Source organism: Malaciobacter halophilus (genome assembly GCF_002837275.1).
GTDB lineage: Bacteria > Campylobacterota > Campylobacteria > Campylobacterales > Arcobacteraceae > Malaciobacter > Malaciobacter halophilus.
The window spans coordinates 1-57,671 of the sequence record NZ_NXIF01000034.1 but is presented as its reverse complement, the minus strand read 5'-3'; the positions used below and the strand labels follow the sequence as shown (position 1 = coordinate 57,671).

Sequence of the window (57,671 nt, the reverse complement as noted above, 5' to 3'; positions counted from 1 at the left end):
ACAAATCTTCAATAATTACCATAAATCCAGATGAAGTTCATGCTTGTGCTATTGGAAATAACAATGAGTATAAACATCGTTCTTTATATTTAAAGCCTGAAACTATTAATGAAATACTTAAATATAACTTTTCAAAAAAGCAACTTTGTTTTCGTGATTTTTCTTTCAATAATGAATACATCTATAATAGATTGTCTTTTTTAATCAATCATGACAATATTCCTTATTTTAATACTCTTACTTGGGAATGTGAACTAATTGATATTGTAAATTCAATATTGCAAATTAATACAAAAGCAACTAATTTAATTGAACTACCATCTAATTATCTACTAATACAAAAAGTAAAAGAGTATTTACATGATAACTTTTATATGCAAATATCTTTAGATGATATATCAAAAGAGTTTGGTATTTCTAAATATCATTTTATTAGACTCTTTAAAAAACACACATTTATATCAGTTCATGCTTATTTAATGATAATAAGAGTTGAAAAAGCAAAACAATTTTTACAAAAAGGCTTAAGTTTAATTGATACTGCTTATATGTGTGGATTTAATGACCAAAGTCATTTAAATAAAAGATTTAAAGCAATTACTGGTTTAACACCTGGTGAGTATAAAAGATTTTTTAATTAGCAATCTCATACAATACAAAAGATTTCTATTTTGATACTCTTTTAGTATGAAAAAAGAAATAAAAAATGGATTTATGGCAAATCTGCCAATTAGTATAAGTGTTTTTGCATATGGTGCTGTACTTGGAATTATTTGTACTTCAAAAGGCATTAGTTTTTTACAGCTAGCTTTAATGAATATCTTCATTTTTGCAGGTTCAGCACAATTTTTGATTGTTGATATGTTAAGCAATCCAGTAAACATCTCTGTAATTGTTTGGAGTGCTTTACTTATTAATCTTAGATACTTTTTAATAGGAGCATCATTAAATAACCTATTCAAAAGTAGTAGTTTAAAAAGAAAAGCTTTAATTATGCACTTTGTTACAGATGAATCTTGGGCTGTTACTATGAATAGAAAAGAAAAAGATATTAATGTCTTTTTTCTACTAGGAGGAGGATTGTGTATCTTTATAGTATGGTTTCTTGGAACATTATGTGGATATTATTTTGCAGAATTTATCTCAAATCCAAAAGTGTATGGTTTAGATTTTGCTTTTTTAGCACTATTTATTGCAATAGTAACAAGTATGTATAAAAGCAAAAATGATTTTATTATCTATTTATCTACTGCAATAATCGCTACTATTTTAGAAAAAATTATTCCAAATATGTCTTATATAATAGTTTCTGCTTTATTAGGTTCTTTTTTATATGTGTATTTAAATAAAAGAAAAAGCCATGAATAGTTTTGATATTTTAATTATAATAACTTTTGTTGCAATAGGCACTTATATTTTAAGAATATCTGGTTTACTATTATGTAATAAATTAAAAAGATTTAAAAATTTAGATATTTTTTTAGAATCAATTCCAGCAACATTATTAATTGCTTTAATTATCCCTTCTATTATAAAGATGGGAATAATAGGAATTTGTGCTGCAGTTATTTCCATTTTTACTATGTATAAAACAAAAAGTGTTTTATTATCTATGAGTATAGGAGTATTTATTGTTGCTATATATAGAAATGGACTTCTTTTTTAAAGAAGCCCAAAATATTTAAAATTGAATCAATCCATCAACAGGAGAACTTGCAGTTGCATATGGTTTTTTAGGAATTCTTCCTGCTTCATAACTCATTCTTCCTGCAATAACTGCATGTTTCATTGCCTCTGCCATTTTTAAAGGGTCTTTTGCTTGTGCAATTGCTGTATTTGTTAATACAGCTTCTGCTCCTAATTCCATAGCAATTGCAGCATCACTTGCACAACCTACTCCTGCATCAACAATAACAGGAACATTAACTGCATCTTTGATAAATGCAATATTATATCTATTTTGAATACCAAGTCCAGAACCAATAGGAGCAGCAAGAGGCATAATTGCATCTGCACCTGCATCTTCTAATCTTTTTGCAATTATTGGATCGTCATTTGTATAAGCCATTACAGTAAAACCATCTTTTTTAAGAGTTTCACAAGCTTTTATCGTATCAATTACATCTGGATATAGAGTTTTATCAGCATCACCTATAACTTCAAGTTTAATTAAATCAATTCCTGTAGCTTCTCTCATAAGTCTAAATGTAGTAATTGCTTCTTGAGCAGTAAAACATCCAGCTGAATTAGGAAGAAGTTTTACATTTGTATCTTTAAAATAATCTAATAAATTCTCTTCATTTGGATTTGTAATATTTACTCTTCTAATAGCAACAGTAATAAGCTCACTTCCACTTGCTAATGTTGCATCTTTTGTCGTTTGAAAACTATCATATTTTCCAGAACCAACAATTAATCTACTATTAAACTCATACTTTCCTATTTTTAAAACATCACTCATTTTTATTTTTTCCTCCAAAAATACATATATTTATTTTTAACAATTCTGAGATAGAAAACTCTTGTACTCTTTACTTAAGCTATCAATTTTAAAGCTTATAATTTCGGGCACATCATAGCTATGTAATTCTTTAATCTTCCTTTCGATTTTTTCGAAATTTTCTTTTTTAGTTTTTATACTTATTAAGAACTCTTCATCTTCACAAAAATCATCTTTCCACACATAAAAAGAGTCTATTTTAGATACTTGAATACAAGCAGCAAGCTTTTTTTCTAATAAGATTTTTGAAATCTTTTTTGCCTCTTTTATACTATTTGTTGTTGTTTGTACTAATATAGGTTTCATAAGTTTTTTATTCCTTCTATTAAATCTTCTGGGTTTAAAGCATAATTATTGCTTTTAAAATTTTTTGCTGCTAATGTATGAGCTAGTGATGCATTTATTGCACTTTGTAAGAAACTATATCCTTGTGCAAGTAAAGCAACTATTAATCCACTTAGCACATCTCCACTTCCACCTTTACTTAAAGCTGATGTTCCCAAGCAATTTACATATACTTTATTGTTTTGTGAGATTATAACATTTGCCCCTTTTAAAAGTAGAGTTACTTTTGGGTATTTTTTACAAAACAGTTTTACATATTTAAATCTATTACTTTGTAAAGTATCAATATCAATATCTGCAAGTTTTGTTAATTTTAATAAAGAACAAAACTCTTTTGGATGAGGAGTTAAAACAATCTCTTGGTTTAAATAGTCTAACAATAACTTTTCATAAAATAAATCTGCATCGATAACTTTTGCTACATTTGTATTTAAAATCTTCTTTAATTCATTTTTATCATATAATCCTAATCCCATTCCTAAAGCAATAGCTGTTACATTAGATGGTAGATTATGACTTTGCATAATATAATATGGTAACTGTAACTCTTCATGAACAATAGCTGTCACAAGTCCTGCTCCAAAACTAAAAGCAGCACTACTTGCAATAACTCCAGCTCCTTTTTTACACCCAATAACTACACAAGCATGTCCATAATTTCCTTTATGTGTATTTATATTATCTCTAAAAGGAAGCTTTAAATCCTTTTGTTCAAGTAAATACATATCTGTTTGATTTTCATAACAACTACTTGAAAGACCTAAATTTGCCTTTTTTATAATACCTGTGAACTCTTTTGCACCATCTGTTAATAAAGAAGTTTTTAAAGCACCCATAGTAACTGTTACATCAGCTTTAAAAGCACTATTTTTAATTTCTCCATTATTATCAACTCCACTTGGAATATCACAAGCAATTTTATAAGCTTCAATACTATTTATTTTTTCAAGAATATCTATTGCTTCTTTTTTTAAAGGTTTATTCAAACCACTTCCAAAAAGAGAATCTACTACACAATCAATATCAAAAACTTTTCTTAAACTATTAGTAGTATTTACTCCTAATAGCTTTAATCTTTCAAGTTGAAGTTTAGCCATTTTTGATTTTACTTCAAAAGGAGTATAAACTATAATATTTAAATACTCATCTTGTAATAATCTTGCTAAAGCCAAACCATCTGCACCATTATTCCCAACTCCACAAACTATTAAAATAGTAGAGTTATATGATTTAATTTTATTATTAACTTCACACTTTAAAGCTAAAGCTGCATGCTCCATTAACAAGTCTTCACTCAAAGAAAATTTGTCATAACATTTCTTATCTAAAGAACTAACTTCATCAAAAATTTTTTGCATAACTACTCTTTTTTATAAATTGATTTATTATATAAAAATAAAACAAAAAGACTTATAAGTAAGAAAAATATTAGATTTTGTAACTTTATTACTTAAAATATTTATATTTTATTTATTTTTGTTATTTATTAATTACATATAAGTTATATTTTACTATTCTATATATTACCAAAGTAAAAAGGATAACATATGAATATGATAATAGACTTTTTAAATAACATATTTTGGGGATACATTTTAATTTACGGATTATTAGCCGTTGGTGTATTCTTTACTATTAAACTTAAGTTTATTCAATTTGTACATTTTAAAGAGATGTTTAAATCAGTATTTGACAAAGATGAAACTGACGAATCAGGTATTTCACCATTTCAAGCTCTTACAATTTCATTGGCTTCAAGAGTTGGAACAGGGAACCTTGCTGGTGTAGCAGTTGCACTTTTTTTAGGTGGTGCAGGAGCAATTTTTTGGATGTGGATTGTTGCACTTGTTGGTATGGCAACAGCATATGCAGAAAGTACATTAGCTCAACTTTATAAAATTAAAGATGAAAATGACCAATACAGAGGTGGTCCTGCTTTTTATATTGCAAAAGGACTAAAATCTCCACTACTTGCAGCAATTTTCTCAATTAGTTTAATTTTAGCATTTGGTTTAGTATTTAATGCAGTTCAAGCAAATTCAATTGCAGGTGCAGTAAATGCAGCGTTTGGAATTGATAAACTTTATGTAGGACTTACAATTGCAGCAGTTGCAGCATTAGTAATCTTTGGAGGAATAAAAGGTATTGCTAAAGTAGCAGAAGTTGTTGTTCCATTTATGGCCATTATTTATTTATTACTAGCAGTTTTTACAATGATAATTAATTATGAAGCTGTTCCAGGTATTTTAGCATTAATTGTAAAAAGTGCTTTTGGATTAGAAGAAGCAGTAGGTGGTGTAACAGGTGGTATTTTAGCAGCTTTATTAAATGGTGTTAAAAGAGGACTATTTTCAAATGAAGCTGGTATGGGTTCTGCCCCAAATATTGCAGCAGTAGCAACACCAACTCCTCACCATCCATCTTCTCAAGGTTTTGTACAAGCATTAGGTGTTTTTATTGATACAATTTTAATTTGTACAGCAACTGCAGTAATGATTCTTTTAGCAGGTGTGCTAGACCCAGAATCAGGAGTAAAAGGTATTGAATTAACTCAATTAGCACTTTCAACACATATTGGTGATGCTGGTATTTATTTTATTGCAATTGCAATTTTATTCTTTGCATTTACTTCTATTATTGGTAATTATTCATATGCAGAAAATGCCTTAACATATTTAGGTGCTGGAAATAAACTAGGAGTTACAATTTTAAGAATTGCAACAATTGGTATGGTAATTTGGGGATCTCATGAAAAAGTACAAACAGTATTTAATGCAGCTGATGCTTCTATGGGACTTATGGCAACTATAAACTTAGTTGCAATTGTTTTACTTTCTGGAACTGTTGTTAAATTAACAAAAGATTATTTAGAACAAAGAGAGCAAGGTAAAGACCCTACTTTTGAAGCAAAATATTACCCAGAATTAAAAGATAAAATTGATACAACAATCTGGACAAAATAATAAGAGGTTAACTCCTCTTATTATTTAAACTTCCAGCCTTCATTTTCTAAAATCTCTTTAACTTTTGTTTTTACATCACCTTGAAGTTCTATCCACTCATCTTTTATACTTCCACCACAAGCAAGCTTTTTCTTTAGAAGTTTTAATATCTGTTTCTTTTCATTCTCTACTAGATAAAATCTACCTAGTAAAGTTACTGGTTTTCCTTTTCTTTTTTCAAAAGTAAATACTAACTGATGTTTATTTTTTGGTTCAATATTCTGTTTAGGCTTTTTTTTCTTATCCTCTTTTTTTGTATCAAAGTTATCCCCTTGCAAGTTAGCACCCATTTCAAATATCATTATTTTTCCTTTTAATCTTAAAAAAGATTTACATATTTTTAATTCTAGTTTGAATATCTATTTCATTGATTGAAACAAACTCTTCTCTTTCAAATTGTTCAATTGCAACTCTTCCAATCATTGCAGCATTATCTGAACAATATTTTAACTGACTTAAATAAAGTGTTGTATTATGTTTATTACAAAGTTGCTCTAACTCTTTTCTTAAATATATATTTGCACTTGCTCCACCAACTATTGCAAAATTTTTAGGAATTGTAGTTTTAAAATACTTTTTAATTTTTTGCATTATATGACTAACTGCTGCTTTTTGAAAAGAAGCACAAATATCGGCTTTATCTTTAGATGAGAGTTCTTTTATCTTTTCTATTTCCAATCTTACTGCATTTTTAAGTCCTGAATAGCTAAACTCAATTTTAGGACTTTGTCTTAAAGGAATAGGAAAATCAAATCTATTTTCATCTCCTTTTTGTGAAAGTTCTTGAACAATTGGTCCTCCAGGATACCCTAAGCTCATCATCTTTGCAACTTTGTCAAAACTCTCTCCAAAGCTATCATCCATTGTAGTTGCAATAATTTTCATATCATCATATGAATTAGCTTCAATTATTTGAGTATGACCTCCTGAAACTAGCAGTATTGTACAAGGAAGTATGGCTTCTTTTTCAATAAAAAGTGAGTAAATATGCCCTTTTAAATGATTTACTGCAATTAATGGAATATCTAAAGATGTTGCTAATGCTTTTGCCATTGTAACACCTTCCATTAATGTTACAGAAAGACCAGGTGAATTTGTCACAGCAACAGCTTTAAGCTTACTAAAATACTCTTTTGTCTCTTCTAATATTTTTGGTAAAGCTTCAATATGAAGTCTTGCTGCTAATTCAGGAACAACTCCACCATATGCACTATGTTGTAACTCTTGAGATATTTTCTTATGAAATATTAATTTTTTTGTTTTTATATCTGTAATAGCTATTGAGCTATCATCACAAGATGATTCAATACTTAAAATCAATGATTTTATCCTTTTTATAAAACTTAAGAGTCTTTAGACTCTTTGCACTCTTCTTCTCTTTTTATCCAATCTAAAGCACAATCAAGTCTTCCAAAACCAGATTGTGCATTTATATGACCTGCATCTTCCATTATTTTCATACCAATATTTAATTCTTGTTGCAATTGTACTGCCTCTTCTAAACTCATATAAGGGTCATTTGTAGATGCAGCCATGATAACTTCTTTAGCTTTTAAATCTTTTGGCGCATTATATGGGAAAAACTCTTTTATCTCTTCTACATCACAAGTTTTGCTAACAGGAGCAACTAACATTAACTTATCAAGTTGTATATCCAATTCATCACATATATGAAACCATAAAATATTTGCCAAAGAGTGACAAACAACAATTTCAGGTTTAAAGTGTTCAATCTCTTTTTTTAAACACTCTTTCCATTGATTAAAATTTGGATTATTTTTATTTGGAAAAGAAGGAAAAGATACAACATAATTCTGTTTTATTAAATCAATTGCCAAATAAGCTTGCCAATGGGGATATTCACTTCCATTTAATCCATGTAATATTAATACTCTTTTACTCAAGTTTATTCCTTACTTTATATCTCTAACACATCTAATATATTTCTTTTTATGCCTACTATCAAAATATGCTGTTCCACTTATAAAATGCATATAATCAGCATAATACCAAAGGGTTCTCCAATGGGCTTTATTTGCCCAATATCCGTCTGGAACATTATATTTAAAAGCTCTATTTATATAGTTTAATTCATTTTTTTTATCAACTATTAATTTATACTCTTCAATATTTGGTACTCTCCAGTTTGAAAAACCTGCATGCCTTAAGTTTTGACAATATATTGGTACTTGCTCATGAGTTTTTTTAACTTTTATAACACTAATATCATCTTGCCACATTAAATGATTTTTTTTGTCAACAACTACATTTAAACGATGGTTTCTTTCAAAACTACTTGCAAACAAAGAGCTTGCAATTAATAGGAAAACTAGTAGTTTCATTATTTAGCCTTTATACTAAACTTACCCTTTTCTAACTGTTTTGTTACACTTTCATCTAAAAGTTCAATATCAACTTTATACCCTGTTTTAAAAACAAGTCCTACAAGTTGCTTATGCTCAACTCTATTTTCATTTGAGTTATGCTTTTTCCACTTTTCAAACTTCTGTTCATAAGAGTCTAAAATCTCTTTTTCAAACTTACTTCTTGTATATATTAAGTATATTACCAAAATTATTAAAATAAGAAAAGGTATAAGTAAATCAAGACTCACAATAGTTTCTCACTTCTTTATCAATTTCATATATATCATCTATACTACTAATAATTGGTTTATTAAATCTATTTACAGCATCAAGAGTAATTTTAGATATGTCTAAAAATCCAATTTTACTATTTAAAAATTTCGAAACAGCAACTTCATTTGCCGCATTTATTACAACTCCTAAATCTGGATTATTTAAAACCTCATCTTTTATTTCCCAAATTGGATATCTACTTTGTTCTATTTTTTTAAACTCTAAAGATGCAACTTCAAGTAAATCAATTGGTTGTAATATAGATTCATGTACTTCACCTAATATTGCATATGCTATTGGAAGTTGCATTGAAGCATTTGCAATATGAGCGGTTGTACTTCCATCTGTAAAATTAATTAATGCATGAATAAGTGATTTTGTTTCAATAACAGCATCTAATTTTGTAGTATTAAATAGCCATTTTGCTTCAAGTAGTTCAAACATTTTATTAGTCATTGTAGCACTATCAATAGTAATTTTATTTCCCATTGACCAATTTGGATGATTTAATGCTTCTTTTATAGATACATTTTTCAAATCTTTTATTTCATAATCTCTAAAAGAACCTCCACTTGCAGTAATAAGCATTGAATCAACTTTTTTATCTTGAAGTAAATACCATAATCCAAAATGTTCACTATCTATTGCACTTAAATTTGTCTGGTCGATAAACTTTCCTGCTACAACTAATGACTCTTTATTTGCCAATGCAACTTTTTTACCACACTTTATTGCTTTTAATGTTGGTTTTAAACCTAAAAAACCAACTAATGCATTTACTACTGTTTTTGAAGAGCTATTCTCAATGGCTTCTAAGATTGCTTGTAAGCCAAAACCCACATTATTATGATTTACATCTTTTATATCTTCTTTTCTTGCTATTACAACTATTTTGGGATTAAACTCTTTTATTTGTTCATTTAAAAGTTTTATATTTCTACCTGCAACTAAAACTTCAACATCTAAGTTAAATTTTCTTGCAATATTTAAGGTATTTACCCCTATTGAGCCTGTACTTCCTAATACTATCAAACTATAACTCTTAATACTACTAACATAACTACTGATGCAAATAAATATCCATCAGTTCTATCTAATACTCCACCATGTCCAGGTAAAATATCTCCACTATCTTTTACTTTAGCCTCTCTTTTTAAATAGCTTTCAAATAAATCACCAAATACAGAAGCAATTGCAACTATAAAAGAGATTAAAAGTGCTTGAAAATATGAAAGTTCAGTTATTGCAAAAAGTGCACCTAAAACCGAACCAAAAAGAACTCCACCTACAACACCCTCAAGTGTTTTATTAGGACTAGTTTCACAAAATTTTGTTTTTCCAATACTTTTACCTACAAAATATGCACCTGTATCAGTAGTTGCAACTATAAATAAAATCCACCATAGAATTTGTATTCCAAACTCATTATATAAAGATAACAAGATTAAAAATGAAGCCAGAGGATAAAGTAAAGGTAAAAATGTTTTTTTATCAATATCTTTTGTATATGCTAAAACAGAAGCTAAAATAACTAAAGCTAAAAATATTAAATTTTCAGACTCTTTATAAAAATATGCAATTATCCATAATATTGATGAAACTTGATAAACAATGTAGCCTTTTACATTAAAAAGTCTCATGGCTTCATTTACACCAATTATCATAAAAGCACCTAAAAATAGCCATGTAATAAAAAATACATCCAAATAACTTACTAATATAAATACAAAAAACAAGACTAATGCTGTTTTTATCCTTGTTGAACTATCTTTTATTAAATTTGACATTAATTTTCCTACATTTAAAATAGTTGTGATTTTACCATCAAATCACTTTTAATTTGTTAATGTCAGCTTTTTTAAGTTAATTATGAGTAGAAAAACTAGGCAAAATGCCTAGTTTATAGTAGAAATTATAAAATTCCAGAAAGTGATCTTGTTAAACCTTCAACTAGTTTAGGTTTAGCTTCAGTAAACTCAAGATTTACTTTATTAGCAGTACTTACAACTCTAGTTCTGTAAATTTTCCATCTTGCATTTTTAGTATTAATTTTTTGATTAACATTTGCAGACATACCTTGTTTTGCATTGGCATTTGCATTTTGAACAATAGTCTCACCTTCTAAAGGTCTTTGTCTTATTTCAACATCAGTAATCATTGTAAAATAAGTGTCATCAACCATTGCATCAGCAACTGAAGCTACTAATCCACCAATAAGTCCACCAGCTGCATAAGATTTAGCACTATTTGCTCCACTTGCAGCTGCAATTCCAGCTCCTAGAACAACTCCACCAAATCCAGACTCTAATGCACTTCTTGCAGTTCTTGCATCACTTTTACCAACTTGAAGTAAGTTAGCTTGTACCATAAATTCTGCTTCTCTTGGATTTCTTGTGATTTTAAAGCCTCTTTTTTCAAAAGCTTTTTTCACTTCATTTTCAACATCAATATCTTTATCTGTTGTATTTCTAACTCTTACATAAACAATCTGTTTTTCAGGTGCAACTGGTTCAAGAAAAATAGAGTCACTCATCTTTGTTTGAACGTCTAAATTTCTTTTCTTAATTGCTGTATGTAAAGCTCCACAACCTGTAAATAATGATATAATAAAAATTGAACTTAATGTTAGTAATCCAATTTTAACATAACTTTTCAATGTTCCCTCCTTGAATTTGGTCATGAAATATTAGCAAAAATATCATAAATAATTACACTTAATATGCATAAAACTTACACTTTTTTTATAATTTAATAAACTTCCTATAAAAATATTATATTTAAAATAAAATTATTATATTTTTACCTCTACTGTTGTATAAGGATTGTATAAAACATTTGAGCCATGTTGTATTTTTACATTTCTTCTTTGTGTATAATCAACTAAATAATTTCCAGAAAAGTCAACTGAAAAACTTGCACACAGCTTTGCTGCTTTAATTATAAGTTCATCAGGTATTATTTTTTTACTATTTTGAACTATTACATGACAAGAAGTTCTATCTTTTAAATGAAACCAAAAATCACTTGCTTTTGAGTTTTTTAGTAAATATATATTTTCTCTTTCATTTCTTCCTAACATTATTTTATATCCATTAAAGAAAAATGATTCATAATTTTGTTGCTTAGTTGTTTTTATTTGATTTTTCTGCTTTTTAGGAAGTAAAAACTCTAACTCATCACTATTTTCACACTTTTGAATATTTAATAACATTTTTGTTAAAAATTCATACTTTTGAGTTAAACTATCTTTCTCTATTGAGATATTTAATGCTTTTTGTTTTAATCTTTTTGCTTTTTTAAACAACTCATTTGAGTACGAAGAAGCACTATACTTTGTATCAAGTTCAATTTGAACTTTATTTCCTTCATAATCATAAGCTTCTAATACTTTTTGATAAGGTTTTATATTATGTAAATTATTTAATATAATACTTGCTTTCTCATATAAACTATTTGACTCTTCTTGAAGATTCTGTTTTTTAGGAAGAGAAGTAATCAATAAATCAAGCTTTTTTAACTTTTTTTTAACTATTGAACTTTTCTGTTTTTTTATATTTTCTAAAACTTTTTGTTCTTTTTTTTCATATATTTCATAAAGATAGGCTTCTATATTTTCAACCTTGTGCTCTTTAAATACAAAATTTTGTTTTGGAATCTCTTCTAATTTATGTCCTGTTTTTACAATTCTACTAGATGAGAACTCATCAATATGTCTTAAGGCTTCTAAAACGACTCTATTTTCATCTAAAATAATTATATTAGTATGTTTACCTGTAAACTCTAATTGTAGTATTGTTGTTAGTTTTTTATAAGAAGAGGAAGAGTTAACTTTTATATTTATTACTTTATCTTCATTATAGATTTTAATTTCTTGAATTTTTGAGTTATTAAATCGTTTTTGTAATAACACATCAAAAGGTGCATTAAAATCTTTTTTTATATTTATTCTATTTTTTTTCTTAAAAATAGTACTCTGTCCCTTAGTCATGTCAAAATATAATATGTTATTATTATTAAATTCAATTATAATTATATTGTTATCAATTCTCTTAATAAGCTTTATATTTTGGGCATTCTTGTTTAAATATTCTACTACTTGTTTTAATAAAAAGTACTTCACAATTAATTCACTTTATGTTATAATAATATTGTTTTGGTTTTTTATATTAATAAAATATAATTGTACCCAAATTTAAATTAGGAGAAAAAACAATGACAAAATTCGTAAAAATAGCTCTTGCAGCAGCATTAGCTTTAGGTGTAACAGCTACAACTGCACAAGCTGATTCTAGAAAAGGACAAAAAATTTTCATTAAAAAATTAAAAAGCCCTTGTGGAATGAATGGAGATAAATTTGCTGCTAAACACTCTCAAGATGAGTGGAAAGAGATTAAAGATTCTGGAAATTTTGAAAATGAAATAATCAAAATATGTCCAAAAGTAAAAAAAGGTTCTATTAAAAAAAGCTGGCAAGGACATTTATTTGATTTTGCATATGAATATGCAAATGACTCTGGAAATGTTCCATCTTGTTAGAATAAAATATATAAATCCCATCCACTTAAAGGGTAACAGTTGAATACTGTTACCCTTTTTTTATTATTTTCATAAGTAAAACTAATATTTTATTAAGCACCTATTAAAAGCTAAAGTTATATAATATTGATAAGATAAATGAAACTTTTATTTATAAGTTTTAGTTATTATAACTATAAAAACACAAGGAGATAATAGCATGAAAAAGGCTATAATAGGTCTATCTACTGCTGTAGCATTAAGTAGTACACTATTTGCTGCAAACACTTCAAATGATGAAATGATGAAGCAAATTGAATTATTAAAAAAACAGATACAAATGCTAGAAACGAAACTTAATTCAAATGAAAGCAAAGTATCAAACTTAGAAAAAAGTTTTACTGACAAAAGATTTACAAAACTTGAAAAAACTGTAAATAGAAACTCAAAAAAGATTCAAGATGTTAAAGCACATGATGCTGGGGATAATATTAAGTGGGATATTGATTTTAGAACTCAATATGACAATGTTCAGTATAAATTAGGAAATGGTAAAAAAGTTTCAAATGAGGCGATTTTTTCAAATAGACTTTGGTTAGGAATGAAATTCCAAGCTGATGATAACTCGATTTTTTATGGAACACTATCATATAACAAACTTTTTGGGGATAATAGAGCAAGTACAAATGGCAATGCAACATTTGATTGGGTTACAAATGAAGCTGCTACAAATGATAATAGTCTAAAAGTAAAAGAGGCTTATTGGTTATATAAAAATGACTCATTTTTAGGAAATAGTGATGTTTCTTGGACTGCTAGTGTTGGAAGAAGACCTTCAACTGATGGCTTAGGAATAAACTTTAGAGCTGATCAAAGTAGAAAATCAGCACTTTCACACACTGTAAATGTTGAGTTTGATGGAGCTAGTGCGAGATTTAACCTTGATAAAATCACAGGTGTTAGTGGTATGTGGCTTAAGTTTTGTGCAGGAAGAGGTCTTACAAATGCAAAACTTAGATTTGATGATTATGACTACATGAAAGATAATGATACATCAGAAAATGTTGATATGGCTGGAGTTATTTTTGTTCCTTATGATGATGGGCAATACTCTATTCACATGAACTATGCAAAAGCTTGGAACTTAATAGGAATGGAAGGGAGTATTGACAATAAAAGAAATGCAAGTCCAACAACAACAGGTAAATTTGATAACTTTGGAGATATTCAATTAGCTACTATTATGTTTAAAGCATGGGGTATTGGAAGTGGAATTTCGGACTTTTTAGATGATACAACTGTATTTGCTTCATATGCTATGAGTAAGACAAGTCCAGATGGAGGTAATGAAATGCTTGGTTCTACAGATTCTGAAACTGGTCACTCATTTTGGATTGGAGCAAATATGCCTTGTCCAATAACTGATAATGCAAGAGTTGGAATTGAGTGGAATAAAGGTAGTAAATACTGGAGACCTATGACTTATGGTGAAGATACAATGGCTGGAAGTAAAATAGCAGCGCGAGGTACTGCATGGGAAGTTTATAGAAACCAAAAACTAACAGATGCTTTAAGTTTTTCTCTTAGATATACTCATATTAAATATGATTATGCAGGAAGTAATGGTTTCTTTGGAGACTTAGGTGAGCCAACAAATATTAGAGATAATAATGTTGAAGAAGCACAAAATATTACAGCAAATGTTAGATATAGATTCTAGTTTTGTAGATAGAGTCTTATTTTAAAGAGACTCTATCTAAATTTATAATTGTAGTTTCTGCTATATTCATCATTGCTATATTTACTCTTCTAAACTCTTCATCTTTTACTTCTAATAATAACTTATCATACATATTTGCATATGGAAAAAGTGTAAAATATATATACTCTTTTGAATTTTTCTCTTTGTCTAACTCTTTAAACCATACAGCTAAAAGAGCTAAGTAAAGCATTGCAGGATTAAAAGTACTATTTTTACTTAAATGTTTAGAAATCTGTTTATTAATAAAATTATATGCATTAAATACTGCTTTAATTCTATAATGATTTCTATTTTTTATATAATGTTCACTATCAAAAGTAACATTATTAATCTGTTTTAATATATCTTCACTAATTGAATTTACATATTTGTCTACTTTTTCATCTACATTAAAGATTTTCTCATTATTATCTTTATACGAAGTTATTAAATCTTTACAAAACAGTAGTAAGGCTTCGGTTTTTATTTTAGATAGGTTTAAAATCATTCCATATTCTATCTAAAATTAATTAATAAACTGATATTAAGATTAAATTTAAGTGCAAATGCGCTAAAATGTACAAAATTCTATAAAATTGCTACGGCAAAATTTATTAAGAAAAGGAAATTATTGGAACCAATTGGTGTATTAAGTGAAGGTAAAATATACGACCTTCAAACTGCGGAAGCTTTAAATATAACTGGAGAAGAGATTAGAAATGATAACTCTCCTGAATCTTTAGAGATACTTAGACACTCTTGTGCACACCTTATGGCACAAGCTATCAAAGAGTTATATCCAGAAGCTAAATTCTTTGTTGGTCCTGTTGTAAAAGAGGGATTTTATTATGATTTCAAGGTAGATTCAAAAATATCTGATGAGGATTTACCAAAAATTGAAAAGAAAATGAAAGAGCTTGCAAATGCAAAGCTACCAATACAAAGATATGAAACAACCAAAGCTGAGATTTTAGAAAAGTTTGCAAATGATGAACTTAAGCAAGCAGTACTGAAAAATATTACTGATGACACCTTAACTTTATATAAACAAGGGGACTTTGAAGATTTATGTAGAGGCCCTCATGTTCCTAATACTAGAATGATTAGAAGCTTCAAACTTACAAGAGTAGCTGGTGCTTATCTTGGTGGGGATGAAGAGAATGAAATGATTACTAGAATCTATGGAATTGCATTTTTTGATAAAAAAGAGTTAAATGACTATGTAAGAATGCTAGAAGAAGCTAAAAAAAGAGACCATAGAAAACTTGGAACAGAATTAGAACTATTTACATTTAATGAAGAAGTTGGAGCTGGACTTCCAATGTGGCTTCCAAATGGAGCAAGACTTAGAAGTAAACTAGAAAGAATTCTTTACAAAGCGCATAGAGTAAGAGGTTATGAACCAGTAAGAGGTCCAGAGATTTTAAAAGCTCAACAATGGGTTACATCTGGTCACTATGAAAACTACAAACAAAATATGTATTTAACTGAAATTGATGGGCAAGAGTATGGAATAAAACCTATGAACTGTGTTGGTCATATTCAGATTTTCAAAAATGATTTAGTTTCATATAAAGACTTACCTAAAAAACTTTTTGAGTATGGAGTTGTTCACAGACATGAAATGAGTGGAGCAATGCATGGGCTTTTTAGAGTTAGAGAATTTACTCAAGATGATGCGCATATCTTTTGTACACAAGCACAAGTAAAAGAAGTAATTATTGAAGTTTTAGAGTTTGTAGATAAACTACTTAGTTTATTTGACTTTAAATATGAAATGGAAGTATCAACAAAACCTAAAAAAGCAATAGGTGATGATGAATTTTGGGAAAAGACTACAAAAGGTATCATGGATGCTTTAGATGAGAACAATCTGCCTTATGGAATTGATGAAGGTGGTGGAGCATTTTATGGACCAAAAATCGATATTAAGATTTTAGATGCTATTGGAAGAAAATGGCAATGTGGTACTGTTCAAGTTGATATGAATTTACCTAGTAGATTTAATGTAGAGTATATCAACGACAAAGGTGAAAAAGAACAACCTGTAATGATTCATAGAGCAATTTTAGGTTCTTTTGAAAGATTTATTGGTATTCTAACAGAACACTGTGCTGGAGAGTTTCCTTTTGTTATCGCTCCAACAGAAGTTATCTTTGTTCCGATTGCAAATACTCATGTTGAGTATGCAAAATCTTTACAAAAAGAGCTATTATATAAAGAGATTGATTCTAAAATTTTTGATATGAACGAGAGTTTAAATAAAAGAATTAGAATGGCAGAGAAGCAAAGAGTACCAATGATAGTTGTTGTTGGTGATGAAGAAGTGGCAAATAACTCTATAGCATTAAGAGATAGACGAAAGAGAGAGCAATCTAACATGTCTAAAGAGGAGTTTATTTCAATGTTAGAAGAAATTAAAAAAGGATGTGAAATTTGAGTCGAAACAATAAAAAAGACGAAGTGTTAATGAACGAAGACATTACAGTAAGAGAGGTTAGATGTACATCTGATGATGGAACTAATTATGGTATTATTCCAACAAGAGATGCACAAGCAACGGCTGATGAATTAGGACTAGATTTAGTTTTAATTGCACCAAGTGCAAAACCACCAGTTGCAAAAATCATGGATTATGGTAAATTTAAATACCAACAAGAAAAGAAGAAAAAAGAAGCTAAGAAAAAACAAAAAGTTATTGTTGTTAAAGAAGTGAAATTCTCTGTAAAAATTGCAGATAATGACATTAATTATAAAGTTAAACATGCTATTGAATTTCTTGAAAAGGGATTCCATGTTAAATGTAGGGTTTTCTTAAAAGGTAGAGAAATGGCTCATCCTGAAGCGGGTGTTGAAGTTCTTGAAAGAATTTGGCCTATGCTTGAAGAGTATGGAACAAGAGATGCTAAACCTAAACAAGAAGGAAGATTTGTTAATATGATGGTTCTTCCTAAAAAAGAAGAGAAAAAATAACTCTTAAATATGTAGAAGACAACTCTCTTCTACATATTGCTAGACAATTAACCTAACTTTAAACTATATTTAAGTAAAATCACAAACTTTTTCAGTTATATGAAAATGCAAATTTATTGAAAGGATTCCACAATGCCAAAGATGAAATCTAATAGTGGAGCTTTAAAGAGATTTAAAGTAAAAAAGAATGGTTCTATTAAAAGAGGATCAGCTTTTAGAAGCCACATCTTAACAAAAAAGAGCCCTAAGAGAAAAAGAAATCTTAGAAGCGAGCAAACTGTTGCATCTGTTGATAATGCAAGAGTTAAAAAAATGTTAAACAAAGCGTAATTAAAAGATTACATAGTCCCTCCACATATGTGGACAAGTTCGATTTAATATAATCGACACCTATAAAAACGGTAAAGAAAGGAAAAATATGCCTAGAGTTAAAACTGGTATAGTTAGAAGAAGAAGACACAAAAAAGTATTAAAACAAGCCAAAGGTTTTTTTAGTGGTAGAAGAAAACACTTTAGAAAAGCCAAAGAGCAACTTGAGCATTCATTAGTATATGCTTATAGAGATAGAAGACAAAAGAAAAGAGATTTCAAAAAGCTTTGGATTATTAGAATCAATGCTGCTTGTAGACTAAATGATATTAACTATTCAAGATTCATGAATGGATTAAAATTAGCTAATATTGAATTAGATAGAAAAATCTTAGCTGATATGGCTATGAATGATGCTGAAGCTTTTGCATCATTAGTAGCAAAAGCAAAAGATGCTTTAGCAGCATAATTAAATTTGCACTAATAAAATAAAAAGGGTAAGAACAAAAGTTCTTGCCCTTTTTTTATGCCTTAACAAGAAGGAACATTTCCTGAATCACTTGCATAGTTATATAAAAAGTCATATACATGTTTTAAATATTTGTCTCTTAAAGGTTTAGCTTTTGGACAAATTTTAAGAATCTCATCATTTAATTGATTAGATTCAAATTTACTTTTCCACTCATCTTGAGTATGTTTTTTTGCTAAAACACCACCTGTAAAACCGCAAGGCTTTTTTAACTTTTTAATGATGATTTTTTGTCCTTTTAATGCATCAGCTTGAACAGTTACACTAAACATTGAACTTGCTAAAATACAAACAGCAGTTGCTTTTAATAATTTTTTTAACATTTTTTATCCTTTTAATAATATTTATTAACCTAATGGCTCATTTACTTCAATTTCACAACTAGTACCTTTACAATCTATATTTGCATCAAAATAGAAGATTTCTGAAACATCTATTTTTGCATCATACAGTTTTGTCCAAGCTTCTAGTGATCTTCCACCTGCTGTACAATTAAATACTATGCTTTTACCTTTTGGAAGCTTTTCTAACAGCTCTTTTGCATTTAATTTTCCAGCATTAATATTTATTGCTCCTGGTAAATGTCCTGACTTAAACTCCTCTTTTGAAGTAACATCTACAATTTGAATATTTGAAGGAACATTTTTTTGTAAAATCAATTTTTTAAACCATTCTCCATCAACTGTACCTTCATCAAGACCTAATTTAACACTATTTTTACTAAATTTTGGTTCATTGTCATCACTTTTTACTACTGTATTTGATGATGCCGATGCAGTTGTAGCTAAGCCAGCCTCTTTCCATTGAGGCAATCCTCCTGCAAAAACAGAAACATTTTTATACCCTTTTTTAAGTAAAGCATTAGCTACTTTATGTGATTTAGAACAATTAAATCCTCCACAAAAAACTACTATTTTTTCATCTTTGTTAGCTGGGAATCTTCCTATTAATGTATCAAGTTTTGTATCAGGTATTGCAATTGAACCAGGAATAGTCTCTTGTAAGACTTTTTTATATGGTCTTGCATCTACCATTAAAGCCGAATTTTTTCCTTGTACACTTTTCATTACAGCAAGAGATACTTCAGGATAAGATTTTTTTAACCATTCAGGTTCTCCTGCTTGATATAATTTTACATTTGTAAAACCTTTTTTCTTAAGCATAGATGCAACTTTTGGACTTTTACCACATTTCCAACCACCACAATAAACTATAATCTCTTTATTTTTTGCAGTATCTTTTAATTGTGGGAAATACTCTTCAAACTTTGTATCTGGAATATTGATACTTGAAGGAATAGTGCTTTTTTTATATTTTGCTTCTGGTCTTGCATCAACTAAAACTGCACTTGCACTTTTTTTTGTACCTTTTCCTATTGCTTTTTTTGTATATTCAAAATCAACTATTTCTAAATTATCTGCTTTAATAAGCTTTTGAACCTTTGAACTAGCCTTTGATAATAGTTCTGCTTGTCCTGCAAATGCATTTGCAACAAATAGACTTGAAACTAAAGCAATTGTTGCTAAAATTTTAGTAACTCTCATAACTTCTCCTTTTATTAATGAATTTCTCTTTGTTTATTAATTGAAAATAATGTATCAACTAATTTGTATATAAATATTACAACACCAACTGAACCAAGAACAATAAAAATCTCACCTAAATGTGGGCTAACATAATTAAAATTTGTTGCAACACCATAAAAATCATACTTCTCATATCCTACACCAAACCTATTTGTTAAAGGATTGGCATTCCCACCATATACAAATAAATATCTTCCTATATATCCTCCTATAATAACTGAGATTGAAGCTAATATTATATATGACTTATCTGGTTTAATAAGTAGTAAAAATGGCATTACTAATGCAAATAGAATATATCCTCCAAAGAATAAGTATCTAAACTCTCCAAATAAAATTATAAATGCCCAGTCTTTATCTATAACCAAATAACCAACAACTTCATAAATTGCTAATACAAATATAAAAAATAGTATGCTTTTTCTTATTAGTGACATTAGCTCTTTATAACCTTTTTTATTTCTATGAACAAAATATGATAAAACTCCCATTACCCCAAGTGCTGAAACAAATGCAGAGATAATAAAATACCACATTAAAGCAGGAAACTCTGTCCATAAATGCCTAGCTGTATTCATTGAAAATAGTTTTGCTTGAATGTAATACTCAACTAAATCTACACCAATACTTAACACTAAAATAGGAAAAGCCAATTTTTTAGCTAACTCTCTTTTTTTTGTAAGTATTAAATAGATTTCAAACATAACAAAAGGAATATACGTAAAATATAATGGAAGCATAAGCCACATACCTGCATTTGTATTTGGGTCTAAAAACATCCATTTCATATTTAACATATTTAAATCAGTAGCAATAGTAAAAAGTCCTGCAAGAACCATTGCAAGCCCTAAAACCATAAATGATGCAGCTAATTTTTCTACTATTTTAAAATTCAATAGTTCTGCTAATGCTACTAAAAAAATTATCCCACTTCCTGTATAAATCATGTACATATAATTAGAAATAAAAAGTGTCCATGGAACTTCTCTACTAACTTCACCTACATTACCAAAAATTGCAGCTCTCATAGCTTCTTTTAACTCTGGATTTGTTGGGTCAACACCCATAGAGTGTGCAGTTGCAACTTCTGTAAAATATCTTAATTCATAAATTTCATATATTCCATAAAATGCAAAGCATATTAAAATATATGAAAAAAACATTACTCTATTAAAAAAGAGTTCTTTAAAAGAGGCCTTATTAATCTCAAGCCCAGCAATTGCATACTTTTCCATAATTATTTCCTTACACCTTTAAACTCTAATAAATACTCATCCCAATTATAAATTTTTGTTTCATGAGAGATACTTTGTCTTGCATAACTTTCTGAATCTGGAACAATATAAAAAAGTTTTGGTCTAGTATTTAGCTTCTGTTTTAAAAAGAAAAATCTTTTTGTTTTTAAAAGTTTTACTAAATCACTATTCTCATCATCTAAATCACCAAACATTCTCACATTTGTAGGGCAAGTTGCTTGGCATGCAGTTGTTCCATACTCTTCAATTCTGTGATCACAAAAAGTACATTTATCTACAGCTACTTTTGTATCATCAACAAATCTTGCATCATAAGGACACGCTTCCATACAACCTTTACATAAAATACATTTTTCATAATCAACTTGTACAATTCCACCTTTAGCAATATAACTTGCATTTGTAGGACAAACACTTACACAAGGAGGATTTTCACAATGGTTACACTGAGAAGGATATAAATTTATATAAGACTTATCAAAAATTGTTCCTTCTACAATACCAACCCAAATTCTTTGTTTATCTGCACCTAACTGTACACCATTTTCTTCTTTGCAAGCAGTCTCACACGCTTTACAATTTATACAACTTTGATAATCAAGTGCCATTGCATAATTAGCCATAATTAAACCTTTCTAATAGAAACAATTGTTTCATGCATAATTGCACTACCAAATACTGGTTCTATATCATCTTCTATGATTTCATTATCACTTGCACCATTTCTATTTGCAAATGTCATTCCTGTTGATTGTGAACCAAAACCATGAACATAAAAAACTGTATCTTCAATTATTTTATCCGTAGGAAAAGCCTTTATTTGAATTTTTCCTGCACTACTTTGAACCTCAACAACATCTCCATGATTTATGCCATTTTTCTTTGCATCTTTTTTATTAATCCATATAAAATTTTCTGGCATTAACTCTAAAAGCATTACATTATTTGCTGTTGAGTTTTGAGTAAACTGAGAGTGTCTTCCACTAATAAATTTAAATTTACCTTTTGGTATTTTTTTAAAATCTTCTTGATGCCATACAGGCATAGGGTCAATTCCTTTTTTAGCAAGATTTTCTAAGTAACACTCTATTTTCTTAGTTGGTGTTGAGAAAAGTCTTTTTATTTCTGCTATATCTCTTGGATTAATACATGTATCAATATCATCCGAATCCTCTTTATTTTCAAGTTTTAATACTGTATAAAACTTCTCTTTTTCTTTGTAATATCTAAATTTATTATTATCTAACTTTTTAAAACTTTTTGACATTTTAGGATAAAACACACCTTTTGTTCTTAATGTATTCCATGCTTTTTCATCATACTTTTCTAAAACCATCTCTTTATTAATATGTTCTTGAGAGTGTTCAAAAGCATCTGCTAAATCATATCCATTATCTTTATATAACTCATCAATCTCTTCTTTTGATAAACCTTCAATTTCATATTGAAGATCTTCATCATATTTTTTACTTATTTCAAAAAGAGGTTTAGATAGTTTTTTACCAAGTCCATGTAAAATCTCTATTACTGGCTTTGTTTCATACATAGGTTCAATTACCTTTCTTCTAAGTGCAATAGAAGGCTCAACACCAGGAAAAGATTTAACAGGGTCTTCTCTTTCTAAATATGTACATTCTGGTAAAATCACATCTGCCATTATTGCAGTATCACTTGGCATTGTATCTATTACTACAACTAAATCCATCTTTTTAAACATCTGCTTTGTTTTTTCAACATGAGGTACAGATAAAACTGGATTTTGTTTATAAACAAACATTCCTCTTATTGGATATGGTGTTCTTTCTTCTAAAATCATATTTCTCCATGCAATCCATGAACCACTTCCTCCTATAATTTTAGCTTCATCTTTTTCAATTCTTGGCTTAGGATTTGAGTATAATGGTGCATTAACATAGTGGCTACCCAATGGTAGTTTTTTTCCAAATACAATACCACCTTTTACATCTATTCCTCCACCTAATGCTGTAAATATTGCTTGTGCTCGTCTTAATTGAAAATCATTTTTTGTCCATGTTGACCTTCTACCTTGATAATATATTGCTTGAGGAGCATTAGCCATAAACTCTTGTGCAACTTTTTCTATTTCATGTGCAGGTATCCCTGTTATATTTTCTGCCCATTTAGGAGTATATTCACTATTTAATATATGCTCTTTATATTTATCAAAATTTGAAAAATTGTTTTTTACATATTTTCTATTATATAATTCATTTTTAATTACATGATATGTTAATGCTAATACAAAAGCTAAATCTGTTCCTGATTTTATTGCTAAATAATCATCAGCATGCATAGCTGTATTTGTAAATCTTGGATCTACAACAACAAGCTTTGTTCCTCTTCCTCTTGTTCTTTTAAAAATATCCATAGTATCAGGAGTAAGAATTGCTTCTGCTCTATTAGCACCTGCCATAATTACATATTTTGCATTTTGTAAATCAGCTTGTCCATACTTACCAATTGTTAATGCATATCCAGATACAGCAGTTTGAAGACAAATAGAAGCGTGATTTACGAAGTTAGATGAACCAATTTTATTTGACATAAAAGTTTTAAATGTATGTTCTGCTAAACCTTCTCCAGCACAATACCCAAAACATGATCTATTATCTTTTTCTTCATCCAATATTTTTGTCATCTTTTCTGTAATATAAGTGTATGCCTCATCCCATGTTACTCTTTTATATTTCCCATCACCTCTTTTACCTACTCTAATTAAAGGATATTTTATTCTATCAGGGTCATATAAAGCTTGTATACCAGCATTTCCTCTAGCACAAAGCATATTTTGAGATTTTGGGAAATATGGATTTGGCTCAAGTTTTGTTACGATATTGTTTTCAACTCTTGCAAATGCAGCACATTTATTAACACATACTTCACACAAAGTTGGTACAAGTTTTACATCTTTATTATTAGAATTTTTTCTTGTACCAAAACTAATTTTATCTTTATTTGAAGTATCTTTACAGATTGCACTTGAACTTGCAATCACCGATAAAGCAACTGTCCCTTGGAGAAATTTTCTTCGTGAAATCTCAACTTCCATTTCTCACTCCTTCTTAAAATTATTTATTAATCTTATAACTTTAGCATAGGTTAATATAAATTATTCTTATTTATGAATGAATATTCACTAATTTTTTCAAAATTTCTCTTTTTTTGTTATTTTTATAAGTATTTTTAATAATATTTTTATTTTAAACATTATTTTTTCTTATGAAGTGACTTTATAGTTACATTATTGTTTTAGTTGATTTTAAATATTTATATATTTATTTATTTTTAAATAGTTTTTTTAGAAGTTTTGTTATTGATTGTAATACTACTATTATTACTAATACTATTGTAAATATAATCAAAGAGTATATAAAAGGATGAAAAGGTGATGAATGATTTAAAAGTGCTTTAAAATGTTCAACTGGATATTTAGTCCACTTATCAAGATGTATTACTAATGACGAGATTAAAAAAATTACTATATATAATAAAATTAAGTTTTTAAAGTATTTCATTTTACTATCCAAAATAAAGCAGAATATCTGCTTTATTTTTTATAAAAATTTGTATGAATATATTCAGCCATCTCTTTTGGACTGTAACTCATACCTTTTTTCTCGATAATCTCATGATTTCTTTCCATAATATCATGATTAGTACCAGATGATTGTGTTAAAGTTTTATTTTGTATATCTTGTAACTCTAACTCTAAGTCATGCACTAACATATTATTTAATGCTGGAGCATTTTTATTTGGGTTACCTTGTGCATTCGTGCCGTGACATTTAGAACACATTTGCATATAAATTTGAGATACTGTATATTTACTACCTTTTTTATAACTCTTTGCATCTTTATTAAATGTAAAGAATATATATTTAGCCATCTCTTTTGAATTGTAATCCATGCCTTTTTGAATTATCTTTTTCATATTATGTTGCATAATATCATGATTAGTACCAGATGATTGGTAAGAGGCCCCACCTTTTAAATCATATAAACTAATCTCCAACTCATTTAATCCAATATTATTTAAAGCAGGTGCTTCTTTTTTAATATTTCCTTCTGCTTTAATACCATGGCATTTTGAACACATTGATGCATATATCTCTTTTGAAGAGTAATTGCCCTTTGCATGTAGCCCTATTCCTAAAAAACTAACTATAAAAATTAGGTATAACACTCTTTTTGTTTGCATTTTATTCCTTTTATTAAATTAAGCTCTTCCTGATAACATACCATACATAGTCATTGGTTTTAATGCATATACTTTTAATAACCACCAAATATATCTTTCTTGTGTTGGGTCAAGAGGAAATGATGGAGTAGGTTTTCTTGTCCAATTAAACTCAGCAAGCATTACTTTTCCAATATCAGTAATTAAAGGACAAACTGTATAACCTTCATATTTAGAAGTTAAAGGTTTTCCTTCCATTAAAGAGATTAAATTATCAACTACAACCTTATATTGCTTTCTTACACTTCCTCCAGTTTTACCCATTGGAACTGCTGCAATATCACCTAAAGAGAAGATATTGTCATACTTAACATGTTGTAATGTCTGTTTATTTACAGGAATCCAACCTTTTGCTGAACCAACTTCTGAATCTCCTATCTCTTTTGGAGCAATCATAGGAGGAGTAATGTGTAATAAATCAAAAGGTACTTTTACATCTTCATGCTTTAATATCATGTCATACTCTTCTAAATCTTCGTCCCATGCACCTTTTTCAAGCCATTTTTTATCAAATGTAGCAATTTTATTATCTAAATCAACTTCAACTAAATTATGTTTATAGTTCCACTTCATTCCTCTTTGTTTAAACTGTTCAACAATTGCATCATGATACTCTGGAACACCAAACATTGTAGAACCATTTGGATAGAATGTTAACTCTGCATTATCTCTTGCTCCTGCTTCAACAAGCCTAGAGTTAGTTAAATACATAATTTTTTTAGGAGCCCCTCCACATTTAATAGCAGTATTTGGGTGAGTATAAACTCCTTGCATTTTCTTTTTGCCAGTCTTAGCAGCCTCAACAAACTTTTGCATTTGCTCCCATGTCTTAACTGCACTATCTACATTATAAATAGAACAAACACCTGAATCTGCAAAAGTATCAAGAATTTTTTTAGCACTTCCAACACTTTTTGCTTCACCAATCTCTTCTAAACCTCTAATTCTTCCAAAATCAAGTGATAGTCCTGCAGCAATAATTAAATAATCATATGTAATCTCTTCACCTGAACCAATTGTTAATTTATTATTATCAGGATTAAAATCTACTGCTTTATCTTTAATAAGTTTTACGCCATTAGGAATAAAATCTTTTGTATCATACATCACATCTTCTTTTGTATAAACACCAGATGCAACTAAAGTATTTCCTGGTTGATATGATACTGATTTTGGATTTGGTTCAATAATAGTAATATCTGGATTTGATAGTGAATTAGTTAGTTTAGCAGCAGTAGAAACTCCAGCAAGTCCTCCACCAACAATTACAATTTTTGCTTTAACATCACTAGCTTTTGCAGATACAGCTGCTTGTGCCTCATTTCCTCCCATAAGAAATGCAGCTGACCCAAGACCTGCAACTTTAAAAGCGTCCCTTCTTGAAAGTCCCTCTTTTTTAAGTTTAGAGTCTAATAAGTCTAGTGCTTCATTAAGCTCATCTTTTGCCATTTTGCTTCCTTTTATAATTTTATCTTATATAAGAAGCATAACTAAAACTAAATAATATAATCCTTAGTTATAACTTAATCATGTTATATTTAATATTCATCTAACTTATAATATTTAGTGCTTTTTGGTAATCTTTTGGATGGTTTAAGTTAATAAACTCATCTTCATTAGTAAATTCAACAATATTTGTCCTTACAGCCTCTAAGAGATGAGATATTTTGTGTATATCATTTTTAATCATATTATCAACTATATGTTTTATATTTGAAGAGAAGACACCACATAAATTATGTACTCTTTGAGTTTTTGCAACAGTAATATCATAACCTTTACTACAATTAATAATTTTTGAGATTGAGTCAATTTCTACTAAGGGAGTATCTACTGTAATAAGGAAAATTTTATCATTTTTATTAAGTTTACTTATAATACTATCTATACCAATTATAGGAGAATATATTAAAGACTCTTCTAAAAGTAAATTAGCTTCAAAATCAAATTTATCTGTTTTTGATGATAGATAAATCTCTTTAAAATATGGTTTTAATCTGTCATATTGATATTTTGCAAGGGAAGTTTTATTTGCGAATGGAAGAAGAGATTTATCTTCTTTCATTCTTGAGCTTTTTCCACCACATAAAATCACACAAGGTATATTAAATTGTGGTTTCATAATTATAAAGAGTTTGGATCAGTTATATATCCAGAGATTGCACTTGCTGCTGCAACTGCACTATTTGCAAGATAAATTTTAGAGCTTCTACTTCCCATTCTTCCTACAAAGTTTCTATTTGTAGTAGAGATACAAACCTCATCATCTCCTAAAATACCCATATATCCTCCTAAACATGCTCCACATGTAGGATTTGATACAACTGCTCCTGAATCAACTAATGTATCAATATAGCCTTTTTTTGTGGCTTCTCTTAAAATTTGTTGTGTACCAGGAGTTAAAATAAGTCTTACATGTCTTGCAACTTTTTTATCTTTTAATATTTTAGCTGCAACCTCAAAATCACTTAATCTTCCATTTGTACAAGAACCTATAAATACTTGGTCAACTCTTATTTCATCTATTACTGCTTGAGAAACTGAATGTCCATTTGATGGTAAAAATGGATAAGCAATTACTGGTTCAAGATTTTCAACATCTATTTCAATTACTTGACAATATGTTGCATCTTCATCACTATAATGTATTTTTGGTTCAGCTCTTAATGAACTTCTACTATCTAAGAACTCTTTTGTTATTTCATCATATGCAACAATACCATTTTTAGCTCCTGCTTCAATTGCCATATTACATAAAGAGAATCTATCATCCATTGTTAAGTGTGGGATTGTAGTTCCAGTAAACTCTAACGTTTTATAAAGTGCACCATCAACACCTAAAATTCTAATTACTTCTAAAATTAAATCTTTTCCTGTAACATACTCTTTTGGTTTACCATTAAATACTACTTTGATTGATTCTGGTACCTTAAACCAGTTACCACCTGTAATCATTCCAAAAGATATATCTGTGCTTCCCATACCTGTACTAAATGCCCCTAAAGCACCATGTGTACATGTATGAGAATCTGCACCAATAATAACATCACCTGGTAATACTAAACCCTTTTCTGGTAGCAATGCATGTTCAATTCCCATATCTTTTTCATCAAAAAAGTTTTTAAGATTATGCTTCATTGCAAAATCTCTTGAAATTTTAGCTTGATTTGCACTTGCTATATCTTTTGCTGGAATAAAGTGGTCTAGTACAATAGCAAAGCCATCTGGATTAGCAAGTTTCTCTTTTCCACTCTCCTCAAATGCTTTAATAGATATAGGTGTAGTAATATCATTACCAATTACCATATCTATATTACATCTAATGATTTCTCCCGCATGTACTTCTCTTCCTACATGCTCACTAAATATTTTTTCTGTTATTGTTTGTCCCATTTATTACCTACTTAATATATAATTTGTCGCAAGATTATATCTAAAAAAAAGTTAACCTTACAAAAGCTTAAGCTTTTTGCTCTTTTTTACCCCATATTTGTTTATATATAATAATTGCAACTGCTAAATTAATAATCATATCTGCTAGATTAAAAATTGCAAATTCAAAACCACAATGCCAATATATATAATCAACAACTGCTCCATAAGTGAATCTATCTAAAATATTTGATAAACCACCTGCTAATAAAAGTGTTATTGAAAAAGAATACTCTTTTAAAACCTCTTTATTAAAATAAAGATAGATAATTCCAATTAAAATAAGTGTTAATTGAATATATTTTAAGTACTCTTTTAAGAAAGAAAACATTGAAAAAGCAACACCATAATTATATGCAAGTTGAAAAGATAAACAACTTCCTTCTACTCCCCAGTTATGAAAAACAAAAGCGTATTTAACAGCTTGGTCTATAAAAAATATACCAAAAAATATAAAAACCATTAGTAGTGTTTTATTCATAATCTATCTTTAAAAAACTCCACTAATTTTTGCATATATTCATCTACTAATTTCTTATCTTTACCTTCAAGTAGAATTCTCAATTTTTTTTCAGTACCTGAATATCTTATTAAATCCCTCATTCCATTTGATTTAATCTCATCTTGTAACTGTTTTAAACCTTCAAGTTTTGAAAGAGGTTTTTTTTCACTTACAATAATATTTTTTAATACTTGAGGATACAAATCAAAAGGGTTTAATACTTCGCTTGCTTTTTTCTTACTTTTAACCATCATAGCTAATACTTGTAATGCACTTGCAAGACCATCTCCTGTTTTAGCAACATCTGAGAATATTATATGCCCACTTTGTTCTCCACCAAAATTTAAACAACAGTTTTTCATACCCTCTAAAACATACTTATCTCCAACATCACTTCTTTGAAGCTCAATATTATGTTTTGCTAAATAATCTTCTAAGGCTTGATTACTCATAACAGTAGCAACACAAGCATTTCCAGCAAGAAGATTTTCTTCACTTAAGTAAGTACATAAAGCACCAATTAGTTTATCTCCTGAAACTACATCTCCATTTTCATCAATTACTACTAATCTATCAGCATCCCCATCAAGTGCAATACCAATATCAGCTCTTGTTTCTAAAACAATTTTTCCCACATTTTTAGGATGAAGTGCTCCACAATCATCGTTTATATTATAACCATTAGGAGAATTATTAATTGTAATAACTTCTGCTCCTAGCTCTTCAAGAATTGTTGGACCAACTTTATAAGCTGCTCCATTTGCACAATCTAAAACAATTCTTATACCTTGTAAAGTTAAATCTTTTGGAAATGAGCTTTTTATAGAAACGATATATCTTCCAATTACATCATCAATTCTTTTTGAAGAACCTATTGATTTTCCTGTTTTTTGTTGTGAATTCAAATACTCTTTATTTGCAAAAATCTCTTCAATCTCTGCTTCACATTTTGAACTTAGTTTATTTCCATGATTATCAAAAAATTTAATTCCATTATCATCATAAGGATTATGTGAAGCACTTATCATAATCCCAGCATCACATCTCATACTCTCAGTTAAGTATGCTATGGCAGGTGTAGGCATAGGTCCAATTTGTATTACATCATATCCAACAGCAGTTAATCCAGATACAAGTGCATTTTCAATCATATATCCACTTCTTCTCGTATCTTTTCCCACTAAAATTTTATTTGTTGTAGAATGTTTTCTAAAAAATATTCCTGCAGCCATTGCAAGTTTAATTGTTGTAATTGCATCTAAAAACTCACCAGCTTTTCCTCTAACACCATCAGTTCCAAATAGTTTCATTAAATCTTCCTAAATTTAAACTTAATTTAAAGTTGTTTTAGGTAACATTCTACCCTTAAAATTTTTATAAAGAGGTTAAAATAAAATGGCAAATCACAAATCTGCTGAAAAAAGAGCTAGACAAACAAAGGTTAGAACTGAAAGAAACAGATTCTATAAAACAAGAATTAAAAACTTAACTAAAGATGTATTATCTGCTGTAGAAGCAAATGATAAAGAAAAAGCTGCTTCAGCAATTAAAGCTGCAAACAAATATATCCACCACTGCGTAAGTAAAGGTGTATTAAAAAAAGGAAATGCAGCAAGAAAAGTTAGTAGATTACAAACTAAAGTAAATGCTATATAATCCTAAGGTTATATACTTACTCTATTAAATAATACATACAAATATGACAAAAGAAAAACTACAGCCTTTTATAGATAGATATGAAGAGATTAACAAGCTGTTAATCTCACCAGATGTTACATCTGATATAAAAAAGATGACAGAACTATCTAAAGAGCAATCATCAATCGAGCCAATCGTTAAAAAAGCTAATGAATATATTCAAATAATTGAAGATATTGAAGAAAATAAAATGCTTTTAGAAGATGCCGAGTTAGGTGAACTTGCAAAAGAAGAGCTAAGAGAACTAGAAGCTAAAAAACCTGAGCTTGAAGAAGAGATTAAAGTCTTAATGATTCCAAAAGATCCAAATGATGATAAAAACATCTACTTGGAACTTAGAGCTGGAACAGGTGGAGATGAAGCTGCAATTTTTGTAGGTGACTTATTTAGAGCCTATTTAAGATATGCAGAAAATAATGGCTGGAAAGTTGAAGTTATGAACTCTAGTGAGAGTGAAGCTGGTGGTTATAAAGAACTAGTACTACTTGTAAAAGGTGACCATGCCTATAGTAAACTAAAGTTTGAAGGTGGTACACATAGAGTTCAAAGGGTACCAGCAACAGAGTCACAAGGAAGAGTACATACATCTGCAATTACAGTTGCAGTTATGCCAGAGGTTGATGATATTGAAATTGAAATCAACCCAAATGACTTAAAAATTGATGTTATGCGAGCAAGTGGTAATGGAGGTCAATCTGTAAATACAACAGATAGTGCAGTAAGAATTACTCACCTTCCAAGTGGACTTGTAGTAACAAATCAAGACCAAAAATCACAGCATAAAAATAAAGAAAGAGCAATGAAAGTTCTTAAAGCTAGACTTTATGACTTACAAATGCAAGAACAAATGGCTCAAGAAGGTGCAGATAGAAAAGCCCAAGTTGGTACTGGAGACAGAAGTGGAAGAATTAGAACATATAATTATCCACAAAATAGAGTTTCAGACCACAGAATTAACCTTACACTTTACAGACTTGAGTACATAATGAATGATGGATTATTTGATGAAATAATAGATCCATTAATCGCTGATTACCAAACAAAACTTATGGAGATGAGTGATATATAAATTATCACTCTTTTCATTTCTACACTAAAAACTTATTAAATTTTAGCTAAATTACAATTTAGTAACCAAAATGTAACCAACTAATTATACAATTTCTTCATCAAACATCAATGGAGAATAAAACATGACAATTAAGAAAACGACATTAGCAATTCTTGCAAGTGCAGCATTGACTGTAAGTTTAAGTGCTAGAGATCAAATAAAAATGGTTGGTTCATCAACTGTATATCCTTTTGCTTCAGCAGTTGCTGAAGAGTTAGGTGCAACTACTAAATATCCTACACCTGTTGTTGAATCTACTGGTTCAGGTGGTGGTATGAAACTATTTTGTGCTGGAAACGGTATGAATACTCCTGATATTACAAATGCTTCAAGAAGAATGAAAGCAAAAGAGTTCAAAATGTGTGAGAAAAATGGTGTAACAGATATTACTGAAGCAGTTATAGGATTTGATGGTATTGCATTTGCACAATCAAACTCAAATAAGCCATTTTCTGTTACAAAAAAACAATTAGCATTAGCAGTTGCAGCTGAAGTTCCAGGTAAAAATGGGAAACTTATAGATAACCCTTATAAAAAGTGGTCTGATATTGACTCTTCATTACCAAATAGAGAGATTATTATTTATGGTCCTCCAAAATCTTCAGGAACAAGAGATGCATTTGAAGATATGGTTTTAAAAGCTACATTTAAAAAAATGGATGAATATACTTCATTATACAAAAAAGACAAGAAAAAATATAAAGCATACAAAAAATATCACAAAGTTAGACAAGATGGTATTTATGTTCCTTCAGGTGAAAATGACAATTTAATTGTTCAAAAATTAAATAAAAACAAAGATGCTTTTGGTATTTTTGGTTACTCATTTTTAGTTGAGAATGAAGATAAATTAATAGGTGCAAAAATAAACGGTGTTATGCCAACTCCTGATGCAATTTCATCTGGTGAATATCCAATTTCAAGATCACTATTTTTCTACATTAAAAACTCTCATGAGAAAGATGTTCCAGCAATGAAAGATTATGTAAAAATGTTTATGGATGATATGATGATTGGTGAAGAAGGAATTTTAACAGAAATTGGGCTTATTCCATTACCAAAAGCAAAAAGAGCAGCTATTAAAGCAAGTGTAACAAAAAGAGAAAAAGTTACTTTAGACTCTTTAAAACACTAATTAAAAAAGAGGAATCTCTCCTTCCTCTTTTTACTAGCTATAAATATAGGTCTTTACATATTTTCGCGAACAAATTACTAAAAGATCTATATATATAACTACAAAGGTCTTCAAATGTCCACTGCAAAAAAAAATATAGATGACTTTCGTATAATTGTTGATAAACTAGATTATGCATTTCAACCAATTGTAAATACTAGAACAGGAAAACTTTTTGCAGTTGAAGCCTTAATTAGAGGCTATCAAAATATAGGATTTAAATCAATTCCTGATTTATTTGATAACTTTTTTGATAAAAAGATATTATACAAGATTGATTTGATTCTTAGAAAAAAGGCTATTGAAAAATTTAATCATATTAAAATAGAAGATTTGAAGCTATTTTATAACTTGGATAATAGATTACTTTATATGCCAGACTTTGAAAAAGGAAATACAAATAAAATCTTAAAACAGCTAAATATTAAAGAGAGTGCTATTTGTTTTGAAATTACAGAAAATGGTTCAATGCAAAATAAACTTATGGTTAATAAAATGTTAAATAATTATAAAAGTGAAGGTTTTAATATTGCAATTGATGATTTTGGTACTGGAATTTCAGGACTTGAACTTCTTTATTTAAGTGAGGCAGATTATATTAAACTAGATAGATTTTTTATAAGAGATATAAACAAAGATTCAAGAAAAAAACTCTTTTGCTCTTCTATTGTTGATATGGCTCATGTAATGGGAATAAAAGTTATAGCTGAGGGTATTGAAACTACAGCTGAGTACTATACTTGTAAAGATATTAATATTGATTATATTCAAGGTTTCTTAATCTCAAAACCTACACTTAATATATTACATATAAAGCATACATATGAAAATATCCCTAATCTATTTAAAAATGATAGAAGAAATAAAACAAATAATTTAATAGATAAAGATTATATTGAGTATATAGAGCCACTTAGTATAAACTCAAACTTACATGACCTTTTTTTATATTTTAAAGAATTTCCTAGTAATAATTTTGTTCCTATAATTGATGAGTATAAAACACTTTTAGGAGTTATTTATGAAGTTGATATAAAAAAACTTTCATACTCACAATATGGACTATCTCTTGCTCAAAATGTATCTTTTAAATCAAAACTTAGTAGTTATATTAAGCCTTCTTTATCAATTGAAGTAGCTTGGGGAATTGATAAAACATTAGAAATGTTTAATTTAAGAGGCAATGAATCAAAGGGGATTTTTGTAACTAAGAGTAATAAATATATTGGTTTTATTAATGTAAATAATCTCTTGTCTCTTTCATACAAAAGAAATCTAGAAATTGCACAGAATCAAAATCCTTTGACTAAACTACCTGGAAATAATCAAATAGACAAATTTATACAAAATAGTTTTAAAAGTGATGAAGTAACTCACATAGTATATTTTGATTTTAATGATTTTAAACCATTTAATGATTATTATGGTTTTAGACAAGGAGATAGAGCTATACTTATTTTTTCAGAACTTTTACAAAAATCTCTTCGAAAAAGTGCTTTTGTTGCTCATATTGGAGGAGATGATTTTTTCGTAGGATTTAGGGGTAAAAAGTTCGAAAAAGTTTACAAAAAAATCAATCAAGTTCAACAAGAGTTTAAACAAAGTGTAAGTAGCTTATATAATGAAGAGGATAAGAAAAAAGGTTTTATAAGTACAAAAGATAGATTTGGAATAAATAGAGAGTTTAAACTTTTAAGTGTTTGTTCAGCAATTATTGAGATTACAAAATACTCTAATCAATCAAATTTTGATAAAATCTTAGGAAAAATAAAAAAAGACTCTAAGCTAACAGATGCGCCACTTGGTAGTTCTATTCTAATGTAACCATTTTGTAACCTTTATTTTATAGAATTTTTAAAATTTTATAGATAAAGGTAAATGTATTGACACCCTTTGAGACAAGAAATAAATCCACACAGATAAAAGAGAAGATAATTAAGATATTTTTGATTACTGCTTCTATTATCTCAATTCTAACTACATTTGGAATTTTATTCTCTATTCTTTTTGAAGCAATAGAATTTTTCCAATTAAGAAGTTTTTGGTACTTTATTACTGGTACTGAATGGTCACCAGGAATTGCAAATAGTAAATTTGGCGCAGTTCCTATTTTTGCAGGTACATTTGTAATTACTATAATTGCAATGGCAGTAGCAATTCCTATTGGTTTAGGAAGTGCTGTATATATGAGTGAATATGCTTCAAGAAAAGTAAGAAATGCTCTTAAACCTTTACTTGAAATTCTAGCAGGAATTCCAACAGTTGTTTATGGTTTCTTTGCAGCAATTACAATTGCTCCTATGATTGTTAAAGCTGCTGCTGCAATTGGTCTTGAAGCATCATTTAATTCAGCACTTGCCTCTGGAGTAGTTATGGGAATTATGATTATTCCTGTAATTGCCTCTTTAAGTGATGATGTAATAAGAGCCGTTCCAGATTCACAAAGAAAAGCATCTTTAGGATTAGGACTAACACAAGGTGAAACTATTAAAAATATTGTTTTACCATCAGCTATGCCAGGTATTATCTCTGCTTCACTTCTTGGTTTATCTAAAGCATTAGGTGAAACAATGATTGTTGTTATGGCAGCAGGATTAAGACCAAACTTATCAATAAATCCTTTAGAAGATATGACTACTGTTACAGTTAGAATAGTTGATGCATTAGTAGGAGACCAAGCTTTTAACTCTCCTGCAACACTATCTGCATTTGCTCTTGGGCTTGTACTTTTTGTTGTAACATTGGCTTTAAATGTTATTTCATTAACGTTAATTAGAAAATTCAAAGAAAAATATAAAGTGAATACATTATGATTATTAGAAGAAACAAAAAGAAAAAAGAAGAAAATCCATTTTATGACCCTACTTTAAAAAGTAGACATAGAAGTTCTAAAAGATTCAAAAGGTTTACACTTGGGTCTTTAGTTTTTTCAATTGCATTTTTAGCATTTTTTTTAACAGATATTGTGACTAAAGGAACTCCTGCATTTAAGCAAGCTTATTTATTAGTTGATGTAACTTATAGTCAAGCAGCAATAAAAAATTATAGAAAATCAATTGATAGAAAATATAGAGGTGTAGTTTCAAGAGCATGGATAAGAGAAGTTCCAAATATGATTGAAGCAAATCCTAAACTTTTAGGAAAAACTATTCCTACTTGGGTATTAGCAGACGACCAAGTTGACCAATATCTAAAAGGACACTACTATAAACTTAAAAGAAAAGATAGAGCTTTAATTGATGATATGAAAGCTTATGGAAAAGCAGAATTAAAATTTAATGAAATCTTTTTTACAAATGGAGATTCAAAAACTCCTGAATATGCAGGTTTAAAATCAGCAATTATAGGTTCCGTATTAACTTTAATTATTACTATGCTTGTAGCTTTTCCAATTGGTGTTATGACTGCTATTTACCTAGAAGAGTTTGCAGATGATAATAAATTTACTCAAATTATAGAAGTAAATATAAATAATCTTGCTGCCATTCCTTCAATACTATTTGGTCTTTTAGGACTAGCAATTTTTATTAATCTTTTTGGTTTACCAAGAAGTTCACCTTTAGTTGGTGGTTTAACATTAGCACTTATGACACTACCAATTATCATTGTAAGTTCAAGGGCAGCTTTAAGAAGTGTTCCTGATTCGATTAGACAAGCAGGATATGGTTTAGGTCTTACTAAAATTCAAGTAACAAAAGATCATGTTTTACCATTAGCTTTTCCTGGAATTATGACAGGTTCAATTATTGGTCTTGCACAAGCCATGGGAGAAACAGCACCACTTATTATTGTAGGTATGATTGCATTTATTCCAGATGCACCATCAATGGTTACTCAAGCAGCAACAGTAATGCCTGCACAAATTTTTACATGGGCAGGTATGCCTGAAAGAATGTATATAGAAAAAACTGCTGCTGGTATTATTGTATTACTAAGTGTATTAATTTCATTAAATGCACTAGCAATTTATTTAAGAAAAAAATTCGAAGTTAAATGGTAGGAAATATTAAATGAGCAAAGAAATTAAAAATAATGAAGTAAAAGTAAATGTTAACTCTTTAAACCTTTGGTATGGAGATAACCACGCTTTACATAATATAGATGTAAACATATATAAAAATAAAATTACAGCTTTAATTGGACCATCAGGGTGTGGGAAATCTACTTTTTTAAGATGTTTAAATAGAATGAATGACTTAATATCAATTGTAAAAATTGATGGAGAAGTAATAATTGATAATAAAAATATTTATGATAAAGATGTAGATGAAGTAAGCGTTAGAAAAAGAATTGGTATGGTTTTTCAACAACCAAACCCTTTTCCAAAATCAATATATGACAATGTAGCTTATGCACCTTTAAAGCATGGTATTGTTGGAAAAGGTAAAGAGTGTGATGAGTTAGTTGAAACATCACTTAAAAAATCTGGACTTTGGGATGAAGTTAAAGATAAACTTAATGAACCAGGAACTTCTCTTTCAGGGGGACAACAACAAAGATTATGTATTGCAAGAACAATTGCTGTAAAGCCTGAAGTTATTTTAATGGATGAGCCAACCTCAGCACTTGACCCTATCTCAACAGAAAAAATTGAAGCTTTAATGCTAGAATTAAAACAAGATTATACAATTATTACTGTTACTCACAATATGCAACAAGCAGCAAGAGTTGCAGACTATACAGCATTTTTCCACTTAGGAAAATTAATAGAATATGATGAAACAGAAACAATATTTGTTAATCCAAATAATAAAAAAACAGAAGATTATATTACAGGAAGGTTTGGATAATGTTAAAAACATATGAAGAAAAGATTGAAACAATCAAAAATGAAATAAGGCAGATTGGAGAGATTGTATTAAAAGCTAATAAAACTTCATTAAAAGCTTTAAAAGATAATGAAATTGAGTTATTAAAAGATATTGATTTATCACTAAAAAGATTAGTTTCAAAATCTAATGAAATAGATAATATGATAGTTACTACTCTTGCTTTATACTCTCCTGAAGCAAAAGATTTAAGACAAATGGTTTCTTATTTAAAAATAACAAATGAGTTAGTAAGAGCAGGAACAAACTCAAAAACTTTTATTAAGACTTTTAGAAAATCATTTTCAGAAGAGTTAGATGAAGCAACAATATTAGAGTATGCAATACCATTACAAAAAGCTGCTGTAAGTGCTCTTGAGATTACACTAGGTATGCTAGATGAGTATGATGAAAAAGTTGTAGAAGAGAGCTTTAATAAAGTATTAGTAGAAGAGAGTAAAACTGATGACTTATATGCAATGGTTGAAAAAAATATTTTAAAATTAATAAGTAAAAACCAAGAGCTTTCAAAAGACTATTTTAATCTTTTAAGTAGTTTAAGAAGATTAGAAAAATGTGCAGATAGAGCTACAAGTATTGCAAATTTAATTGTATTTGCCCATGTAGGTGGAGAAATCGAACAATAAATATATGAGAAAAGCTATACAAAGAATTAAAAACTACTTTGAGAATAACTACGAATTTTTAGCAGCAGGTATTATTTTTATTATAATTCTTGCTGCAAATCTTGAGTTTCAAAAAATAATTGTTTTAATGTTAGAATTCATTGTAATAATGGAAGTTATGAAAATGATTTCTGATTTTATAAAAAAAGCAAAACTACGCCTAAGATTTGTTATTGATATTTTTATAATTTTTCTAATTAGAGATGTTATAATTTATACTTCACATGCAAAAAAAGACTACTTTACAATAATATTTTTATTATTTGTAATTTTAATTTTCTTTATATTTAGAATACTTGCTATAAAATATTCTCCAGGTAAAAAAGAGATTATATTAAAAGAAGAAAGTAATGAAAAATAGATTAATTTTAATTGTTGAAGATGAAGAAGATATTTTAGAACTTTTAGAATATACTTTACAAAAAGAGGGTTACGATACAATTGGATGTTTAAATGTAAACCCAGTAATTGATAAAATATTAGATGAAGAAGATATAGATTTAATTTTAATGGATAGAAATCTACCTGGGGTTGATGGAACTACTTTCATATCAGAAATTAGAGCAAAAGGTTACACAAATCCTGTAATTTATGTAACAGCTAAAGACAAAGATGAGGATATTTTAGAAGGATTTGATGCTTATGCAGATGATTATATTACAAAACCATTTAATTTAAAAGAGCTTAGTGCTAGAGTTAAAGCTGTTTTAAAAAGAACATCTAAAGATATAGAGATTTTAAAAGTAAAAGATATAGTATATAAAGCAACAAATAAAAAATTCTATATTAATGATAAAGCTATTGAATTAACTCACTTAGAGCATGATTTACTTTTAGAATTTATAAAAAACAAAGATATATTAATGACAAGAGAGCATCTTTTAAACACTGTTTGGGAAGACTCTTTTGATAAAAAACTAAAAACAGTAAATGTTGCAGTTAAAAGATTAAAAGCAAAAATTGACCCTAATGGAGAAAAAGAGTATATAAAATCTATTAGAGGTGAAGGATATATCTTTTGTTAAAAATTCATCAACTATTTTTAAGAACCTTTATTGGAATATTTTTTCTTATTTTTTTAAGTATAAGTTTTACTACTTATTTTTGGTCAAAAAACATCTATATGAACCAAATAGAAAAAAACCTTTCTCAAAATATTGATTCAATCTCATTGGTTTTACATAATATTAATGATATTGAAAAAGTAGTAAATGAGTTTAAAAAAAGAACAAATTTAAGAATTACAATAATAGATGAAAAAGGAAAGGTAATAGTAGAAAGTGATAAAGATAAAAGCTCTATGGAAAATCATCAAGACAGATTTGAAATAATTCATGCAAAATATGATGGAATTGGCAAAACAATTAGATTTTCAGACTCTTTAAATAAAGAGCTTTTATATGTAGCAAAAAAAATTAAATTAAAAGATAAAACTTATTATATAAGACTTGCAGATTATACAGATAAAATTCAAGAGAATTTTCTAAGATTATCTTTTCATATTATTGCAATAATAACTATATTTTTAATTTTAGCATTCTTTGCTACTTATTTTATTAGTATAAAAATAAAAAAAGAGACAGACTCAATTTTAAAATTTCTTATAGATTTAAGTGAAAAAAGACCTAATTATCAAATTAGTTCAAACTATACACAAGAGTTTAATAAAATAGCTAGATTTTTAAACAAAGTTGCAGCCAAATTAGCTAAAAAAGAGAAACAAAAAGCAAAACAAACAGCAAAATTAAAACTTGCAAATAGACAAAAAGATGAGATAATCTCTGCAATCTCCCATGAGTTTAAGAATCCAATTGCAATAATTTCTGGTTATAGCGAGACTTTATTATGTGATTCTGATTTACCTAATAGCATGAAAGAGAAATTTTTAAATAAGATTAAATCAAATGGCGATAAAATGTCTAATATTATAGATAAACTTAGACTATCATTGAAACTTGAAGAGGGTAAACAACAAGTAACAACACAAAACTGTTCAATTAAAAAACTTTGTGAAGCTGTAGTTTCTGATTTACAAGATAAATACAAAGAGCATGATATTACAATTGAAGGTGAAGATATAAATCTAAAAGTTGATGAAACACTTATGGAAATGGCAATAAGTAATTTAGTAGAAAATGCACTTAAATATTCAGAAGATGATGTAATCATCAAATTATCAAGCTCTTCTATAAGTATAATAGATAAAGGTATTGGAATAGAAGAAAATGATTTAAATAAAATTAACAAAAAATTTTATAGAGTCTCGAAAAATGGCTGGAATAACTCATTGGGACTTGGTTTATTTATAGTTCAAGCTATTTTATCTTTACATAATTTTAAACTTGAAGTAAGAAGTAAACTTCATTCTGGTTCGGAATTTATAATAAAATATTAAACATGACTTAATTTAAGTTGTTATTAAGCTTATTTAGAATACTATTTCACCTCATTAATCAAATCGGAGAAATAAATGAAATTTACTCAAATGGCAAAAGCTAATGAAATCGAGAGAGATTGGATAGTAGTAGATGCAACTGATAAAGTATTTGGTAGAATTATTACTGAAGTAGCTACTATTTTAAGAGGTAAACATAAACCATCTTACACTCCTCACGTAGATTGCGGAGATTACGTTGTAATTATTAACGCTTCAAAAGCTAAATTTTCTGGAACAAAACTAGAAACTAAAAACTATTATACTCACTCAGGATATTTTGGTAGTACAAAAACTCACAAAATGTCTGAAATGTTTGAAAAAAACCCTGAGAAGTTATATAAATTAGCTACAAGAGGTATGTTACCAAAAACAAAACTTGGTAAAGACATGTTAAAAAAATTAAAAGTATATGCAGGTTCTGAGCACCCTCATACTGCGCAAATTAAAGGATAAGACTAATGGCAAAAGTTTACGCAACAGGAAGAAGAAAATCAGCTGTAGCTAAAGTATGGCTAGAGAATGGTAATGGTCAACTTACAATCAATGGTCAATCTTTAGATGAGTGGTTAGGTGGTCTTGAATCAATTAAAAAAAGAGTTATGCAACCACTAGAAGTATCTAAACAAGAAACTTCTGTAAATATCGTAGTTAAAACGCTTGGAGGTGGATATTCTGCACAAGCTGATGCTGTAAGACACGGTATTTCAAGAGCTTTAGTTGCTTATGATGAGCAATTTAGAGCTATTTTAAAACCTTATGGTTTATTAACAAGAGATGCTAGAAGCGTTGAAAGAAAAAAATACGGAAGAAAAAAAGCAAGAAAATCTACACAATTCTCAAAAAGATAATCTGTTTTTATTCGAATATTTTACAAAGGAAGCAAAATATTTTGCTTCCTTTTTTTATGCACTAAAAATACTAATCAATAGGTATAAACAAATCAGTTGTCGTAGTACCAAATAATAAATCTCTATATGAATTATGATGAAGTTGAAAAGATGGTTTTAATGATATTTGATAATTCTTATCATGATAAAAAGTATCAAATACAATATTGAAGAAATTGTCAAATTCTCCTAAAGTACCCGTAAAAGAGAATTTAGCATATTTTCCACCTCTTATAGTTTTTATTGGTAAATTTGCAATATGTGAATGTTTATTTTTTTCAAATAGTATGCAAGCTTCGTATCTTAAGTTTGTTTTTTGAAGAGTAATTGATGGTTCGTTATAGCAAATTGATATATATTGTAGATTATTTTGGGATAATTCACAAAAATTATTCTCTACTTCCATCCAGGACGCTCTTTCTGAGTAGTGATAATCTCCACATACTCGTACAAAGAAAACCTTAAAATCATCAATATTTACAACTTTAAAAGATGGAGTGTCATATTTTTTATTAAATGTACGAAATCTATCTTTATACTCTTTAGGAGAACAGTTATAAATACTCTTAAAAGCTCTAGTAAGTGAAATATTATTATTAAAACCTGTTCTTATTGCTGAGTCTGTTACATTATTGTATTGATATTTTAACATCAACGCAGTTTTTTCTACTCTTAATCTTTTTATATATTGATGAACGCTTTCTCCAACATAATCTTTAAACAATCTTTGAAAATGAAAAGGTGAATAACCTGCCAAATGAGAAAGCTTTTCAATTGATAAATTATGATTTAAATTACATTCAATTTCATCTAATACTTTTTCTATGTGCAAATTATAATTAGATAAATTAAGTGATTTCATATTTTGCATCTCCTCTAAATTTTGAACTATAGCATTTTTTGTATATTAATAGACATAACATAGCATTTTTTGTATAGTATTCAATATTATTAAAATATATAATTACTTTATTAATTAATTAATATTTAAGCTTTAAGCTTAGATAAGCTATATATAAGGATTTACTACTTTTAATAATAGCGTCTTTTTATATAGTAATAGATAAAAAATAGTGTTTTATATGAAAAAAAATAGAATATTGTTAAAATATATTACTACTTAATTAATTAATTAATATTTAAGTTTAGAGAATAAGAGGAGGTAATTAATGGAATTCCTAGAATTATGTTTATTACTGTATGTATCGTATCTGGTGTATAAAAAACCAGAAAAAGAGAAGTTGGCTTTTAATTTATTAGCCTTTACCGCAATATTAGTCGCTTTTGTATTCTATGCAATTGATATTCAATATAATGTATTACCTGCATTTAATTTATAGGAGTTCTTTATGAGAAAAAATATAAATTTATATGTACTTATGTCTTTTGCAGTTTTAGGTGTTATGGCAGGGCCAGTAGCCGTTGCTAACATGATATTTGGTTACATCTTAGGAGATGCACCTTGTACAAGTTGTTGGGCACTTAGAATTAATATGATTGTTGTAGCAGCAGGAGCTTTATTTATAATAAGATATGGTCTAAGAATGAAATATTTAGCTCTTATTATAATGGTTTCTGCCTTTGGTATTTGGAATGCTTTTTGGCATTTAGGATGGTATGCTCAAATGGATATAGGACAAGGTCAAGCATTACCAATTTTTAATATTCATACACAAATTTGGGCTGGAATAGTTTTTTGGGCTGTTTTAATTGTACTTGGTTTAATTCTAGCTTTTGCTAATTTAAAAACAGACCAAGAAGTTTTAGTAAAATTAAACTATAGAAATTTAACAAAAGTAAATAAGTTTGCATTTGTTACATTTATGGTAGTAACAACTTCCAATGCAGTACAAGCCTTTATTGCAGCTGGACCACCACCTTTTACTGCACCTGATTCACCAGCTAGATTTACTTTTAATCCTAAGTATAATAGTTGGAGTAGTTTATTACCAAATGCATTTTCTGCTCCAACATGGAGAGGTCCATTTGGTGTAGATACTCCTGATTTACCAGCGCAAAAAGCTAATTACATGGAGTTTGACCATAATGTAAATAATTCACCTTTACATATAACAACTAAACTAAATTTAGTATCAGAAAAAAATATTAATCTTGATTTAAATTCACCTATTAGTGGTATTAGATTTAATAAAAAAACTAATCAATTTGCCATTGCAACTCAAGATTGGGGAATGTATCTTACAAATAAAGATTTAAACAATATTCATACACATTTAATTTTAGATAGTTTCTATTTCCCATTTATGACAAATTTTGCAGATATTGATATTATGGATAATGAAAATATAAAAATTATGGGAACAAATAAAACTTATGCAATTGTAAAATATGATCCTGTAAATGCTGATGAAGTAGAAGGATTTGCACACTTTAAAGAGGGTGCTGATAAATTTGTCGCTATTGAGAAAAACTCTTTTAGAACAGTAAGAGCAAATACAAACTATGTAAATAGCTTCGTAAGCTTAGGAGATTATAGTTATACAATTAGTGTTCCAAGTAACTTACAAAAGAATTTTGTTGTTATAAAACAATCAAATATTGATGGGGTTCTATCTGGAGAATATACACCAACTTTAGCTTCAAATATACAAACAAGAAATAATAAAGGATTAGGTGATTACTACATTACTGGACTTGCCAAAAAAGATGGTATGTTATATGCATTAAGTAAAAACTACAACACAATTTTACAGATTAATCCTAAAACTGAAGAAATTGTGAAAACATATTCATACCCAAGCAAAATAACAAATGCAAGAGCTATTGATTTTGTTGATGGAAATATCAATATAGTTAGTTACCAAGATGGCAAAAATAAACTTTATATACTTAAATAAAAAAATACTTCTTCTTAAATGAAGAAGTATTTAATTTCATGAAAAAGAAGGAAAATATTATGGGAGCTTCAAATATTAATAATGGTAGAAGAAGTTTTGTAAAAGGAACTACTGCATGTTTAGTTAGTGTACCACTATTTGGAATGTCATATACATCTACAAAATATGATAAGGTAGATTATAAACCCACTCAAACAAATGGCGCATCTGAATATCATTTTGTAACATGTCCTAGAAACTGTAGAGATGCATGTTCTTTAGTTGCAGAAGTACAAAATGGTGTAATGATAGATATTCAAGGAAATAAAGCGCATCCTGTTACAAAAGGTCATCCTTGTGTAAAAGGTAATACTTATAGAGAATATTTATATCAGCCAAATAGAATACTATACCCTATGAAAAGAGTAGGAAAAAGAAAAGAAGGTAAATGGGAGAGAATCTCATGGGACGAAGCTTTTAAACTTGCAGGAAAAAAATTAACTGAAATTAAAAATAAATATGGTGGAGAAGCTATTGGAGAAATGGTTTATTCTGGTAATGAAGGTCACATCTCAAAAACTATCGCTCCTGGTAATTTACTTGAAAAAATTGGTGCAACAAGATTAGTTAGAAATCCATGTGATTGGCCAAGATATCAAGGAACTCCAAGTGTTATTGGTACACCATATTCAAAAGATATGCTTGAAACAGTGGATTCAGATTTATATGTTACATGGGGTTCAAATGAAGCTTATACAGCTGTACACTGGGCTAGATTTGGTCAAGATGTAAGAAGAAAAAATGGAGGTAAATTAGTTACTATAAACTCTGTTAGAACGCCAATGGCAAATAATTCAGATATGTTTATACAACTAAAACCTTCAACAGACCCTTATTTTTGTTTAGGTGTATGTAAAGTTCTTATTGAAAGAAACTTATATGATAAAGAGTTTGTATCTAAATATGCGCTTGGTTTTGATGAATTAGTAAAAGAGACTAAAGAGTATTCATTAGAAGAGTTAGCAAAAGCATGTGAAATTACGCCAGAAGAGATTATTGAGTTTGCAAAAATATATGCAGCGGCTAAAAGACCTGCAATTGCCCATGGTGATGGTGGTCAAAGACACTTTAATGGAGCTAGACTTGTTAGAGCAGTTACATTTTTACCTGTTTTAGTAGGAGCATTAAACAAAAAAGGTGCTGGACTATTTTGGGCTTACACAAACTTAAATCCATGCTATGACTTTAGTAAAGTAATGCCTGATTTATCTCCAAAAGATGAAAATGGAGAAAAAATCAAAAGACAAACTGCAAATTATGTACAATTTGGTAGAGCCTTAAGACTCAATAACCCAACAAGTTTAGATACAGAATCTCAAGTTTATAAAGAAGTAACTCTTCCTACTCCTTTAAGAGCAGTTATACATTATAACACTAGTATGATTACTACTGCACCAAACTCTGATTTAATTAAAAAAAGATTAATGGAAGATGATGACTTTTATTTAATTGTATTAGACCCTTTCCATACGGATACTGTTGATTATGCAGATTTAGTTCTACCTGCAGGAACTTTTTTAGAATCTGAAGATGTTCAAAATGACCAAATTTCTGGTTATGTTTGTTATAACGCAGCAGCAGCAAAATTAGTTGGTGAGAGTAAAATTAATTTAGAAATTTTCAATGGAATTGCAAAAGCTATGGGATATACAGATGAATGTTTTAATATCAATGATCCAAAAGTAGTTATAAAAAAGATGCTAGATACTCCTTTTAGTAAGAAACAAGGAATAACTTACGAAAGATTAGTAAAAGAAGGACAAGTAAAACCTATAAGAACAGTAGAAACAATGAAAGAGCATTTTCCTTATTATCCATATTGTAAACCAACAGATCTTAAATTTAAAACACCTTCTGGAAAAGCAGAACTTTATTCTCAATATTTTAAAGATTCAGGATTTCATCCAGTTATTGACCTTGAAACAGATTGGGATTATTATGAAGCACAAAATGAATTTGGAAAAAGTTATCTAAAAAAATATCCATTATATTTTATGACTCCTGGAACACAACTACAAAATAATTCAAATTGGGGAACAAATAAATATATTCTACCAAGAGTATTATATGATGGTTACCCAGAACTATTTATGAATAAAGTAGATGCAAATTCAAGAAATATAAAAGAGGGTACTGTTGTATGTGCTAGAAACGAAAAAGGTAAAGCATTTTTTAGAGTTAGAATTTCAACTGAGATGAATCCTGGCATTACTTATGCATGGAATAATATTTGGTGCAAAGTTACAAAAACAGATACAGGAGCTAATATTTTATGTAGTGATGGTATTAGTGATTTAGGACAAGGTTCAACATATACTGCATCATTTATTGAAGTTGAAAAAGCATAAAGGAATATAAAATGAAAAAAGTAAGAAAAAGTTTTCTATTTGACCAAGATTTTTGTATAGGATGTAAAGCCTGTGAAGTTGCGTGTCAAACTTATCATAAGCAAGAACCAGAAATAAATTGGAGAAAAGTTGACGAATATGAAGTAGTTCAAAATGGAAACATTAAAAGTCTATTTTTAACACATTCATGTAACCACTGTGAAAATCCAATTTGTGCAGAAGTTTGTCCAGCAGAAGCATATACAGTAAGAGAAGATGGTATTGTAGAGTTAAATAGAGATAAGTGCATTGGTTGTGGTTACTGTGCTCAAAGTTGTGAATATAATGCTATTACTTTATTAGGTCAAGAAAATAAAGCTCAAAAATGTAATATGTGTGCTGAAAGACTTGATAGAGGTGAACTTCCTGCTTGTGTAACAGCATGTCCTATGGGTGTATTAAGCATCATTGAAACAGATTTAGCCAATAGAGCAGGAATGGAAAAAGAAGTTGTTGGATTTAAAGCAAATTCTTATGTACCATCAACACGATTTTATCCAAAATTTGTAACAGGTATGAAAAGAAAAGAATTTACACTAAAAATTTAACTTAATAGATTGGAGAAAGATTATGAAAACAGTAAAAGCGTATCATCCATTGATAATGACAACTCACAAGTTTATATTAATACAAACAATAACATTAATTATAACGGGGTTACCATTTTTTTCTAAAACATTTAGCTTTTTAGCTTACTATGTAGGTTATCCTGCAAGTGTAGTACTAAAAAACAATGAGCCTTTAATAACAGGACTAATGATTTTTAGAACACTACATTGGGTAAGTGGATTTTTATTAGCATTAACAGCATTTATATTTGCAGTAGTTATGCTAAGAAGATTAAAAGAGTTAAGTATATGGCCTGAAAAATGGGGTATAGAAGCAATAAAAGATGGAATTAAACAAATGAAACTACATTATGTTGAAAATAAACCAGCAAAATTTGGAAAATACAACATAGGTCAAAAAGCAGCAGCTTGGGCTATGTATTTTTTTGTTACTGCACTAATAGTTACAGGATTTATTCTAGTTTATAAAAATATCTATATAGATGCTTTATCATTAAGAACAGCTGAACTTATAACTACTCTTCACTCTTTTAGTTTCTTAATGCTAGGATTTATTTTAATGGTGCATGTTCTTTTTGCATTATTACCATCAAATTTACCTGCATTTAAAGCAATGTTCCAAACAGGAGAGATGAGTATTGAACATATTAAAAAACACCATATTTATTGGTATGAAAGACTAAAAAAACAGAATATAATAAAAGAAGAAAACAAAGAAGAAGAAAAATAAGGATTCGAAATGGAAAAGATAGTTAAAGATTGCGAAGATTTGTCAAAAGCCTATGATTTATTAAGAATACTTTTTTTCAATCAATGGACAAACGAAAATGTATCTTCCTTTAAAGAAAAATCTAATGACCTAAACATGGATTTAAAAAATAGCAACTTTATTCAATTGATTGAAGAGTTAAATAATAATATGGTAAATGAGGCAAGATGGGACTATAATAGATTATTTGTAGGACCTGAAAAACCTTTAGCTATGCCTTTTGAATCTTCTTATAGATTAAATGAAAATCTACTTATGGGAAAATTCACTTACCAAGTAAGAGATTATTATTCTCAAGTAGGAATTGAAGTTCAAAACTTAAATCACTTTCCCGACGATTTTATAGGATTTGAGTTTCAATATCTTTACTATTTATCATTATTGATAATTGAATCATATAAAATTGATAATATAGAAGAAGTAAATAAATTTCTTAAAATAAGAAAAGAGTTCTTTAATAACCATCCCAAAGCTTGGATTAATAATTTTAGCGAAGATATAATAATTAATTCAAAACAAACAATTTTAAAAGAATTCGGTATATTTATAAAAGAGATTATGAAAAAAGAAGAAAACTTTCTAAAAGCAGTGGCATAAATAGACAAAAAAATACAATCCCAACTAGTTTTTAAAAAAAGACTGTTTTTATTAAAAGTTTATAAGGAAGCAAAATATTTGCTTCCTTTTTTTATGCATTTTTTTAAAAAAAAACACTACAATACATTATGAAAAAAATAATTCTTTTAACTCTGTTTATTTTTAATTTTTTATTTGCAAGTACATTAAATCTATCAATTAGCTCAAGTCCTAGTAGATTAAATCCCATATTATCAAATGATAGTGCAAGTAGCCAAATCAGCCAATGGCTTTTTAATGGTTTATTAAAATATGATAAATATGGAAATATTGTACCTGATATTGCAAAAAACTTCTATTTTCAAACTGATACAAAACTAATAATAGAGTTAAAAAAAGGTGTACTTTGGCATGATGGAGTTGAAGTAACAGCAAAAGATGCTTTATTTACTTATGAAACTATTAAAAATCCAAAAGTTTATACTTCAATTGCTTCAAATTACAAAAAAGTAAAAGATGTAAAACTTATAGATAAATATACTCTACAAATAGAGTATAAAGAACCTTATTTTAAAGCTTTGGAAATTTGGTTAATTGGTCTTTTGCCATATCATATATTAAAAGATGAAAAAAATTTAATGACAAGCAAATTTAATAAGCAACCTATTGGAACAGGACCTTATAAATTAAAAGAGTTAAAAAACTCATCAGATATAGTTTTATATGCAAATAAAAACTATTTTGAAGGCAAACCCAAAATTGATAAAATTCATTATAAATTTTATCCTGATACCACTACTTCTTTTTTAATGTTAAAACAAAAAAAGCTAGATATTTCTTCTTTAACCCCTATACAAATTGATAGACAACTTACAAAAGATTTTTTTGATAATTATAAAATAATTGAAGAACCTGCATTTTCATATACATATATGGCATTTAACTTAAAAAATAAAAAGTTTCAAGATATAAAAGTTAGGCAAGCCCTATCTTTAGCCATAAATAGGCAAGAAATGGTAGATATTCTATTTTTTGGACATGGTAAAGTTTGTAATGGTCCTTTTTTGCCAGGAAGCTTTGCATATGATGAATCTGTAAAACCTATAAAACAAAATATAAAAAAAGCAAAAGCTTTATTAAAAGAGGCTGGTTATGACAAGAATAATCCATTAAAGTTTGAATTAATAACAAATACGGGAAATGATATAAGAATAAATGCAGCTCAAATTTTACAACATCAACTTAAAAAAGTAAATGTAAATGTGAAAATTAGAGTTGTAGAGTGGCAGGCTTTTTTAAATACAGTAGTACATCCAAGAAAATTTGAAAGCCTACTTCTTGCATGGTCACTTCCTCTAATGCCAGATGCTTATCCTATCTGGCATAGTGACTCGCAAAAAATAGGAAGATTTAATTTTGTTGGATATGAAAATAAATCAATAGATAAACTAATTGAAAAAGGTGCAAAAACGATAAATAAAAAGCAACTCTCGAAAATTTATAAAAAAATATTTAGAAAAATAACAAATGACTTACCCTACTTATTTTTATTTATTCCAAACTCAATAACTGTAGTAAATAAAGATATTAAAAATATTGAACCTACATTTTTAGGTATAATGCACAATCAAATTCATTGGGAAAAAATAAATAAGGAATAAAATTGAAAGAAAACAATATCATACTATTTGATTTAGATGGAACATTAATCGATTCTACAAATGCAATTATTAGCTGTTTTAGACATACATTTGAAGAACTATCATATGATTTTCAAGGTGAAGATGAACATATAAAAAAACTTATTGGTTATCCTTTAGATATTATGTATAAAGATTTAGGAGTAGAAGATGAAAGAGTATGGGATTTTGTAGATGCATATAAACAAAAATACAGAACTGTTTCACTTGAACAAACTACACTATTAGAAGAAGTAAAAGAGTGTTTAGAGTTTGCATCTAAATTTGCAAGATTATCAATTGTAACAACAAAAACAGCACTTTATACTACTCCTCTTTTAAAACATCTTGATATATTACACTATTTTGAACATATAATAGGAAGAGAAAATGTTGAAAATCCAAAACCTCACCCTGAGCCAATTCATAAAACACTTGATTTAATGAATTTAAATAAAACAAGTAATGTTTGGATGGTAGGAGATACAAAATTAGATTTAATCGCTGCAAATAGTGCTGGAGTAAATAGTGTAGGAGTTTTATGTGGATATGGAGAAGAAGATTCATTAAAAGAGCATACTCAACATATAGTACAAAACTCATATGAAGCAGTAAAATTAATTAAAAATATCTCAAAAATATAGTTATAAAAGCAACCTTATTATTTAAATAATTAATACTTTATTAAGTAAACTTTAATTATTATCTATAAAATTGATAGTATTATAAGGATAGATAATGGTTAAAAAATTTGCTACAATGGATGGGAATGAGGCTGCTGCATATGTTTCATATGCTTTTACAGAAGTAGCAGGAGTATATCCTATCACACCCTCTTCACAAATGGGAGACATAACAGAAAAATGGGCTACTCAAGGTAAAGAGAATCTTTTTGGTTCTACTGTAAAAGTAATAGAGATGCAAAGTGAGGCAGGTGCAGCAGGAACTTTCCATGGTTCTTTACAAGCAGGGGCACTTACAACTACTTATACAGCTTCTCAAGGACTTCTTTTAAAAATTCCAAATATGTATAAAGTTGCAGGTCAATTATTACCTGGTGTTATACATGTAAGTGCTAGGGCACTAGCAACTCATGCATTATCTATCTTTGGAGACCACCAAGATGTAATGAGTGCAAGAGCAACTGGTTTTGCAATGCTTGCAACTGGTTCTGTACAAGAGGTTATGGATTTAGGAGGAATAGCTCACCTTAGTGCTATTAAAGGGAAAGTTCCTTTTTTACACTTTTTTGATGGCTTTAGAACATCTCATGAGATTAATAAAGTTGAAGTAATGCCATATGAAGTATTTGATAAATTACTTGATTATGAAGCTGTACAAAAATTTAGAGACAATTCACTTAATCCTGAATCACCAATTACAAGAGGAACTGCACAAAACGATGATATATATTTTCAAGGGAGAGAAGCAGCAAATAGATACTATAATCAACTTCCTGATATTGTAAATGAATATATGAGTGAAATATCTAAAGTTACAGGAAGAGATTATGCACCTTTTACTTATTATGGTGATGAAAATGCAACAGATATTATTGTAGCTATGGGTTCTGTTACTGAAACAATTAAAGAAACAATTGATTATCTAAGAAAAGAAGAAAAAAGAAAAGTTGGTCTTTTAAGTGTACATTTATATCGTCCTTTTTCAGCAAAATACTTTATGAATGCTTTACCACTAAGTGTAGAAAGAATCTGTGTTATTGATAGAACAAAAGAACCAGGAAGTTTAGGGGAACCTTTATATTTAGATGTTAAAGCACTATTTTATGGACAAAAAAATCAACCAAAAATTATTGGAGGAAGATATGGTTTATCTTCTAAAGATGTTCCACCAAATCAAATCATAGCACTTTTTGATAACCTTGCAAGTAAAACTTCAAAAGATAATTTCACAGTTGGAATTATTGATGATGTAACTCATACTTCAATAGAAGTAAAAAACAATATTCCAATTGTTGAAGATGTAACTGAATGTTTATTTTATGGTTTAGGAGCAGATGGAACTGTAGGTGCAAATAAAAACTCTGTAAAAATTATTGGTGATAAAACAGATCTTTACGCACAAGCCTATTTTGCATATGACTCTAAAAAAAGTGGTGGATATACAAGGTCTCACTTAAGATTTAGTAAAAATCCTATTAGATCAACTTATCTTGTATCAAACCCAAGTTTTGTGGCCTGTTCTAAAGAGGTATATTTAGAACAATATGAAGTAATTGATAAGTTAAAACAAAATGGAACTTTTTTATTAAACTCAATCCATTCAAAAGATGAAATAGAGAATAAACTACCAAATAGAGTAAAAAAACTTCTTGCAGATAAAAATATAAACTTTTATATAATAAATGCAACAAGATTAGCTCATGATATTGGTTTAGGAAATAGAACAAACACTATTATGCAAGCAGCATTTTTTAAACTTGCAAATGTTATTCCATATGAAGAAGCGAAAGAGTATATGAAAGAGTATGCTAAAAAAGCATATGGAAATAAAGGTGAAGAGATAGTAAATATGAACTATCAAGCAATTGACCAAGGAGAACATGGTGTTGAAAAAGTTGATGTAAAAAAAGAGTGGTCAAATCTTGAAGGTGGTTCTTTAACAATTAATTCAAAATACAATGGAAGCGAGTATGTTGAACAATTTGCAAAAGTTGTAAATGCTGCAAAAGGTGATGAGATACCTGTATCTACTATTGTTGAACTAGGAATGGAGTGTGGAACTTTTGAAAATGGTTCAACTGAGTATGAAAAAAGAGGTATTGCAACTATGGTTCCTCAATGGAATAGTGACACATGTATTCAGTGTAACCAATGTGCTTTTGAATGCCCACATGCAGTAATTAGGCCTTTTTTAATGGATGAAGAAGAGTTTAAAAATGCTCCTCAAGGAGTAAAAGAACACGCACTTGATGCAAAAGGAAAAGAGTTTAAAGATAAAGATTTAAAATATAAAATTCAAGTTTCTATTTTAGACTGTACAGGTTGCAATATTTGTGTTGATATTTGTCCTACAAAAGAGAAATCATTGAAAATGGTGCCATACTCAATTGAAGAAGATAATCATGAACAAGAGAATGCTGATTATTTATTCAATGATGTTTCATATAAGGATTATTTAGTTGAACCTACAAATGTTAAAAACTCTCAATTTGCAAAACCATTATTTGAATATCACTCTGCTTGTCCAGGTTGTGGAGAAACACCATATATTACGCTAGCTACTCAACTATTTGGGGATAGAATGATGATTGCAAATGCAACTGGTTGCTCATCTATTTATTCAGGTTCTGCTCCATCTACACCATATACAAAAAATGAAAAAGGAGAAGGTCCAGCATGGGCAAACTCTTTATTTGAAGATAATGCAGAGTTTGGATATGGAATGTATGCTGCAATGGAAACAATTAGAAATAGAGTTGCAAAAATTATGATAAATAGTATGGATGAAGTAAACAATCCATTAAAAGTTTTATATAAAGAGTGGTTAGAAAATAGAAATAATGGAGCAAAAACCCAAGAAATAAGAGATAAATTAGTTCCTCAACTTGAAGCAAATCAAGATTTAAAAGGAGTGAAAGAGTTACTAAACTTAAAAAAATTCTTTGTAAAAAAATCTCAATGGATGATTGGAGGAGATGGTTGGGCTTATGATATTGGATACGGAGGAGTTGACCATGTTTTATCAACTGGAGAGAATGTAAATATTTTAGTTGTTGATACTGAAGTTTATTCAAACACAGGAGGACAATCTTCTAAAGCTGCACGTGCTGGTTCAATTGCAGATTTTACAAATGATGGAAAACCAAATGCAAAAAAAGATTTAGGTTATATTTCAATGACTTATGGAAATATTTATATAGCACAAATCAATTCAAGAGCAAATCAAAAACAAGCACTTCAAGCTATGAAAGAAGCTGAAGAGTATGATGGACCATCATTAATTATTGCTTATTCACCATGTATTGCACATGGGATCCAAGGAGGTTTAATGAAATCAGTTGAACAAGGACAACTCGCAACTGATAGTGGATATTGGCCTATTTATACATATGACCCAAGAAAGATAAAAAAAGGTGAAAATCCAATTAAAATTTTTGGAAAGAAACCAAACTGGGATAAATATGAAGAGTTTTTATTAAAAGAGACAAGATATAAATCTTTAAAAAAACTAAACCCAGAACAAGCAGATTTTCTACTTGAAAAAAATAAAAAAGATGCACAATATAGATATAGACAGCTACAAAGATGGGCTTCTATGGATTATAGTGATGAGATAGAAGAAGAAAAACTAGAAGAAGTGCAGGTTTAAAACCTCACTTCTTTAACTTAAAAATATGACTATATTTTAATACTAATTACCCATTTACTTTTATTTAGATAAAATTCAAAACAATAAATATTGAAAGGTTTAATATGCCATTACTAGATAGTTTTAGAGTTGACCACACAATTATGCCAGCACCTGCTGTTAGAGTTGCAAAAACTATGAAATCTCCATCTGGAGATATTATTACTGTATTTGATTTAAGATTTTGCGTGCCAAATGAAAAAATGTTGGGAGAAAAAGGAATTCATACCTTAGAACATCTTTTTGCAGGATTTATAAGAGAACACTTAAACTCAGAAAATGTAGAGATTATTGATGTATCTCCTATGGGTTGTAGAACTGGTTTTTATATGAGTTTACTTGGCTCTCCAACAGAAGAGGAAGTAGCAACTGCATGGAGAATGTCTATGGAAGATGTTTTAAAAGTTAAATCACAAAATGATATTCCAGAATTAAATAAATTTCAATGTGGTACATATAAAATGCACTCACTAGATGAAGCAAAACAGATTGCGCAAGATATCTTAGATAATAAAATTGGAGTAATGTCTAATAAAGAGTTATATTTACCAGAAGAAAAACTAAAAGAGTTAGAAATCTAGTGTATAAAACTATAAGTACCAATGATGGCTCAAATACCCTCTACTCTAGCCAATATAATCAGCACTATCATAATATAAATGATGGTGCTATTTTTGAAACCCTTACAAAACATGTAATACCTGCAATAACTTTTCATAAAAATAGACATGAACTAAATATTTTAGATATATGTTATGGTTTAGGTTATAACACTCTTGGAACTTTGTATTATTTAAAAACAAATAATTTAAAGATAAAAGTAAATATTTACTCACCTGAGCTTAACAAAAAGCTTGTTAAAAGTTTAAAAGATTTTGATTATCCAAAAGAGTTTAGTAATTTAAAACATATAATTAAATGTATTAGTGAAGATTTATATTACAAAGATGAACAAATAGAAATTAAAGTCTTTTTTAAAGATGCAAGAGTACTGTTAAAAGATTTAAATATAAAATTTGATGTAATATATCAAGATGCATTTTCAAGTGAAGTAAACAATGAACTTTGGACTAAAGAGTATTTTTCACTTCTTTATAATTTGTGCAATGATGATTCAATAATTACAACATACTCAGTTGCTACGCCTGTTAGATTATCCATGTATGAAGCTGGATTTTACATATATGAGTACATTCCTTATAAAAGAAAACAAACCTTAGCTTTTAAAAAACAACAAAATTTATTGGGTAAATATGTAGATATGGAATTGAAAAAAACTAGAAATCCAAGTGCTAAAGCACTATATGATAGATAGATAACTTAGTCAACTAAGTTATCTAAGATATATTTTTGTAAATCTTTTTTAGGTAATTCTAATTTATTCGATTGTTGAAATATTTTATCTATTTTTCGATTATACTCTTTATATGGAAAAAAAGGAAAATGAACTTGCCATCCTTTTTTAATCTGACTTAATGCTACTTGGTCAACTAACCATACTCTAAAGAAATTAAAAAAGATAAAAATAACAGCCGTTAAAAGCATTGCAACAATAATAGATACATGTGGGTCAAGATTTGCGAAAAGTCCATGTGTTATAGCTGTAAAAGGTACTGTAAATAGAATTACTAAAGCAATATAAACTAAATAAGCTCTTCCAACTTTCAATCGAAATCCTAATTTTACAGGGTCAACATGAAGTTTCTGTAAATATTGAGAATTAGCAATTAATAAATCTTTTAATAATATAGGTTGCTTAGATACTGTAAATACATAATCTATAATCTTTTGTTTTAAAGATGATAGCATTTAATTTCCTTATTTTAATATTGATTTATTTTATCTAAATTTAGTTAATAATATATTAATAGTTAAAGTTAAAGCTATTGTAAGAAATAAAAAGTTGAGAAAAAAAAAGAGCCCATAACTAAGATAACTGTAAAAAGTTAAAATAGATAAGGGCTTAAAAAGACTCAAGAGCTGGCAGAGGCCTACGTTTCCACAAGTGAAACCTGCAGTATTATCAGCGCAGAAG

The 57,671-nt window shown here is 28.5% G+C and carries 60 protein-coding genes (1 of these 60 running past the window's edge); 33 read left to right on the top strand and 27 right to left on the bottom strand.

The genetic code is table 11. From position 1 onward, the window contains the following. The 3 genes in view from CP960_RS09370 to CP960_RS09360 are tightly spaced (at most 46 nt apart) and all read left to right on the top strand, a layout consistent with a single transcriptional unit that may run on beyond the window. Positions 1 to 641, top strand: partial view of an AraC family transcriptional regulator gene (locus CP960_RS09370; RefSeq protein ID WP_101185157.1) — the 3' portion only. The gene continues 190 nt to the left of window position 1, outside the view; 641 of the gene's 831 nt are visible here — the last part of the coding sequence; the start codon falls outside the window, past its left edge; its stop codon occupies positions 639 to 641. A 46-nt stretch (positions 642 to 687) separates the two neighbouring features. Beyond that, a complete protein-coding gene (locus CP960_RS09365) occupies positions 688 to 1,368 on the top strand; it encodes an AzlC family ABC transporter permease (protein ID WP_101185156.1) in 681 nt (226 codons plus the stop codon). Beyond that, entirely contained in the window at positions 1,361 to 1,666 is a 306-nt protein-coding gene (locus CP960_RS09360; RefSeq protein WP_101185155.1) for an AzlD domain-containing protein, read from the top strand. The genes CP960_RS09365 and CP960_RS09360 overlap by 8 nt, the downstream gene beginning before the upstream one ends. Before the next feature lie 15 nt (positions 1,667 to 1,681). On the opposite strand, the gene CP960_RS09355 is transcribed toward CP960_RS09360, so the two are convergent. Genes CP960_RS09355 through CP960_RS09345 form a run of 3 tightly spaced genes read right to left on the bottom strand, consistent with a single transcriptional unit; the run spans position 1,682 to position 4,203 of the window. After that, entirely contained in the window at positions 1,682 to 2,461 is a 780-nt protein-coding gene (locus CP960_RS09355) for a thiazole synthase (RefSeq protein WP_101185154.1), read from the bottom strand. A gap of 36 nt (positions 2,462 to 2,497) precedes the next feature. Continuing rightward, complete coding sequence (cutA, locus tag CP960_RS09350; protein ID WP_101185153.1) at positions 2,498 to 2,806, bottom strand: divalent-cation tolerance protein CutA; 309 nt, start codon at positions 2,804 to 2,806, stop codon at positions 2,498 to 2,500. Continuing rightward, positions 2,803 to 4,203, bottom strand: a complete 1,401-nt coding sequence (locus tag CP960_RS09345) for an NAD(P)H-hydrate dehydratase (RefSeq protein ID WP_101185152.1) — start codon at positions 4,201 to 4,203, stop codon at positions 2,803 to 2,805. Before CP960_RS09345 ends, cutA begins: the two co-directional genes overlap by 4 nt. A 189-nt stretch (positions 4,204 to 4,392) precedes the next feature. On the opposite strand from CP960_RS09345, the gene CP960_RS09340 reads away from it, so the two are divergent. Continuing rightward, the gene (locus tag CP960_RS09340) at positions 4,393 to 5,808 is read left to right on the top strand and encodes an alanine/glycine:cation symporter family protein (RefSeq protein WP_101185151.1); all 1,416 of its coding nucleotides are present in this window, start codon (positions 4,393 to 4,395) and stop codon (positions 5,806 to 5,808) included. A 20-nt stretch (positions 5,809 to 5,828) separates the two neighbouring features. Here CP960_RS09340 and CP960_RS09335 read toward each other — a convergent pair whose 3' ends face one another. The 9 genes from CP960_RS09335 to CP960_RS09295 all read right to left on the bottom strand — a co-directional run bounded on the left by CP960_RS09335 (position 5,829) and on the right by CP960_RS09295 (position 12,606). Next, a complete protein-coding gene (locus CP960_RS09335; RefSeq protein WP_101185150.1) occupies positions 5,829 to 6,149 on the bottom strand; it encodes an SUI1 family translation initiation factor in 321 nt (106 codons plus the stop codon). A gap of 28 nt (positions 6,150 to 6,177) precedes the next feature. After that, a complete protein-coding gene (gene tsaD / locus CP960_RS09330) occupies positions 6,178 to 7,167 on the bottom strand; it encodes a tRNA (adenosine(37)-N6)-threonylcarbamoyltransferase complex transferase subunit TsaD (protein ID WP_101185149.1) in 990 nt (329 codons plus the stop codon). 23 nt (positions 7,168 to 7,190) lie between these two features. Continuing rightward, complete coding sequence (locus tag CP960_RS09325; protein WP_101185148.1) at positions 7,191 to 7,751, bottom strand: RBBP9/YdeN family alpha/beta hydrolase; 561 nt, start codon at positions 7,749 to 7,751, stop codon at positions 7,191 to 7,193. Between the two features lie 9 nt (positions 7,752 to 7,760). Next, positions 7,761 to 8,189, bottom strand: coding sequence for an Lcl C-terminal domain-containing protein (locus CP960_RS09320; protein WP_101185147.1), 429 nt, complete (start codon positions 8,187 to 8,189; stop codon positions 7,761 to 7,763). Beyond that, positions 8,189 to 8,461 (bottom strand): hypothetical protein, encoded by a 273-nt coding sequence (locus CP960_RS09315; protein ID WP_101185146.1) that lies wholly within the window; start codon positions 8,459 to 8,461, stop codon positions 8,189 to 8,191. Before CP960_RS09315 ends, CP960_RS09320 begins: the two co-directional genes overlap by 1 nt. Continuing rightward, positions 8,451 to 9,518 (bottom strand): 1-deoxy-D-xylulose-5-phosphate reductoisomerase, encoded by a 1,068-nt coding sequence (gene dxr / locus CP960_RS09310; protein WP_101185145.1) that lies wholly within the window; start codon positions 9,516 to 9,518, stop codon positions 8,451 to 8,453. The genes CP960_RS09315 and dxr overlap by 11 nt, the downstream gene beginning before the upstream one ends. Then, complete coding sequence (locus CP960_RS09305) at positions 9,515 to 10,273, bottom strand: phosphatidate cytidylyltransferase (RefSeq protein WP_101185144.1); 759 nt, start codon at positions 10,271 to 10,273, stop codon at positions 9,515 to 9,517. Before CP960_RS09305 ends, dxr begins: the two co-directional genes overlap by 4 nt. Before the next feature lie 125 nt (positions 10,274 to 10,398). Further along, entirely contained in the window at positions 10,399 to 11,142 is a 744-nt protein-coding gene (locus CP960_RS09300) for a complement resistance protein TraT (protein WP_101185143.1), read from the bottom strand. Between the two features lie 135 nt (positions 11,143 to 11,277). Further along, positions 11,278 to 12,606, bottom strand: coding sequence for an NFACT RNA binding domain-containing protein (locus CP960_RS09295; protein WP_101185142.1), 1,329 nt, complete (start codon positions 12,604 to 12,606; stop codon positions 11,278 to 11,280). A gap of 92 nt (positions 12,607 to 12,698) precedes the next feature. Here CP960_RS09295 and CP960_RS09290 point away from each other — a divergent pair, with 92 nt between their 5' ends. Next, positions 12,699 to 13,022, top strand: a complete 324-nt coding sequence (locus CP960_RS09290) for a cytochrome C (protein WP_101185141.1) — start codon at positions 12,699 to 12,701, stop codon at positions 13,020 to 13,022. Between the two features lie 199 nt (positions 13,023 to 13,221). After that, positions 13,222 to 14,721, top strand: a complete 1,500-nt coding sequence (locus tag CP960_RS09285; protein ID WP_101185140.1) for a DUF3373 family protein — start codon at positions 13,222 to 13,224, stop codon at positions 14,719 to 14,721. A gap of 16 nt (positions 14,722 to 14,737) precedes the next feature. Here the strand turns inward: CP960_RS09285 and CP960_RS09280 are convergent, their stop codons facing one another. Continuing rightward, the gene (locus CP960_RS09280; RefSeq protein WP_101185139.1) at positions 14,738 to 15,250 is read right to left on the bottom strand and encodes a hypothetical protein; all 513 of its coding nucleotides are present in this window, start codon (positions 15,248 to 15,250) and stop codon (positions 14,738 to 14,740) included. 123 nt (positions 15,251 to 15,373) lie between these two features. Here CP960_RS09280 and thrS point away from each other — a divergent pair, with 123 nt between their 5' ends. The 4 genes from thrS to rplT all read left to right on the top strand — a co-directional run bounded on the left by thrS (position 15,374) and on the right by rplT (position 18,493). Continuing rightward, on the top strand, positions 15,374 to 17,182 hold the full coding sequence (gene thrS / locus CP960_RS09275) for a threonine--tRNA ligase (RefSeq protein WP_228152049.1): 1,809 nt from the start codon (positions 15,374 to 15,376) through the stop codon (positions 17,180 to 17,182). Beyond that, positions 17,179 to 17,715, top strand: coding sequence for a translation initiation factor IF-3 (gene infC, locus CP960_RS09270; protein ID WP_101185137.1), 537 nt, complete (start codon positions 17,179 to 17,181; stop codon positions 17,713 to 17,715). Before thrS ends, infC begins: the two co-directional genes overlap by 4 nt. Positions 17,716 to 17,847: 132 nt before the next feature. Continuing rightward, positions 17,848 to 18,045 carry a 50S ribosomal protein L35 gene (gene rpmI / locus CP960_RS09265; RefSeq protein WP_101185136.1) on the top strand — a complete coding sequence of 66 codons (198 nt, stop codon included), beginning with the start codon at positions 17,848 to 17,850 and terminating at the stop codon, positions 18,043 to 18,045. Positions 18,046 to 18,133: 88 nt separating this feature from the next. After that, on the top strand, positions 18,134 to 18,493 hold the full coding sequence (gene rplT / locus CP960_RS09260) for a 50S ribosomal protein L20 (RefSeq protein WP_101185135.1): 360 nt from the start codon (positions 18,134 to 18,136) through the stop codon (positions 18,491 to 18,493). 62 nt (positions 18,494 to 18,555) lie between these two features. On the opposite strand, the gene CP960_RS09255 is transcribed toward rplT, so the two are convergent. The 12 genes from CP960_RS09255 to glmM form a co-directional block, all read right to left on the bottom strand. Beyond that, the gene (locus CP960_RS09255; protein WP_101185134.1) at positions 18,556 to 18,876 is read right to left on the bottom strand and encodes a cytochrome C; all 321 of its coding nucleotides are present in this window, start codon (positions 18,874 to 18,876) and stop codon (positions 18,556 to 18,558) included. 24 nt (positions 18,877 to 18,900) lie between these two features. Then, positions 18,901 to 20,097 carry a rhodanese-like domain-containing protein gene (locus tag CP960_RS09250; RefSeq protein ID WP_101185133.1) on the bottom strand — a complete coding sequence of 399 codons (1,197 nt, stop codon included), beginning with the start codon at positions 20,095 to 20,097 and terminating at the stop codon, positions 18,901 to 18,903. A gap of 14 nt (positions 20,098 to 20,111) precedes the next feature. Further along, a complete protein-coding gene (nrfD, locus tag CP960_RS09245; RefSeq protein ID WP_101185132.1) occupies positions 20,112 to 21,374 on the bottom strand; it encodes an NrfD/PsrC family molybdoenzyme membrane anchor subunit in 1,263 nt (420 codons plus the stop codon). Positions 21,375 to 21,376: 2 nt separating this feature from the next. Then, positions 21,377 to 22,018, bottom strand: a complete 642-nt coding sequence (locus CP960_RS09240; RefSeq protein ID WP_101185131.1) for a 4Fe-4S dicluster domain-containing protein — start codon at positions 22,016 to 22,018, stop codon at positions 21,377 to 21,379. A gap of 2 nt (positions 22,019 to 22,020) precedes the next feature. Then, on the bottom strand, positions 22,021 to 24,465 hold the full coding sequence (locus CP960_RS09235; RefSeq protein ID WP_101185130.1) for a molybdopterin-containing oxidoreductase family protein: 2,445 nt from the start codon (positions 24,463 to 24,465) through the stop codon (positions 22,021 to 22,023). A 226-nt stretch (positions 24,466 to 24,691) separates the two neighbouring features. Next, positions 24,692 to 24,931 carry a hypothetical protein gene (locus CP960_RS09230; RefSeq protein ID WP_101185129.1) on the bottom strand — a complete coding sequence of 80 codons (240 nt, stop codon included), beginning with the start codon at positions 24,929 to 24,931 and terminating at the stop codon, positions 24,692 to 24,694. Between the two features lie 32 nt (positions 24,932 to 24,963). After that, positions 24,964 to 25,614 carry a c-type cytochrome gene (locus CP960_RS09225; protein ID WP_101185128.1) on the bottom strand — a complete coding sequence of 217 codons (651 nt, stop codon included), beginning with the start codon at positions 25,612 to 25,614 and terminating at the stop codon, positions 24,964 to 24,966. An 18-nt stretch (positions 25,615 to 25,632) separates the two neighbouring features. Continuing rightward, positions 25,633 to 27,102: an NAD(P)/FAD-dependent oxidoreductase gene (locus CP960_RS09220; protein WP_101185127.1), complete on the bottom strand. Its 1,470-nt coding sequence runs from the start codon at positions 27,100 to 27,102 to the stop codon at positions 25,633 to 25,635. A gap of 100 nt (positions 27,103 to 27,202) precedes the next feature. Then, positions 27,203 to 27,775 carry a molybdenum cofactor guanylyltransferase MobA gene (gene mobA, locus CP960_RS09215; RefSeq protein WP_101185126.1) on the bottom strand — a complete coding sequence of 191 codons (573 nt, stop codon included), beginning with the start codon at positions 27,773 to 27,775 and terminating at the stop codon, positions 27,203 to 27,205. Between the two features lie 2 nt (positions 27,776 to 27,777). Continuing rightward, the gene (gene leuC, locus CP960_RS09210) at positions 27,778 to 29,046 is read right to left on the bottom strand and encodes a 3-isopropylmalate dehydratase large subunit (RefSeq protein WP_101185125.1); all 1,269 of its coding nucleotides are present in this window, start codon (positions 29,044 to 29,046) and stop codon (positions 27,778 to 27,780) included. Positions 29,047 to 29,113: 67 nt separating this feature from the next. Further along, on the bottom strand, positions 29,114 to 29,566 hold the full coding sequence (gene lspA / locus CP960_RS09205; RefSeq protein ID WP_101185124.1) for a signal peptidase II: 453 nt from the start codon (positions 29,564 to 29,566) through the stop codon (positions 29,114 to 29,116). Continuing rightward, positions 29,563 to 30,897 carry a phosphoglucosamine mutase gene (gene glmM, locus CP960_RS09200; protein WP_101185123.1) on the bottom strand — a complete coding sequence of 445 codons (1,335 nt, stop codon included), beginning with the start codon at positions 30,895 to 30,897 and terminating at the stop codon, positions 29,563 to 29,565. Before glmM ends, lspA begins: the two co-directional genes overlap by 4 nt. An 85-nt stretch (positions 30,898 to 30,982) precedes the next feature. Here glmM and rpsT point away from each other — a divergent pair, with 85 nt between their 5' ends. From rpsT to rpsI, 13 genes are all read left to right on the top strand, one after another. After that, the gene (rpsT, locus tag CP960_RS09195; protein ID WP_101185122.1) at positions 30,983 to 31,243 is read left to right on the top strand and encodes a 30S ribosomal protein S20; all 261 of its coding nucleotides are present in this window, start codon (positions 30,983 to 30,985) and stop codon (positions 31,241 to 31,243) included. A 43-nt stretch (positions 31,244 to 31,286) separates the two neighbouring features. Further along, a complete protein-coding gene (gene prfA / locus CP960_RS09190; RefSeq protein WP_101185121.1) occupies positions 31,287 to 32,354 on the top strand; it encodes a peptide chain release factor 1 in 1,068 nt (355 codons plus the stop codon). A 130-nt stretch (positions 32,355 to 32,484) separates the two neighbouring features. Next, complete coding sequence (locus CP960_RS09185; RefSeq protein WP_409454882.1) at positions 32,485 to 33,531, top strand: PstS family phosphate ABC transporter substrate-binding protein; 1,047 nt, start codon at positions 32,485 to 32,487, stop codon at positions 33,529 to 33,531. 114 nt (positions 33,532 to 33,645) lie between these two features. Then, positions 33,646 to 35,394 (top strand): GGDEF domain-containing protein, encoded by a 1,749-nt coding sequence (locus CP960_RS09180; RefSeq protein ID WP_228152048.1) that lies wholly within the window; start codon positions 33,646 to 33,648, stop codon positions 35,392 to 35,394. A 59-nt stretch (positions 35,395 to 35,453) separates the two neighbouring features. Beyond that, positions 35,454 to 36,383, top strand: a complete 930-nt coding sequence (gene pstC, locus CP960_RS09175) for a phosphate ABC transporter permease subunit PstC (RefSeq protein ID WP_101185119.1) — start codon at positions 35,454 to 35,456, stop codon at positions 36,381 to 36,383. Next, complete coding sequence (gene pstA / locus CP960_RS09170) at positions 36,380 to 37,570, top strand: phosphate ABC transporter permease PstA (RefSeq protein WP_101185118.1); 1,191 nt, start codon at positions 36,380 to 36,382, stop codon at positions 37,568 to 37,570. The genes pstC and pstA overlap by 4 nt, the downstream gene beginning before the upstream one ends. Positions 37,571 to 37,580: 10 nt before the next feature. Further along, positions 37,581 to 38,360: a phosphate ABC transporter ATP-binding protein PstB gene (pstB, locus tag CP960_RS09165; RefSeq protein WP_101185117.1), complete on the top strand. Its 780-nt coding sequence runs from the start codon at positions 37,581 to 37,583 to the stop codon at positions 38,358 to 38,360. Continuing rightward, positions 38,360 to 39,025, top strand: a complete 666-nt coding sequence (locus CP960_RS09160) for a phosphate signaling complex PhoU family protein (protein WP_101185116.1) — start codon at positions 38,360 to 38,362, stop codon at positions 39,023 to 39,025. Before pstB ends, CP960_RS09160 begins: the two co-directional genes overlap by 1 nt. A gap of 4 nt (positions 39,026 to 39,029) precedes the next feature. Then, positions 39,030 to 39,425, top strand: a complete 396-nt coding sequence (locus CP960_RS09155) for a phosphate-starvation-inducible PsiE family protein (protein ID WP_101185115.1) — start codon at positions 39,030 to 39,032, stop codon at positions 39,423 to 39,425. After that, positions 39,415 to 40,089, top strand: coding sequence for a response regulator transcription factor (locus CP960_RS09150; RefSeq protein WP_101185114.1), 675 nt, complete (start codon positions 39,415 to 39,417; stop codon positions 40,087 to 40,089). Before CP960_RS09155 ends, CP960_RS09150 begins: the two co-directional genes overlap by 11 nt. Then, positions 40,083 to 41,459 (top strand): sensor histidine kinase, encoded by a 1,377-nt coding sequence (locus CP960_RS09145; protein WP_101185113.1) that lies wholly within the window; start codon positions 40,083 to 40,085, stop codon positions 41,457 to 41,459. Before CP960_RS09150 ends, CP960_RS09145 begins: the two co-directional genes overlap by 7 nt. Positions 41,460 to 41,534: 75 nt before the next feature. Further along, on the top strand, positions 41,535 to 41,954 hold the full coding sequence (rplM, locus tag CP960_RS09140) for a 50S ribosomal protein L13 (RefSeq protein ID WP_101185112.1): 420 nt from the start codon (positions 41,535 to 41,537) through the stop codon (positions 41,952 to 41,954). Between the two features lie 5 nt (positions 41,955 to 41,959). Next, positions 41,960 to 42,349, top strand: coding sequence for a 30S ribosomal protein S9 (gene rpsI / locus CP960_RS09135; RefSeq protein ID WP_101185111.1), 390 nt, complete (start codon positions 41,960 to 41,962; stop codon positions 42,347 to 42,349). 70 nt (positions 42,350 to 42,419) lie between these two features. On the opposite strand, the gene CP960_RS09130 is transcribed toward rpsI, so the two are convergent. Next, the gene (locus CP960_RS09130) at positions 42,420 to 43,250 is read right to left on the bottom strand and encodes an AraC family transcriptional regulator (protein WP_162919051.1); all 831 of its coding nucleotides are present in this window, start codon (positions 43,248 to 43,250) and stop codon (positions 42,420 to 42,422) included. 487 nt (positions 43,251 to 43,737) lie between these two features. Here CP960_RS09130 and CP960_RS09125 point away from each other — a divergent pair, with 487 nt between their 5' ends. The 10 genes from CP960_RS09125 to CP960_RS09080 all read left to right on the top strand — a co-directional run bounded on the left by CP960_RS09125 (position 43,738) and on the right by CP960_RS09080 (position 56,951). After that, complete coding sequence (locus tag CP960_RS09125) at positions 43,738 to 45,246, top strand: disulfide bond formation protein B (RefSeq protein ID WP_101185109.1); 1,509 nt, start codon at positions 43,738 to 43,740, stop codon at positions 45,244 to 45,246. Positions 45,247 to 45,305: 59 nt separating this feature from the next. Continuing rightward, complete coding sequence (locus CP960_RS09120; RefSeq protein WP_101185108.1) at positions 45,306 to 47,633, top strand: molybdopterin-containing oxidoreductase family protein; 2,328 nt, start codon at positions 45,306 to 45,308, stop codon at positions 47,631 to 47,633. Between the two features lie 11 nt (positions 47,634 to 47,644). Further along, positions 47,645 to 48,220 carry a 4Fe-4S dicluster domain-containing protein gene (locus tag CP960_RS09115; protein WP_101185107.1) on the top strand — a complete coding sequence of 192 codons (576 nt, stop codon included), beginning with the start codon at positions 47,645 to 47,647 and terminating at the stop codon, positions 48,218 to 48,220. Between the two features lie 22 nt (positions 48,221 to 48,242). Beyond that, positions 48,243 to 48,971 carry a cytochrome b/b6 domain-containing protein gene (locus CP960_RS09110; RefSeq protein WP_101185106.1) on the top strand — a complete coding sequence of 243 codons (729 nt, stop codon included), beginning with the start codon at positions 48,243 to 48,245 and terminating at the stop codon, positions 48,969 to 48,971. 9 nt (positions 48,972 to 48,980) lie between these two features. Continuing rightward, entirely contained in the window at positions 48,981 to 49,607 is a 627-nt protein-coding gene (locus CP960_RS09105; protein ID WP_101185105.1) for a TorD/DmsD family molecular chaperone, read from the top strand. 128 nt (positions 49,608 to 49,735) lie between these two features. After that, entirely contained in the window at positions 49,736 to 51,247 is a 1,512-nt protein-coding gene (locus tag CP960_RS09100) for a peptide-binding protein (RefSeq protein WP_101185104.1), read from the top strand. A gap of 2 nt (positions 51,248 to 51,249) precedes the next feature. Next, positions 51,250 to 51,909, top strand: coding sequence for an HAD family hydrolase (locus CP960_RS09095; RefSeq protein ID WP_101185103.1), 660 nt, complete (start codon positions 51,250 to 51,252; stop codon positions 51,907 to 51,909). A 94-nt stretch (positions 51,910 to 52,003) separates the two neighbouring features. Further along, entirely contained in the window at positions 52,004 to 55,597 is a 3,594-nt protein-coding gene (gene nifJ, locus CP960_RS09090) for a pyruvate:ferredoxin (flavodoxin) oxidoreductase (RefSeq protein ID WP_101185102.1), read from the top strand. A gap of 104 nt (positions 55,598 to 55,701) precedes the next feature. Further along, positions 55,702 to 56,217: an S-ribosylhomocysteine lyase gene (gene luxS, locus CP960_RS09085; RefSeq protein ID WP_101185101.1), complete on the top strand. Its 516-nt coding sequence runs from the start codon at positions 55,702 to 55,704 to the stop codon at positions 56,215 to 56,217. Further along, a complete protein-coding gene (locus CP960_RS09080; protein WP_101185100.1) occupies positions 56,217 to 56,951 on the top strand; it encodes a tRNA (5-methylaminomethyl-2-thiouridine)(34)-methyltransferase MnmD in 735 nt (244 codons plus the stop codon). Before luxS ends, CP960_RS09080 begins: the two co-directional genes overlap by 1 nt. A gap of 5 nt (positions 56,952 to 56,956) precedes the next feature. On the opposite strand, the gene CP960_RS09075 is transcribed toward CP960_RS09080, so the two are convergent. Continuing rightward, positions 56,957 to 57,445, bottom strand: coding sequence for a hypothetical protein (locus tag CP960_RS09075; RefSeq protein WP_101185099.1), 489 nt, complete (start codon positions 57,443 to 57,445; stop codon positions 56,957 to 56,959). Between the last annotated feature and the right edge of the window lie 226 nt (positions 57,446 to 57,671).

Bases quoted from the DNA above. Each gene is read 5' to 3' on its own strand.
- CP960_RS09365 (WP_101185156.1), top strand. From the start codon at position 688: ATGAAAAAAGAAATAAAAAATGGATTTATGGCAAATCTGCCAATTAGT.
- CP960_RS09360 (WP_101185155.1), top strand. From the start codon at position 1,361: ATGAATAGTTTTGATATTTTAATTATAATAACTTTTGTTGCAATAGGC.
- CP960_RS09355 (WP_101185154.1), bottom strand. From the start codon at position 2,461: ATGAGTGATGTTTTAAAAATAGGAAAGTATGAGTTTAATAGTAGATTA.
- cutA (WP_101185153.1), bottom strand. From the start codon at position 2,806: ATGAAACCTATATTAGTACAAACAACAACAAATAGTATAAAAGAGGCA.
- CP960_RS09345 (WP_101185152.1), bottom strand. From the start codon at position 4,203: ATGCAAAAAATTTTTGATGAAGTTAGTTCTTTAGATAAGAAATGTTAT.
- CP960_RS09340 (WP_101185151.1), top strand. From the start codon at position 4,393: ATGAATATGATAATAGACTTTTTAAATAACATATTTTGGGGATACATT.
- CP960_RS09335 (WP_101185150.1), bottom strand. From the start codon at position 6,149: ATGATATTTGAAATGGGTGCTAACTTGCAAGGGGATAACTTTGATACA.
- CP960_RS09320 (WP_101185147.1), bottom strand. From the start codon at position 8,189: ATGAAACTACTAGTTTTCCTATTAATTGCAAGCTCTTTGTTTGCAAGT.
- CP960_RS09305 (WP_101185144.1), bottom strand. From the start codon at position 10,273: ATGTCAAATTTAATAAAAGATAGTTCAACAAGGATAAAAACAGCATTA.
- CP960_RS09290 (WP_101185141.1), top strand. From the start codon at position 12,699: ATGACAAAATTCGTAAAAATAGCTCTTGCAGCAGCATTAGCTTTAGGT.
- CP960_RS09285 (WP_101185140.1), top strand. From the start codon at position 13,222: ATGAAAAAGGCTATAATAGGTCTATCTACTGCTGTAGCATTAAGTAGT.
- CP960_RS09280 (WP_101185139.1), bottom strand. From the start codon at position 15,250: ATGATTTTAAACCTATCTAAAATAAAAACCGAAGCCTTACTACTGTTT.
- rpmI (WP_101185136.1), top strand. From the start codon at position 17,848: ATGCCAAAGATGAAATCTAATAGTGGAGCTTTAAAGAGATTTAAAGTA.
- rplT (WP_101185135.1), top strand. From the start codon at position 18,134: ATGCCTAGAGTTAAAACTGGTATAGTTAGAAGAAGAAGACACAAAAAA.
- CP960_RS09255 (WP_101185134.1), bottom strand. From the start codon at position 18,876: ATGTTAAAAAAATTATTAAAAGCAACTGCTGTTTGTATTTTAGCAAGT.
- CP960_RS09250 (WP_101185133.1), bottom strand. From the start codon at position 20,097: ATGAGAGTTACTAAAATTTTAGCAACAATTGCTTTAGTTTCAAGTCTA.
- nrfD (WP_101185132.1), bottom strand. From the start codon at position 21,374: ATGGAAAAGTATGCAATTGCTGGGCTTGAGATTAATAAGGCCTCTTTT.
- CP960_RS09240 (WP_101185131.1), bottom strand. From the start codon at position 22,018: ATGGCTAATTATGCAATGGCACTTGATTATCAAAGTTGTATAAATTGT.
- CP960_RS09235 (WP_101185130.1), bottom strand. From the start codon at position 24,465: ATGGAAGTTGAGATTTCACGAAGAAAATTTCTCCAAGGGACAGTTGCT.
- CP960_RS09230 (WP_101185129.1), bottom strand. From the start codon at position 24,931: ATGAAATACTTTAAAAACTTAATTTTATTATATATAGTAATTTTTTTA.
- CP960_RS09225 (WP_101185128.1), bottom strand. From the start codon at position 25,614: ATGCAAACAAAAAGAGTGTTATACCTAATTTTTATAGTTAGTTTTTTA.
- CP960_RS09220 (WP_101185127.1), bottom strand. From the start codon at position 27,102: ATGGCAAAAGATGAGCTTAATGAAGCACTAGACTTATTAGACTCTAAA.
- mobA (WP_101185126.1), bottom strand. From the start codon at position 27,775: ATGAAACCACAATTTAATATACCTTGTGTGATTTTATGTGGTGGAAAA.
- leuC (WP_101185125.1), bottom strand. From the start codon at position 29,046: ATGGGACAAACAATAACAGAAAAAATATTTAGTGAGCATGTAGGAAGA.
- lspA (WP_101185124.1), bottom strand. From the start codon at position 29,566: ATGAATAAAACACTACTAATGGTTTTTATATTTTTTGGTATATTTTTT.
- glmM (WP_101185123.1), bottom strand. From the start codon at position 30,897: ATGAAACTATTTGGAACTGATGGTGTTAGAGGAAAAGCTGGTGAGTTT.
- rpsT (WP_101185122.1), top strand. From the start codon at position 30,983: ATGGCAAATCACAAATCTGCTGAAAAAAGAGCTAGACAAACAAAGGTT.
- prfA (WP_101185121.1), top strand. From the start codon at position 31,287: ATGACAAAAGAAAAACTACAGCCTTTTATAGATAGATATGAAGAGATT.
- CP960_RS09180 (WP_228152048.1), top strand. From the start codon at position 33,646: ATGTCCACTGCAAAAAAAAATATAGATGACTTTCGTATAATTGTTGAT.
- pstA (WP_101185118.1), top strand. From the start codon at position 36,380: ATGATTATTAGAAGAAACAAAAAGAAAAAAGAAGAAAATCCATTTTAT.
- pstB (WP_101185117.1), top strand. From the start codon at position 37,581: ATGAGCAAAGAAATTAAAAATAATGAAGTAAAAGTAAATGTTAACTCT.
- CP960_RS09160 (WP_101185116.1), top strand. From the start codon at position 38,360: ATGTTAAAAACATATGAAGAAAAGATTGAAACAATCAAAAATGAAATA.
- CP960_RS09155 (WP_101185115.1), top strand. From the start codon at position 39,030: ATGAGAAAAGCTATACAAAGAATTAAAAACTACTTTGAGAATAACTAC.
- CP960_RS09150 (WP_101185114.1), top strand. From the start codon at position 39,415: ATGAAAAATAGATTAATTTTAATTGTTGAAGATGAAGAAGATATTTTA.
- rplM (WP_101185112.1), top strand. From the start codon at position 41,535: ATGAAATTTACTCAAATGGCAAAAGCTAATGAAATCGAGAGAGATTGG.
- rpsI (WP_101185111.1), top strand. From the start codon at position 41,960: ATGGCAAAAGTTTACGCAACAGGAAGAAGAAAATCAGCTGTAGCTAAA.
- CP960_RS09130 (WP_162919051.1), bottom strand. From the start codon at position 43,250: ATGAAATCACTTAATTTATCTAATTATAATTTGCACATAGAAAAAGTA.
- CP960_RS09125 (WP_101185109.1), top strand. From the start codon at position 43,738: ATGAGAAAAAATATAAATTTATATGTACTTATGTCTTTTGCAGTTTTA.
- CP960_RS09120 (WP_101185108.1), top strand. From the start codon at position 45,306: ATGGGAGCTTCAAATATTAATAATGGTAGAAGAAGTTTTGTAAAAGGA.
- CP960_RS09115 (WP_101185107.1), top strand. From the start codon at position 47,645: ATGAAAAAAGTAAGAAAAAGTTTTCTATTTGACCAAGATTTTTGTATA.
- CP960_RS09110 (WP_101185106.1), top strand. From the start codon at position 48,243: ATGAAAACAGTAAAAGCGTATCATCCATTGATAATGACAACTCACAAG.
- CP960_RS09105 (WP_101185105.1), top strand. From the start codon at position 48,981: ATGGAAAAGATAGTTAAAGATTGCGAAGATTTGTCAAAAGCCTATGAT.
- CP960_RS09100 (WP_101185104.1), top strand. From the start codon at position 49,736: ATGAAAAAAATAATTCTTTTAACTCTGTTTATTTTTAATTTTTTATTT.
- nifJ (WP_101185102.1), top strand. From the start codon at position 52,004: ATGGTTAAAAAATTTGCTACAATGGATGGGAATGAGGCTGCTGCATAT.
- luxS (WP_101185101.1), top strand. From the start codon at position 55,702: ATGCCATTACTAGATAGTTTTAGAGTTGACCACACAATTATGCCAGCA.
- CP960_RS09075 (WP_101185099.1), bottom strand. From the start codon at position 57,445: ATGCTATCATCTTTAAAACAAAAGATTATAGATTATGTATTTACAGTA.